This is a genomic window from Massilia sp., assembly GCF_046293535.1.
Lineage (GTDB): Bacteria > Pseudomonadota > Gammaproteobacteria > Burkholderiales > Burkholderiaceae_D > Telluria.
This window is the reverse complement of the sequence record NZ_JBKBOV010000001.1, coordinates 1-57,671: the sequence shown is the minus strand read 5'-3', so window position 1 is coordinate 57,671 and position 57,671 is coordinate 1. Positions and strand designations below refer to the sequence as shown.

General features: G+C 65.9%; 47 protein-coding genes (1 of these 47 running past the window's edge). 23 read left to right on the top strand and 24 right to left on the bottom strand.

Annotated elements, in window-relative coordinates; genetic code table 11:
* Positions 1 to 625, top strand: the 3' portion of a protein-coding gene (locus ACK4S9_RS00235; protein WP_409720097.1) for an ATP-binding protein. Its footprint begins 266 nt before the window's first position; the window shows 625 of its 891 coding nt (coding positions 267-891); the start codon falls outside the window, past its left edge; the stop codon is at positions 623 to 625.
* Positions 618 to 1,037, top strand: coding sequence for an NUDIX domain-containing protein (locus ACK4S9_RS00230; protein WP_409720095.1), 420 nt, complete (start codon positions 618 to 620; stop codon positions 1,035 to 1,037). The genes ACK4S9_RS00235 and ACK4S9_RS00230 overlap by 8 nt, the downstream gene beginning before the upstream one ends.
* Positions 1,038 to 1,226: 189 nt before the next feature.
* Here ACK4S9_RS00230 and yacG read toward each other — a convergent pair whose 3' ends face one another.
* The 4 genes from yacG to ACK4S9_RS00210 all read right to left on the bottom strand — a co-directional run bounded on the left by yacG (position 1,227) and on the right by ACK4S9_RS00210 (position 3,780).
* The gene (gene yacG / locus ACK4S9_RS00225; RefSeq protein WP_292042014.1) at positions 1,227 to 1,409 is read right to left on the bottom strand and encodes a DNA gyrase inhibitor YacG; all 183 of its coding nucleotides are present in this window, start codon (positions 1,407 to 1,409) and stop codon (positions 1,227 to 1,229) included.
* A gap of 18 nt (positions 1,410 to 1,427) precedes the next feature.
* Positions 1,428 to 2,183 carry a cell division protein ZapD gene (gene zapD / locus ACK4S9_RS00220; RefSeq protein ID WP_409720093.1) on the bottom strand — a complete coding sequence of 252 codons (756 nt, stop codon included), beginning with the start codon at positions 2,181 to 2,183 and terminating at the stop codon, positions 1,428 to 1,430.
* Positions 2,184 to 2,282: 99 nt separating this feature from the next.
* Positions 2,283 to 2,906 (bottom strand): dephospho-CoA kinase, encoded by a 624-nt coding sequence (gene coaE, locus ACK4S9_RS00215; protein WP_409720091.1) that lies wholly within the window; start codon positions 2,904 to 2,906, stop codon positions 2,283 to 2,285.
* A gap of 1 nt (position 2,907) precedes the next feature.
* On the bottom strand, positions 2,908 to 3,780 hold the full coding sequence (locus ACK4S9_RS00210; protein WP_409720089.1) for a prepilin peptidase: 873 nt from the start codon (positions 3,778 to 3,780) through the stop codon (positions 2,908 to 2,910).
* A gap of 190 nt (positions 3,781 to 3,970) precedes the next feature.
* Between ACK4S9_RS00210 and ACK4S9_RS00205 the strand changes: the two genes are divergently transcribed.
* Positions 3,971 to 5,353: a hypothetical protein gene (locus ACK4S9_RS00205; protein ID WP_409720087.1), complete on the top strand. Its 1,383-nt coding sequence runs from the start codon at positions 3,971 to 3,973 to the stop codon at positions 5,351 to 5,353.
* A gap of 78 nt (positions 5,354 to 5,431) precedes the next feature.
* Here ACK4S9_RS00205 and ACK4S9_RS00200 read toward each other — a convergent pair whose 3' ends face one another.
* Positions 5,432 to 6,796, bottom strand: a complete 1,365-nt coding sequence (locus tag ACK4S9_RS00200; protein ID WP_409720085.1) for an enolase C-terminal domain-like protein — start codon at positions 6,794 to 6,796, stop codon at positions 5,432 to 5,434.
* Between the two features lie 191 nt (positions 6,797 to 6,987).
* Here ACK4S9_RS00200 and ACK4S9_RS00195 point away from each other — a divergent pair, with 191 nt between their 5' ends.
* Positions 6,988 to 8,142, top strand: coding sequence for an SGNH/GDSL hydrolase family protein (locus ACK4S9_RS00195; protein WP_409720083.1), 1,155 nt, complete (start codon positions 6,988 to 6,990; stop codon positions 8,140 to 8,142).
* Positions 8,143 to 8,183: 41 nt separating this feature from the next.
* On the opposite strand, the gene ACK4S9_RS00190 is transcribed toward ACK4S9_RS00195, so the two are convergent.
* The gene (locus tag ACK4S9_RS00190) at positions 8,184 to 10,394 is read right to left on the bottom strand and encodes an alpha-glucuronidase family glycosyl hydrolase (protein ID WP_409720081.1); all 2,211 of its coding nucleotides are present in this window, start codon (positions 10,392 to 10,394) and stop codon (positions 8,184 to 8,186) included.
* Between the two features lie 262 nt (positions 10,395 to 10,656).
* Here ACK4S9_RS00190 and ACK4S9_RS00185 point away from each other — a divergent pair, with 262 nt between their 5' ends.
* Positions 10,657 to 13,605, top strand: coding sequence for a TonB-dependent receptor (locus ACK4S9_RS00185; protein ID WP_409720079.1), 2,949 nt, complete (start codon positions 10,657 to 10,659; stop codon positions 13,603 to 13,605).
* 74 nt (positions 13,606 to 13,679) lie between these two features.
* A complete protein-coding gene (locus tag ACK4S9_RS00180) occupies positions 13,680 to 14,471 on the top strand; it encodes an SDR family NAD(P)-dependent oxidoreductase (protein ID WP_409720077.1) in 792 nt (263 codons plus the stop codon).
* Between the two features lie 65 nt (positions 14,472 to 14,536).
* Here the strand turns inward: ACK4S9_RS00180 and ACK4S9_RS00175 are convergent, their stop codons facing one another.
* The 4 genes from ACK4S9_RS00175 to ACK4S9_RS00160 form a co-directional block, all read right to left on the bottom strand.
* Positions 14,537 to 15,556: a glycoside hydrolase family 43 protein gene (locus ACK4S9_RS00175; protein WP_409720075.1), complete on the bottom strand. Its 1,020-nt coding sequence runs from the start codon at positions 15,554 to 15,556 to the stop codon at positions 14,537 to 14,539.
* A gap of 25 nt (positions 15,557 to 15,581) precedes the next feature.
* Entirely contained in the window at positions 15,582 to 17,066 is a 1,485-nt protein-coding gene (locus tag ACK4S9_RS00170; RefSeq protein ID WP_409720073.1) for an MFS transporter, read from the bottom strand.
* Positions 17,067 to 17,286: 220 nt separating this feature from the next.
* On the bottom strand, positions 17,287 to 18,273 hold the full coding sequence (locus ACK4S9_RS00165; protein WP_409720071.1) for a TerC family protein: 987 nt from the start codon (positions 18,271 to 18,273) through the stop codon (positions 17,287 to 17,289).
* 26 nt (positions 18,274 to 18,299) lie between these two features.
* Positions 18,300 to 18,728, bottom strand: coding sequence for a TerB family tellurite resistance protein (locus ACK4S9_RS00160; RefSeq protein WP_409720069.1), 429 nt, complete (start codon positions 18,726 to 18,728; stop codon positions 18,300 to 18,302).
* A gap of 109 nt (positions 18,729 to 18,837) precedes the next feature.
* Between ACK4S9_RS00160 and ACK4S9_RS00155 the strand changes: the two genes are divergently transcribed.
* Both ACK4S9_RS00155 and ACK4S9_RS00150 read left to right on the top strand, forming a co-directional pair.
* A complete protein-coding gene (locus ACK4S9_RS00155; protein ID WP_409720067.1) occupies positions 18,838 to 19,737 on the top strand; it encodes a LysR family transcriptional regulator in 900 nt (299 codons plus the stop codon).
* Positions 19,738 to 19,937: 200 nt separating this feature from the next.
* Positions 19,938 to 20,513, top strand: a complete 576-nt coding sequence (locus ACK4S9_RS00150; RefSeq protein ID WP_409720065.1) for a hypothetical protein — start codon at positions 19,938 to 19,940, stop codon at positions 20,511 to 20,513.
* Between the two features lie 12 nt (positions 20,514 to 20,525).
* Here ACK4S9_RS00150 and ACK4S9_RS00145 read toward each other — a convergent pair whose 3' ends face one another.
* The 7 genes from ACK4S9_RS00145 to uraH all read right to left on the bottom strand — a co-directional run bounded on the left by ACK4S9_RS00145 (position 20,526) and on the right by uraH (position 28,365).
* Complete coding sequence (locus tag ACK4S9_RS00145) at positions 20,526 to 21,761, bottom strand: type II secretion system F family protein (protein ID WP_409720063.1); 1,236 nt, start codon at positions 21,759 to 21,761, stop codon at positions 20,526 to 20,528.
* Positions 21,762 to 21,774: 13 nt separating this feature from the next.
* Entirely contained in the window at positions 21,775 to 23,502 is a 1,728-nt protein-coding gene (pilB, locus tag ACK4S9_RS00140) for a type IV-A pilus assembly ATPase PilB (RefSeq protein WP_409720061.1), read from the bottom strand.
* A 370-nt stretch (positions 23,503 to 23,872) separates the two neighbouring features.
* Positions 23,873 to 25,435, bottom strand: coding sequence for a methyl-accepting chemotaxis protein (locus tag ACK4S9_RS00135; protein WP_409720059.1), 1,563 nt, complete (start codon positions 25,433 to 25,435; stop codon positions 23,873 to 23,875).
* A 76-nt stretch (positions 25,436 to 25,511) separates the two neighbouring features.
* Positions 25,512 to 25,922 carry a hypothetical protein gene (locus ACK4S9_RS00130; RefSeq protein WP_409720517.1) on the bottom strand — a complete coding sequence of 137 codons (411 nt, stop codon included), beginning with the start codon at positions 25,920 to 25,922 and terminating at the stop codon, positions 25,512 to 25,514.
* A 19-nt stretch (positions 25,923 to 25,941) separates the two neighbouring features.
* On the bottom strand, positions 25,942 to 27,198 hold the full coding sequence (locus ACK4S9_RS00125; protein WP_409720057.1) for a hypothetical protein: 1,257 nt from the start codon (positions 27,196 to 27,198) through the stop codon (positions 25,942 to 25,944).
* Between the two features lie 189 nt (positions 27,199 to 27,387).
* Positions 27,388 to 27,945 (bottom strand): ATP-dependent Clp protease proteolytic subunit, encoded by a 558-nt coding sequence (locus ACK4S9_RS00120; protein WP_409720055.1) that lies wholly within the window; start codon positions 27,943 to 27,945, stop codon positions 27,388 to 27,390.
* Positions 27,946 to 28,011: 66 nt separating this feature from the next.
* Positions 28,012 to 28,365 (bottom strand): hydroxyisourate hydrolase, encoded by a 354-nt coding sequence (gene uraH, locus ACK4S9_RS00115; RefSeq protein WP_409720053.1) that lies wholly within the window; start codon positions 28,363 to 28,365, stop codon positions 28,012 to 28,014.
* A gap of 93 nt (positions 28,366 to 28,458) precedes the next feature.
* Here uraH and puuE point away from each other — a divergent pair, with 93 nt between their 5' ends.
* The 11 genes from puuE (at position 28,459) to ACK4S9_RS00060 (ending at position 47,511) form a co-directional block, all read left to right on the top strand.
* Positions 28,459 to 29,400 (top strand): allantoinase PuuE, encoded by a 942-nt coding sequence (puuE, locus tag ACK4S9_RS00110; protein ID WP_409720051.1) that lies wholly within the window; start codon positions 28,459 to 28,461, stop codon positions 29,398 to 29,400.
* Between the two features lie 114 nt (positions 29,401 to 29,514).
* Positions 29,515 to 30,996: a xanthine dehydrogenase small subunit gene (xdhA, locus tag ACK4S9_RS00105; RefSeq protein WP_409720049.1), complete on the top strand. Its 1,482-nt coding sequence runs from the start codon at positions 29,515 to 29,517 to the stop codon at positions 30,994 to 30,996.
* A 14-nt stretch (positions 30,997 to 31,010) separates the two neighbouring features.
* Positions 31,011 to 33,353 (top strand): xanthine dehydrogenase molybdopterin binding subunit, encoded by a 2,343-nt coding sequence (gene xdhB, locus ACK4S9_RS00100; protein WP_409720047.1) that lies wholly within the window; start codon positions 31,011 to 31,013, stop codon positions 33,351 to 33,353.
* The gene (xdhC, locus tag ACK4S9_RS00095; RefSeq protein WP_409720045.1) at positions 33,350 to 34,423 is read left to right on the top strand and encodes a xanthine dehydrogenase accessory protein XdhC; all 1,074 of its coding nucleotides are present in this window, start codon (positions 33,350 to 33,352) and stop codon (positions 34,421 to 34,423) included. The genes xdhB and xdhC overlap by 4 nt, the downstream gene beginning before the upstream one ends.
* The gene (gene guaD, locus ACK4S9_RS00090) at positions 34,424 to 35,731 is read left to right on the top strand and encodes a guanine deaminase (protein ID WP_409720043.1); all 1,308 of its coding nucleotides are present in this window, start codon (positions 34,424 to 34,426) and stop codon (positions 35,729 to 35,731) included.
* A gap of 205 nt (positions 35,732 to 35,936) precedes the next feature.
* Complete coding sequence (locus ACK4S9_RS00085; protein ID WP_409720041.1) at positions 35,937 to 37,427, top strand: adenosine deaminase; 1,491 nt, start codon at positions 35,937 to 35,939, stop codon at positions 37,425 to 37,427.
* A 538-nt stretch (positions 37,428 to 37,965) separates the two neighbouring features.
* Positions 37,966 to 41,376, top strand: a complete 3,411-nt coding sequence (locus ACK4S9_RS00080) for a TonB-dependent receptor domain-containing protein (protein ID WP_409720039.1) — start codon at positions 37,966 to 37,968, stop codon at positions 41,374 to 41,376.
* A gap of 171 nt (positions 41,377 to 41,547) precedes the next feature.
* On the top strand, positions 41,548 to 43,242 hold the full coding sequence (locus tag ACK4S9_RS00075; RefSeq protein ID WP_409720037.1) for a bifunctional metallophosphatase/5'-nucleotidase: 1,695 nt from the start codon (positions 41,548 to 41,550) through the stop codon (positions 43,240 to 43,242).
* Between the two features lie 26 nt (positions 43,243 to 43,268).
* The gene (locus ACK4S9_RS00070) at positions 43,269 to 44,330 is read left to right on the top strand and encodes a S1/P1 nuclease (protein ID WP_409720035.1); all 1,062 of its coding nucleotides are present in this window, start codon (positions 43,269 to 43,271) and stop codon (positions 44,328 to 44,330) included.
* Between the two features lie 189 nt (positions 44,331 to 44,519).
* The gene (locus ACK4S9_RS00065; RefSeq protein ID WP_409720033.1) at positions 44,520 to 46,553 is read left to right on the top strand and encodes a diguanylate cyclase; all 2,034 of its coding nucleotides are present in this window, start codon (positions 44,520 to 44,522) and stop codon (positions 46,551 to 46,553) included.
* A 100-nt stretch (positions 46,554 to 46,653) separates the two neighbouring features.
* Positions 46,654 to 47,511: a MipA/OmpV family protein gene (locus ACK4S9_RS00060; protein WP_409720031.1), complete on the top strand. Its 858-nt coding sequence runs from the start codon at positions 46,654 to 46,656 to the stop codon at positions 47,509 to 47,511.
* Between the two features lie 80 nt (positions 47,512 to 47,591).
* On the opposite strand, the gene ACK4S9_RS00055 is transcribed toward ACK4S9_RS00060, so the two are convergent.
* The 7 genes from ACK4S9_RS00055 to ACK4S9_RS00025 form a co-directional block, all read right to left on the bottom strand.
* Entirely contained in the window at positions 47,592 to 47,939 is a 348-nt protein-coding gene (locus tag ACK4S9_RS00055) for a hypothetical protein (protein WP_409720029.1), read from the bottom strand.
* 204 nt (positions 47,940 to 48,143) lie between these two features.
* On the bottom strand, positions 48,144 to 49,109 hold the full coding sequence (locus ACK4S9_RS00050; protein ID WP_409720027.1) for an ABC transporter permease: 966 nt from the start codon (positions 49,107 to 49,109) through the stop codon (positions 48,144 to 48,146).
* A gap of 3 nt (positions 49,110 to 49,112) precedes the next feature.
* Positions 49,113 to 50,204, bottom strand: a complete 1,092-nt coding sequence (locus tag ACK4S9_RS00045; protein ID WP_409720025.1) for an ABC transporter permease — start codon at positions 50,202 to 50,204, stop codon at positions 49,113 to 49,115.
* Between the two features lie 15 nt (positions 50,205 to 50,219).
* Entirely contained in the window at positions 50,220 to 51,749 is a 1,530-nt protein-coding gene (locus tag ACK4S9_RS00040) for an ABC transporter ATP-binding protein (RefSeq protein WP_409720023.1), read from the bottom strand.
* A gap of 95 nt (positions 51,750 to 51,844) precedes the next feature.
* A complete protein-coding gene (locus tag ACK4S9_RS00035; RefSeq protein WP_409720021.1) occupies positions 51,845 to 52,855 on the bottom strand; it encodes a BMP family protein in 1,011 nt (336 codons plus the stop codon).
* Between the two features lie 400 nt (positions 52,856 to 53,255).
* Complete coding sequence (locus tag ACK4S9_RS00030; protein WP_409720019.1) at positions 53,256 to 54,221, bottom strand: alpha/beta hydrolase; 966 nt, start codon at positions 54,219 to 54,221, stop codon at positions 53,256 to 53,258.
* 133 nt (positions 54,222 to 54,354) lie between these two features.
* Positions 54,355 to 54,888 carry a DUF2231 domain-containing protein gene (locus ACK4S9_RS00025; RefSeq protein WP_409720017.1) on the bottom strand — a complete coding sequence of 178 codons (534 nt, stop codon included), beginning with the start codon at positions 54,886 to 54,888 and terminating at the stop codon, positions 54,355 to 54,357.
* A 135-nt stretch (positions 54,889 to 55,023) separates the two neighbouring features.
* On the opposite strand from ACK4S9_RS00025, the gene ACK4S9_RS00020 reads away from it, so the two are divergent.
* The 4 genes from ACK4S9_RS00020 to pcp all read left to right on the top strand — a co-directional run.
* Entirely contained in the window at positions 55,024 to 55,326 is a 303-nt protein-coding gene (locus ACK4S9_RS00020) for a YciI-like protein (RefSeq protein ID WP_409720015.1), read from the top strand.
* Positions 55,327 to 55,392: 66 nt separating this feature from the next.
* Positions 55,393 to 56,091 (top strand): DUF969 domain-containing protein, encoded by a 699-nt coding sequence (locus ACK4S9_RS00015; protein WP_409720013.1) that lies wholly within the window; start codon positions 55,393 to 55,395, stop codon positions 56,089 to 56,091.
* Positions 56,088 to 57,041, top strand: a complete 954-nt coding sequence (locus tag ACK4S9_RS00010; RefSeq protein ID WP_409720011.1) for a DUF979 domain-containing protein — start codon at positions 56,088 to 56,090, stop codon at positions 57,039 to 57,041. The genes ACK4S9_RS00015 and ACK4S9_RS00010 overlap by 4 nt, the downstream gene beginning before the upstream one ends.
* Positions 57,041 to 57,671: pyroglutamyl-peptidase I (gene pcp / locus ACK4S9_RS00005; protein ID WP_409720009.1), on the top strand; the 631-nt coding region annotated here is incomplete at its 3' end. The genes ACK4S9_RS00010 and pcp, both read left to right, overlap by 1 nt.

Below are 57,671 nucleotides of genomic sequence, written 5' to 3'. Positions count from 1 at the left end.
CAACGTGCTGCTGACCGGCGCGCGCGGCACCGGCAAGTCGTCCCTGATCAAGGCCTGCCTGAACGGCTACGCCGGCCAGGGCCTGCGCCTGATCGAGGTGGACAAGGCCGACCTGGCCGACCTGCCCGACATCGTCGACCTGGTGGCGGGCCGGCCGGAGCGCTTCGTGATTTTCTGCGACGACCTGTCTTTCGAGGAGGGCGAGGCCGGCTACAAGGCGCTCAAGGTGGCCCTGGATGGCAGCATCGCGGCGCAATCGGACAATGTGCTGATCTATGCGACCTCGAACCGGCGCCACCTGATGCCGGAAAAAATGTCGGACAACGCCGGCTACACGCACAGTGACGACGGCGACCTGCATCCGGGCGAGACGGTCGAAGAGAGAATCTCGCTGTCGGAACGCTTCGGCCTGTGGCTCTCCTTTTATCCGTTCAGGCAGGACGACTACCTGGGCATCGTCGCCCACTGGCTGGCCAGCTTCGGCTGTACGCCGCAGCAGATCGAGGCGGCGCGCCTGGAGGCCCTGCAGTGGGCCCTGCAGCGCGGCTCGCGTTCGGGCCGGGTGGCATGGCAATTTGCGAAGGACTATGCCGGCAGGCTGCCGGACCTTGACACCAATGAATGAAGTCGTAAAAGCAAAGCCGGTCGACGTCGCGGTCGGCATCCTGATGCGTCCCAACGGCGACGTGCTGCTCGGCCAGCGCCCGGACGGCAAGCCTTATGCCGGCTACTGGGAATTCCCGGGCGGGAAGGTCGAGCCGGGCGAGGACATCTTCCACGCGCTGCAGCGCGAATTCGTCGAGGAACTGGGTGTGAAGGTGCTCAGTGGCGAGGCCTGGTGCTGCGTCGAGCACGTGTACGAGCATGCGCACGTGCGCCTGTACTTCTACATCTGCCGCGAGTGGGAAGGGGAGCCGCAAAGCCTGGAAGGGCAAGCGTTCGCGTGGCAGGGCGGGTATAGCGTCAGTCCCTTGCTGCCGGCGACGATACCCCTGCTGGAGTGGCTGGACAAGCTGCGTTACGCGACGCCGGAATAGCGAGGAAAACTTAGCACCACCAGTCCGTCGTTCCGGCGAAGGCCGGAACCCAATTTGACGTTCGTGCCGACTCGACGAAACTGGATCCCGGCCTGCGCCGGGAGTCATGGGCGCCAGTGGCGCGCATGACGGTCTTGCGGCTAGCGACAGAACAGCGGAAACGTAACGCCGCTCGCGCTATTACAGGCCCTAGTCGTCCGTCGGCTTGTCGTCCTGCGGATCGTTGGGAGCGGCGCCGGGAATCGTGTATTTTTCTTCGGCCCAGGCGCCCAGGTCGATCTGCTTGCAGCGCTCGGAGCAGAACGGGCGGTACTTGTTCGCCGGGGTCCATTCGACCTTCTTGCCGCAGGTCGGGCAGGCTACAACAGTCATTTCAACACCAATCAGGAATCAGAAGTTACAGAGGGTCAGGTTGAAGGGCACGTCTGTTTCCAGCGCCTTCGGCTTGCAGTCCCCGTCGTGGGTGGTGAAGCGTACCCACAGCATATACTTGTTGGCCGAGATTTCGGGGATGGCGCCGAGCGAGCCGTCGATCGACAGGCGCAGCATCTGGTACACCTTCCCCTGCAGCATCTGCTGGTAGCTGCCCCCCAGCGCGATCATCTTGGCAGGGCCACCGGAATCGCGCAGCAAACGCAGCACCAGGGCCAGGGCCTCGAACAGCGGCGCCAGCGGCGCGAACCAGCCCATGATATCCGATTGGCGCTGCTGCGCGGGGCGGTGCTGCCAGGCGTAATACGAGGGCAGGTCGAATTCGCAGGCGCCGCCCGGGATGATGGTGCGGCCGCGGATGCTCATCAGCCACTCGTTGTCGCGCACGTTCTGGCCGGTCTTGCCCTGGCTTGCCACCAGGGCGCCGCTGACGGCATCCAGTTCGGCCAGCACGGCGTCGAGCGCCTCGGTGGCGACGTTGGGATTGCTGCGGTAGGACAGCAGGCTCTGCTTTTGACGCTCGAGTTCCTGCAGCAGGTCGGACTTCAGGTCGGCGCGTCCGGCCACTTCCAGCATGTCGAAGATCGTGGCGAGGGCCACGTGGTGCTGCATCGGGTGCTCTTGTTGCACAAAGAACTTGAACTTCTCGTACAAATCTTCCAGCCGCAACAACGTGCGAATCCGCTCGTTGAAAGGATATTCGTAGACGATCAAAATGACATTCCTCTGAATGTAGGCTGGCGAGCAACCCCGTGATTCTGAACCATGCTGCGTAAAATTACAAATCCCACATTGACTTAATTCAAGAGTTTCTCAAGTTCTTTTGCTATGGGATAAATACATTGCATGCAAAATCTCGACCTGCGGGCGTAAAGCGTCCAGTCCGTCGTCATTGAGGATGATGTCGTCGGCGGCAGCCCGGCGCTGTTCGCGGGTGACCTGGGCGGCCATGATGGCGCGTACCTGTGCTTCCGTAAGGCCGCTCCTGGCCATCACGCGCGCCACCTGCAGTTCTTCCGGGCAGTCGATCGCCAGCACGCGGGTGACGCGCTTGCGCCAGGTGCCCGATTCGATCAGGAGGGGCACGACGAAGATCACGTAGTCGCCGGTGGCAATGCTGGCCGCCGCCGCGGTGGCCGCGCGGATGCGCGGGTGCAGGATGGCTTCCAGGCGCGCCCGCGCCGTGTCGTCGCTGAAGACCAGGGCGCGCATCTTGGCGCGGTCGAGCGCTCCCTCGGCGGTGGCGAACCCGGCCCCGAACTCGGCGAGCAGGGCCGGCATCGCCGCGCCCTGCGGGGCGGTGAGGGCATGGGCGATCTCGTCGGTATCGATGACCGAGGCGCCGAGCGCGGCGAACATGTCGGCCACGGTGCTCTTGCCGCAGCCGATGCCGCCGGTCAGTCCGACGGAGAAAGCCAGGTTGTGCGGGGTATCCATCTCAGCCGGCCACGACGGCCTGCAACTGGGCGCTGATGCCGCTGCCGTAGAGCAGGGCGATCAGGCCGGCCGCCGCCAGGTAGGGGCCGAAGGGAATCGGTTTGTCGCGGCCGCGCTTGGCGAACACGATCAGGCTGATGCCGACGATGGCCCCCACCACCGAGGACAGCAGGATGATGGTCGGCAGCATCTGCCAGCCGAGCCAGGCGCCGAGCGCGCCCAAGAGCTTGAAGTCGCCGTAGCCCATGCCTTCCTTGCCGGTGACGAGCTTGAACAGCCAGTACACCGACCACAGCGCCAGGTAGCCGGCGGCGGCGCCGATCACCGCGTCCTGCAGGGGCACGAAAGTGCCGTGCAGGTTCACCAGCAGGCCCGCCCACAGCAGCGGATAGGTCAGGTCGTCCGGCAGCAGTTGGGTATCGATGTCGATGAAGGTCATCGCCACCAGGAGGAACAGGAACAGCAGGGTCGCCAGGCCCGCCAGGCCGCTGCCGAAGGTCCACACCAGCAGGCCCGCCAGGATGCCGGTCAGCAGCTCGACCGCCGGATAGCGCGCCGAGATCGGCGCCTTGCACTTGCGGCACTTGCCGCGCAGGGCCAGCCAGCTGACGACCGGAATATTCTCCAGCGCCGTGATCTGGTGGCCGCAGTGCGGGCAGCTTGATCTCGGCACCATCAGGTTGTAGCGGCCGGTATGGGGCGGCTCCTTGCCGCTTTCCTGGGCCACGTAGTTGTCGGATTCGCGCTGCATCATCTTCGGAATCCGGTGGATCACCACGTTCAAGAAACTGCCGACGAGCAGCCCGAACAGGGCTGCCACGAGGGTGGCGCTGAGTGTGGCCGGCGGGGCGAACAGCAGGGATTCCATGGGCATGGCGGCAGGGTCCGATCAGGTAGCTGGAGCAAGAGATAGAAAATGATTCTTTACATCAACCTATTGTAGAGCTTTCCCGGGATTTGGCGAAGCATCCGCATGCCGCTCGGCGCACGATTGTGAGGGATCATGCCTGCGCCGTGGCGCGCGGCTACGCTGGGCCTTGATAGAGCCAACCCAGGTGCCCGCGATGCCCCGCGCAACATTTACTTTCCTGAACCATGCCTGCTTCATGGTCCGCACCGACGCTGCCCTGCTGGTGTCCGACCCATGGCTGGAGGGCGCGGTGCATGATGGCGCCTGGAGCCTGGTCGACGGCGCCAGCTCCCATGCGGCCCTGCTCGACATCCTGAATAGCGCCGGGGTGCCCGTCTACATATGGTGCTCGCGTGCCCAGCCCGACCGTTTCTCCCTGCCTTTCCTGCGCCGCTTCCGCTCCGAATTCCGCGGCATCGCCACTTTCCTCTACCGCCCGGGGCGCGACATGCGCATCGGCGAGGAACTGCGGCGCCAGCGCCTGCCCGTGGCCGAATGCCCGGACGGCGTCACCGTGGCGTTGGCCGGCGACCTGCGCCTGACCGCGCTCGCCAACGGCGACGGCGACTCCGCCTGCCTGCTCAGCTGCGGCGGACGAACCATCCTCAACCTGGGCGACCGGGCGCTGGCCACCGAAGCCGCCTGTCATGCGGCGGCGCCGCACATCGGGCGGGCCGCGTCGCGCATCGACCTGCTGCTCACGGGTTTCGGCAGCATGGGCTGGTGCGGCAATCCGGAACAGTTCGCACTGCGCGAGGCGGCGGCCAGGGCGGCAGTGGAGCGCCTGGCGTTGCAGGTCGAGCGTTTCCGGCCCCGGCTGGTGGTGCCCATCGCCTCGTTCGCACGCTTTGCGCGGGCCGACAACGTCTGGCTCAACGGCGGCAGGCTGTCGCCGCCCGAATTGCTCGAGCTGTCGCGGCTGGAAAACCTGCGCGGCGTGATCCGCTTTCTGGCGCCGGGCAGCAGCATCGACCTGCAGCGCGACACGCCGGGCACGCTCGGGGCAGCCCACGAGCGTGCGCTGGAGCACTGGGCCGAGTGCTGGCGCAAGCGTCCGCCGCCACTGCCGCGCCCGCCGCAGGCCTCGTTGGGAGAATTGAAGGCGGCCTTTGCGCGCTACCACGAACGTATCGCGGCCGGGATGCATGTGTTGCCGCGCCTGCTGGAAACAGTCGGGCCGCTGCGGCCCTTGCTGGTGCACCTGCCCGACCTGCGCCAGACCATCGAGCTGTCCTACCGCCACGGGTTCCGCCTGAAGCCACGCATGGATGATCAACAGCAGGCAGCCCACGTGGCGATGTTTTCGGGAACCGTCCTGCAGTTGCTGCGCGCCGAGGACGGCTTCGACACCGTCTATGCCGGCGGCTGCTTCTGGACGCTGCGGCGCAGCGGCTTGTCGACCTTCGGCCGCTTCTTCCTGCCGCAGCGCATGGCGCGGCGCGGCGCCGACCGCCACCGGCCGCTCCGGATGGGCGGCTACCTGTGGCGGGCGCTGGTGGGACGGATGGCAAGGCAGTTGCAGGCGGCGCTGCGCTGAGCGCCGCCCTGGGCTTCATGCCGGTCACTTAAGGGCCACCGCTCATCCTACGATACTGTGCGCGCCCGCGTGAAGCGTTCAGCGCGCGTAGCTCGGGCGCTTGGGGTCGTAGGTCCAGTCCGGGAACAGGTAGCGCATCGCCATGGCGTCGTCGCGTGCGCCCGCCGCCACTTTCTTGTACAGCAGGTGCGCCGCTTCGATGCGCGCCATGTCCGGCTCGATGCCCAGGCCCGGGCGTTGCGGCACCGCCACCTGCCCGCCGACGATCCGCAGCGGCTCGCGCGTCAGGCGCTCCTGGCCTTCCTGCCAGATCCAGTGAGTGTCGATGGCGGTGATCCGGCCGGGCGCCGCGGCGGCGACGTGGGTGAACATGGCCAGCGAGACGTCGAAGTGGTTGTTCGAATGCGAGCCCCAGGTCAGGCCCCAGTCGTGGCACAGCTGGGCCAGGCGCACCGATCCCTCCATGGTCCAGAAATGCGGGTCGGCCAGCGGGATGTCGACCGCGCCCAGCTGGCAGGAATGGCCCATCTGGCGCCAGTCGGTGGCGACCATGTTGGTCGCGGTCGGGATGCCGGTGGCGCGCCGGAACTCGGCCATGATCTCGCGTCCCGAATAGCCTCCCTCCGGGCCGCAGGGGTCTTCGGCGTAGGCCAGGATGTGGCCCTGGCCGCGGCAGGCGGCGATCGCCTCCTTCAATGACCAGGCGCCGTTCGGGTCGAGCGTGGCGCGCGATTCCGGAAAGCGGCGCTTGATGGCCGCCACCGCCGCGATCTCTTCTTCGGGTCGCATCACGCCGCCCTTGAGCTTGAAGTCGCGAAAGCCGTACTGGTCGACGGCGGCCTCGGCCAGGTCGGCGATGTGCTCGGGGCGCAAGGCTTCCTCGGTGCGCCGGCCGTACCAGCCGGCGCCGCTGCCGGGAGAATAGGGCAGGTCGGTGCGGCGGCGATCGCCGATGTAGAACAGGTAGGCCAGCATCGGCACGTGACTGCGCTGCTGGCCGTTGCCCAGCAGTTCGCAAACCGGCACGCCCAGGTGCTGGCCGAGCAGGTCGAGCAGGGCCGCTTCGACCGCCGTGATCACGTTTTCGAGGCGCAGGTTGATCTCGTGCGGCTGCTGCAGGAGCGCGGCTTCCGCGTTCGAGGTGACCTGGTGGTTCGGACCGGCGATGGCGCCGCGCAGCGTGTTCAGCGTGTGCTTGTAGCGCGCGATCGGCGTGCCTTCCACCAGCGGCACCAGGCGCTCCAGCGCACGCAGGATGCCGCTCGACCCCGGCACCTCGCCCATGCCGGTGTTCCCGGCGCTGTCCTTCAGGAGCACCAGGATGCGGGTGAAATAGGGGGCATGGGCGCCACACAGGTTGAGCAGCATGCTGTCCATGCCGGCTACCGGGATCACCTGCATGTCGATGACGGTCGGGCTGGCGTGTTGCTGGATCGGATTCATGGGAGGGGCTCCTTGCAAGCAAGGATGGAACTTGCTCGTAACATTCTTATAAAATAAAATGATTGCGCTAACATAACCAGTGTGAAGGAATTGCGATGGCGCGTCAATCGATTCGGGCAGCTGCATGCGCTGCCGTACTGCTGGCCGCTTGTGCCGCTCCCGGCACGACCGGTTCTTCCCATGGACGCTGGGTGGCTTCCTGGGGCACGGCGCAGATGCTGCCCGGCGCCGAGCACGAGCTGGCGAGCGCCCAATGGCGCGACGCCACCTTGCGCCAGGTGGTGCGGGTCTCGCTGGGGGGCGAGCGCCTGCGCGTCAGGTTCAGCAATGCCTTCGGGACCGAGCCTCTGGTGATAGGCGGCGCCAGCATCGCGCTGTCGAGCGGGCCCGGCCGCTCTGCGATCGAGCCCGGCAGCAGCCGGCCGCTGCGCTTCGGCGGCGCCACCTCGGTCACGATCCCGGCCGGCACCGAGTACCTGAGCGACCCGGTCGACCTGGTCCACCGCGCAGGAAGCGACCTGGCCGTCTCGATCCACTATCCGGACGCCCCGAGCCGCCAGACCAGCCATCCCGGCGCGCGCGCCACCAGTTTCATCGCGCCGGGCCAGCACCTGGCAGCGAGCGAACTGCCGGGAGCGTCCAGCTTCACGCGCTGGTACCAGTTGGCCGGGATCGAGGTCGAGGCCGCGCCCGGCACGCACGCCGTGGTGGCCATCGGCGATTCGATCACCGACGGCTACGGCGTGGCGCCCGACACCAACCTGCGCTGGACCGACGGCCTGGCGGCCAGGCTGCGCCAGGCCGGCATGACGGGCGTCGGCGTGATCAACGCGGGAATCGGCGGCGGCCGCCTGCTGCGCGACGGCCTCGGCCCCAACCTCGCATCGCGCTTCGCGCGCGACGTGCTGGAGCGGCCGGGCGTGCGCCATGCGATCGTCCTGATCGGCGTGAACGACTTCGGCAACCTGCACCGCAACACCGACGACAGCCCGGCCGCGCGCGCGCAACTGCTGCTCGACATGCAGGAAGCGCTGCGCCAGTCGGTGGCGCGCGCCCATGCGCGCGGCGTGTGCGTGATCGGCGCCACCATCACGCCCTATGCCGGCAGCGCGTACTACCATCCGAAGGCGCCCAACGAGCAGGATCGCCAGGCCTACAACGACTGGATCCGCGGTTCTGGCGTGTTCGACGGGGTGATCGATTTCGATGCGGCGCTGCGCGATCCGAGGCGGCCGGACCATCTGCGCAAGGACTATGACAACGATGGGCTGCATCCGAACATGGCGGGTTACCGGGCGATGGCGGAGGCGGTGCCGCTGGACTTGCTGAAGGACTGCCGCCGCTGAACCGTAGGGTGGACGGCGGAGCCGTCCACCCTACGCACAACTCAGCCGTTCCCCGGCGCGTACGGGAAATGCAGCGCGCGGTAGTGCTCGAGCGTCTGCGCCGGCGGCTTCGCCCCGGCCGGCAGCGCCCGGCCCGACACGTGCATGAAATACGCCAGGCAGGCGTCGCGCCACCATTGCGCCTCCACGCGCTGCTGGGCCAGGCGCTGGGCGGTGTCGTTCCAGCGCCCGGCGTCCACTACCTGGCGCAGGCCGTTCCAGCGCGCCTGCATGCGTTCGACTTCCAGCACGCCGCGGTCGTAGCGCGCCACCAGTTCCTCCCACAGGCTGCGCCCGGACGGCATGCGGTAATCCCAGGACAGGTGGTGGAACCACAGCAGCAGTTCGGGCGGCGTGGTGGCGGGATCGGCGAAGCGGCGCGCGACTTCCGGCGCGTACTGGGCCACCGCATTGCTGCCGCGCGCGGTGCGGTCGAAGCCGATGCCGTCGCGTCCGGCACGGTGGAAGTACACCGGGTTCCAGTCCGGACGCTCCAGGTTGTCCACCCAGGGCGCCGGGCCATGGTGGTGGCCGGTGCCCATCAGGTGGTGCAGGCCGAGCGGCGTCATGTAGTCCACCACCGCTTCGCGCGAGGCCATCATCATGGCCACGACAGGATCGCGCACCTGCTTGTCTGGCGAGAAGGTCTGCGCCGCCCATTCGCGCGCCACCGCGCCGGCGTCCAGCATCGGGTCCCAGGCCATGCGCCCGAAGACGTACCAGTTGGCCTGGTCGAAGACCGAGCCGGACCAGTTGCGGCTGCTTCCGATGTTGGCCACGCCGGCGATGCCGCCCATGCGGCCTTTCTGCGCGCCCTGCAGCACCTGGGTCACGGTAAGGGCGCGCCGGCCCACCCGCGTATCGGCGCGCAAGGCTTCCTGGAACATCGGGCCGAGGTAGGCCAGGTGGGTGGCGAAACCCAGGTACTCCTTGGTGATCTGGAATTCCATCATCAGGCGCGTGTCGGGCATGGCGCCGAACAGCGGATGGAAGGGCTCGCGCGGCTGGAAGTCGATGGCGCCGTTCTTCACCTGCACCAGCACGTTGGCGTCGAACTTGCCGTCCAGCGGCTGGAACTGGTCGTAGGCGTGGGCGGCGCGGTCGTGCGTCGGGTCGATGCCGCCATCGGCGCGCTTTTGCGCCTGCGGCGGTTCATACACGAAGGCGCGCCACATCACGGTGCCGCCATGCGGCGCCAGCGCGCGCGCCAGCATGTTGGCGCCGTCGACGTGGTTGCGGCCATAGTCCTGCGGGCCGGGCTGGCCTTCGGAGTTGGCTTTCACCAGGAAGCCGCCGAAGTCGGGAATGCTGCGGTAGATCTCCTCGGTCTTGCGGCGCCACCAGCTTGCCACCGCCGGGTCGAGCGGGTCGGCGCTGGCGGTCTCTTTCAGATCCAGCGGGGTCGACCAGCGCACCGAGAGGAACACCCGGATGCCGTAGGGGCGCAGGACCTGCGCGACCGCCGCGGCCTTGGCGATGAAGGCCGGACTCAGCACCTCGGCCTTGGCATTGACGTTGTTCAGCACTGTGCCGTTGATGCCGAGCGACGCATTGGCGCGCGCATAGTCCAGGTAGCGCGGATCGACGATGGCGGGCAGTTCCCACCAGTTCCAGATCGATTGCCCGGCGTAGCCGCGCTCGACGCTGCGGTCCAGGTTGTCCCAGTGGTTCAGCACGCGCAGCGGCAGGGCCGGGTTGGAGACCAACGGGCTGCGCGCCAGTGCGGCGGCGCTGCCGTCCTGCAGGGCGCGCAGCCAGGCGAAGCTGCCGTACAACAGGCCGATGTCGGTTTTCGCCGCGATCAGCGTGAGGTCCTGCCCGTTCACGCTGGTGCGGGCGAGCAGGTAGCCCTCGGGGCCGACACCCTCCACGGAGCGGCGCAGCCCGGCAGGCAGGCCGGCGGGCAGCCGGTCGCTGCGCGCCAGCACCACGCTGCCGGCACGGATGGCGGTGGCGGCCGGCGGCACCCGACCCAGCATGCCTCCCAGGGCCCGCTGCAATTCCGTGCGCGCGGCCAGCACGGTCGGGGTCTCGGGTGCCAGCGTGACGATCGCGCCGGCCGGCACCGTGCTTGCCTGGGCCGCGGGCAAGGGGCGATAGCGTTGCCACAATTGGTAGCCGTCTTCGTCGGCGCGGGCGGCGGCTGCGAACATGGCGCCCAGCAGCAAGGCTGCCAGGGCGCGAACCAGCACGGATGCGAGGGATCGCTGCAAGATAGTCTCCATCGTTTTGTTGTCCGGCGGACAGTGCCGAACCTGAATAGGAGCGCTGATGTTAGCGCAATCTTTTTCAAATTGAAAAGGAATTCTCATCTGTGCGGGCGCTTTCCACGGATATTCGAGTGCAGCAAATATATTAGTTGACAAGTATAAAAGTAGAAGTTTAGACTGAAAATGATTGCGATAACATTTATGTTATTGGGAATGTTGATCGCATCGCCGATCACATCTGCATAAAAATACTCAGGAGACACACATGGTCCAGCAGCGAGGCAGTACGTTCCTGCGCCCCGGTCATACCGGCGGCCGCATTCTTCAACTGACAGTCCTCGCCGGGCTGGTCTCGGCAGCCTACGCGCAGGAAACAGCGCCGAGCACGCAGGGCACAATCCAGACCGTGCAGGTGACCGGCTACCGCGGCAGCCTGGAAACCTCGGCGCGCGACAAGCGCGAAGCCACCGGCTTCCAGGATTCGATCTTCGCCGAGGACCTCGGCAAGTTCCCCGACACGAACATCGCCGAATCGCTGAACCGCATTCCCGGCGTGCAGGTGTCGCGCGAGATCACGGGCGAGGGCGTCAACATCCAGATCCGCGGCCTGGGCACCAGCTTCACCAAGGTCCTGCTGAACGGCGCCCCGATCGCGGTGGCTTCCACCGGCAGCACCGACAGCCAGAACACCAACCGCGAGGTCGACCTCGATCTGCTGCCGACCGACCTGTTCACCAAGCTCACCGTCAGCAAGAGCCCCTCGGCCTCGCTGCTCGAAGGCGGCGCCGCCGGCGTGGTCGACATGCGCAGCGCGCGTCCGTTCGACAAGAAGGGCAGCTACGCCACCGCCAGCATTGGCGGCAGCCGCAACCAGGTCGCCGGCAAGTGGGGCAACCGCGGCTCGGTCCTGGCTTCCAAGACCTTCGACAACACCTGGGGCATCCTGGGCGGCGTCGCCTGGAACAAGTCGAAGGTGCAGGCCACCGGCTACGAGACCATCGGCCTGACCAACCCGAACCTGACCGCGGCCCAGAGCAGCAGCCCGAACCGCAACAACACCGGCGGCGGCAACTGGACCATCCCGGCCACCGTCCCGAGCAATGCCGGCAACGGCTTGACCCCGGGCGCCGCCATCAACGAAGCCTTCCTGCTGGGCCGCAATCCGGGCTTGAGCATCCAGCAGATCGACAATGCCCTGATCCCGCGCCTGGGCCGCCAGATGGCGCAATACGGCGACAAGGACAAGGTCACCGCGATCCTGTCGGGCGAATTCCGCCCGAGCGACAGCCTGCACTTCTACGTCGACACGATGTACAGCGAGAAGGACAACGACCTGCAGCGCATCGACACCAACTGGATCGGCCGCAACGGCGCCATCATCCCGCTGGGCATGAAGGTCGACCGCAGCGACTGCGCGAACGGCTGCGTGGTCGAAAGCGGCACCTTCGCCAACGCCCAGTTCTTCGCCGAATACCGTCCCTACATGGAGAAGGTGCGCCTGAAGGGCATCAACCCGGGCATGGAGTGGAAGCTCGGCGACAAGCTCCAGCTGAACGCCCAGCTGAACTACACGAAGTCGGAATTCTCGCGCGAGTCGCCCACCGTGCTGCCGGTCACGCCGGTCAACGCGGGCAATACCGTCACCTTCACCAACGGCCCGATCCCGAGCATCGTCAGCTCGATGGACATCAGCAACCCGGCCAACTACCGGCTCGACACCGCCAACGGCGCGCGCGTCAACCTGCAGCAGGAACTGCGCGAGACCAGCACCAAGGGCTTGCGTTCCGACCTGACCTGGGGCGACCGTGAGTTCAGCATCAAGGGCGGCTTCGCCTACGACGACATCATGCGCCGCATCACCGCGCGCGACAACTCGACCGCCTGGCAGAACCTGATCTGCGGCGGCGTCGCGGGCTGCCAGGGCGCGGGCACGATCGGCGCGCGCGTCAGCGACTACCTGCGCCGCGGCCCGAACGGCCTGATCGAGGTCGACTGGCAGCGCTTCGCCGGCGACACCAACTACCAGCAGCTGCTCGACCAGGCGCCGATCACCGGCGCGGCCAATACCGGCGCGGCCACCGGCTTCATCCAGGAAAAGACCAAGGGCGTGTTCCTGCAGACCGACGGCGTGACCCAGCTGATGGGCAAGCAGCTGCGCTACAACGCCGGCGTGCGCTACGTGCGCACCGAGCAGAGCGTGGGCGCCTACAACTCGGTGGCCGATCCGCGCAATGCCAGCCTGCCGGCGGGCGCCACCCCGTTCCCGAACGTGAACCAGTGGGTCTACGTCGACAAGGAATACAGCAACACCCTGCCTTCGGCCAGCGCCGCGCTCGACCTGGCGAAGAACGTGGTGCTGCGCGCCTCGGCCTCGCGCTCGATGACCCGCGCCAATCCGGAAGCCCTGCGTCCGGGCATCAACTTCTCGAACCCGTCGGCCGACATCGGCAGCCTGGGCGCACCGAACCTGGCGCCGTACATCTCGGATAACCTGGACTTCGGCGTCGAGTGGTACACCGGCCGCGAGGGCTACCTGTCGGCCACGGTGTTCCAGAAGACCCTGAACGGCTTCACGGTCAACCAGAACAACACCTTGCCCTTCGGCGCCCTGGCCCAGTATGGCGTCACCTACGACAGCCTGACCCCGACCCAGCAGCAGGCGCTCGACGCCCGCGGCGGTCCGGGCAGCGCCAACGTGGTCATGACTTCGCAGCGCAACGCCGGCGGCGAGCTGAAGATCAAGGGCCTGGAGCTGGGCTGGGTCCAGCCGCTCGACAAGCTGCTGCCGTGGCGCGGCTTCGGCATCTCCGAGACCCTGACCCTGATCGACCAGAAGGCGACCGGCGAAGGCACCCAGGGCTTCGTGGCGCTGGGCGTGCCGAAGAAGTCCAACAACTTCCAGGTCTATTACGAGAACCATGGCTTCATGGCGCGCCTGTCGCACACCTATTCGCAGGGCAGCCAGATCTCGGGCCTGAACCAGAACGGCATCGCCGCCGCCGCCCTGTACAGCGACGACTTCAAGCAGCTGGACTTCTCCTCGCAGCTCGACCTGGAGAAGGTGCTGGACCGCGACGGCCTGCCGACCCTGACCTTCGACGTGGTGAACGCGACCGACACCGTGCGCCGCGCCTACTTCCAGTTCTCGAACGCGACCTTCACCAGCTACAAGCCGGGCCGTACCTTCTCGGTCGGCATGCGCATGAAGTTCTGACGCGGGCGTGAACCACAGAATCGCGCAGGACGCCTGACCGGTGGCCTGCGCGATTTTTTTTATAGAAGATTCTTATGTCCGACAACAAACAACAAGCATTCACCTATGCCGGCTATCCCGACCTGGCCGGCAAGCGCGTCATCGTCACCGGTGGCGGCAGCGGCATCGGCGGCGAGCTGACGGCCGCCTTTGCCGGCCAGGGCGCGCGGGTGTGGTTCCTCGACATCGCCGAGGAGGCCTCGCGCCAGCTGGAGAACAGGCTGGCCGGCGCCCCGCAGGCCGCACGCTTCGTGCGCTGCGACCTGACCGCGCTCGACGCCCTGGCCGCCGCCATCGCCGCCATCGAGGAGGAGGCCGGCGGGATCGATATCCTGATCAACAACGCGGCCAACGACGACCGCCACCGGATCGGCGAGGTCACGCCGGGCTACTGGGAAGACCGGATGAACGTGAACCTGCGCCACCAGTTCTTCGCGGCCCAGGCCGTGATCCCGGGCATGCAGCGGCGCGCCCGCGGCGTCATCCTGAATGTCGGCTCGATCTCCTGGCATCTGCCGCACACGCGGCTGGCCTTGTACATGACGGCCAAGGCGGCGATCGAAGGAATGACGCGCGCGCTGGCGCGCGAACTGGGGCCGCACGGGATCCGCGTCAACACGGTGGTGCCCGGCGGCGTGCGCACGCCGCGCCAGCAGGCGCTGTGGCATGACGCGCAGGAAGAAGCGCGCATGGTGGCGGGACAGTGCTTGCCGGAGCGCGTCGAGATGCAGGACGTCGCCGCGCTGGCGCTGTTCCTGGCGTCGAACAATGCGCGCCGCTGCAGCGGCCGCGAGTACTTCGTCGACGCGGGCTGGTACGGTGCCTGACGCGCCTGGCGCTCCAAACGACAAAAGGCGCCGATGGCGCCTTTTGTCGTTCCGGCTGGTGCCGCCTAGCGCTCGCCGTAAGGCGAGATCGTGAGGATGTTCCCCTCGTCGTCGTAATGCAGTTCGGTGACCTTCACGCTGCGCAGGTGGGTCACGCCGTCCGACAGGCTGCTGTCGTGGTAGAACAGGTAGCTGCGTCCCTCGAACTCGCAGATCGAATGGTGGGTGGTCCAGCCGATCACCGGGGTCATGATGGTCCCCCGGTAGGTGAAGGGACCATAGGGACTGTCGCCCACCGCGTAGCAGAGCAGGTGGGTATTGCCCGTCGAGTAGGAAAAATAATATTTGCCCTCGTGCCGGTGCAGCCAGGGCGCCTCGAAATAGCGGCGTTCGTGGTCGCCGGCGAGCAGCGGCTGGCCGTCCTCGTCCAGGATGAGGACCGCGCGCGGCTCCTCGGCGAACTGCTTCATGTCGGACGTGAGCCGCGCCACGCGCGGCGCCAGCGCTTCCTGGCCCGCATCCGGCTCTTCGTTTGCCGCGTCATACACGTTGTCGCGGTACTTCTGCAGCTGCCCGCCCCAGATCCCGCCGAAGTACATATAAAAGGCGCCGTCGACGTCTTCGAACACGGCCGGATCGATCGAATAGCTGCCTTCGATCGGCTTGGGCTCGGGCACGAAGGGACCGGCGGGGTGCTCGCCCACGGCGACGCCGATCTGGAACACGCCGTCGGGGCGCTTGGCCGGGAAGTACAGGTAGTACTTGCCGTCCTTGCGGGCGGCGTCCGGCGCCCACATCTGGCGCGCGGCCCAGGGCACGTCTTTCACGTGGAGGGCGACCCCGTGGTCGACCGCCTGCGCGCCGGGATGCTCGAGCGAGAGGACGTGGTAGTCCTCCATCGCGAAATGGTCGCCGTTGTCGTTGAAGGGAATGCCGGCCTCGATGTCGTGCGACGGATAGATGTAGATCCTGCCGTCGAACACGTGGGCCGACGGGTCGGCGGTGTAGATGTGGGTGACGAGCGGCGCGGAGATGGCGCGTGCCTTGAGCTCCTGCACGCGTTCCTTGTCGATGATTTCGGACATGGGCTACCTATTGATTGTTGAGGGATCAGTGCTGGGCCGCGGCGCGGCGGTCGCCGAGATCGCGCTCGATCTGCAGTTCGACCGACTTGCGGATGTCGTACAGGGCCAGGCTGGCGAAGCCGAGCAGGAAGGGAATCGAGGCCCACACGCTGACCGACAGCAGGATGCCGTTCGCCGTTTCGGGCGCCTGGGCCGGCAGCGAAGCGTCATACCCATAGTGGGACAGCAGGGCCGCCACCAGGGCGCCGCCGATGCTCAGGCCCGCCTTGAGGCCGAAAATCATCGCCGAGAACAGCAGGGCGGTGGCGCGCCGGTTGTTCTTCCACTCCGAATAGTCGGCGACGTCGGCGATCATGGCCCACAGCAGCGGGATGGTGATGCCGTAGAAGAAGCCGTGCAGCAGCTGGCACAGGAAGACCGGGCCGATCGACTCGGGCGGGAAGAAATACAGGGCCAGCATGAAGACGGTCGAGACCAGCAGGGCGGCGCCGAACACGTCGCGCTTGCCGAAGCGGTCCGCCAGCGGCTTGGAAAAGCCGATCCCGATGATCATCATGATGATGCCGACCGCATTGAACACGCTGAAGCCGGAGGTGGCGGCGTCTTTCGGCCAGTGGAAGGCGGTCAGGCCGACGCTGGCGAGCACCGCGTTCAGTCCGGCGATGAAGCCGTTGAAGCCGATGTTCTCGAGAAAAGCCGCGAGGTGCGTTTCGCTCAGGTAGGAGTTGAAGTAGAAGACGTAGGTGCCGCCTTTCAGGGCGAGGGTGATGAACACCAGGATGGTCAGCACCAGCATCACGACCCAGGGCCGGTTGCCCAGCAGGTCCACGATGTCCTGGCGGATGCTGGAACGCTGGGTCGGCGCGGGGACCACGCGCTCGCGGGTGGTGAAGAAGGTGATCAGGAAGAAGACGGTGCCGACGATCGCGAACACGGTCATCACGTTCTGGAAGCCGAGCGCCTTGTCGCCGCCGCCGGCGATCAGCACCAGCGGCAGCAGCAGGACCTGGATGACGAACTGGGCGACCATCACGGCCGTGAAGCGGTAGGCCGACAGGCTGTTGCGCTCGGCCATGTTGCCGGTCAGGACCCCGCTCAGGGCCGAGTAGGGCAGGTTGTTGGCCGAGTAGACCAGCATCAGGAGGATGTAGGTCAGCAGCGCATAGATGATCTTGCCGCGTTCGCCGAGGTCGGGCGTGCTGAAGGCCAGCAGCGCGGTGAGCCCGAAGGGAATCGAGGTCCACAGGATCCAGGGGCGGAACTTGCCCCAGCGCGTATGGGTGCGGTCCGCCAGCAGGCCCATGAGCGGGTTGAAGCAGGCGCCGACGATGCCGCCGATGAAGATCACGGAAGCCGCCGCACTTGGCGCCAGCTTGTACACGTCGGTGTAGAAGAAGGCGATGAAGGTCAGCAGGGTCTGGAAGATCAGGTTGGCGGCCAGGTCGCCGAGGCTGTAGCCGAGCTTTTCAAGGGCGCCCAGCCGTGGAGGGGTCGTTTTCGGATTGCTCATGATGTCTCGGTTATCGTTATAAGACAGGCGTCTGACGCGCCTGAGCCAGTCTATACCATTTATATATCATTAAATGGTAGCGCTAGCATTTATCCGAGTATGGCTGAGGCTTAGTAGCGAGTCAACCCGTCAGTTCGACCGTGATGCACCATGAATGAAAAAGCGGCACCGGCGCTTGTGGGCACCGGTGCCGCCATGTCGACAGCCTGCCTAGTCTACTTTAGCCCGCTGCTGCCGGCGGGTCGTTGCGGGTCTTCCACAGCGAGTACAGGACGCCCGAGGCGAGCAGCAGTCCGGTCACCGCCAGCGAGAGCTCGGCCGGCACCTTGCCGCCGAACACGAAGTCGCCCAGGAAGATCTTCGAGCCGATGAAGACCAGCACCGCGGCCAGCGAGTACTTCAGGTAGTGGAAGCGCGCCACCATTGCCGCCAGCGCGAAGTACAGCGCACGCAGGCCCAGCACCGCGAAGATGTTCGAGGTATAGACGACGAACGGATCGCTGGTGATCGCGAAGATCGCGGGCACGCTGTCGACCGCGAACACCACGTCGGTCAGCTCCACCATACACAGCGCCAGGAACAGCGGCGTCGCCCACAACAGGGACTTGCCGGGTTGCGCCGGGTCGGGCTGGCGCACCAGGAACTGGTTGCCGTGCAGTTCGGGCGTGATGCGCATGCGGCCCTTCAGCCAGGACAAGATCTTGCTCTCGCGGATGTCGTCGCTGTCGGTATCCACGAAAAACATCTTGATGCCGGTGAACACCAGGAAGGCGCCGAAGATGTACAGGGTCCAGTAATAGCTTTCCACCAGGGCAGTGCCGGCGCCGATCATGATGCCGCGCGTGATGATCACACCCATGATGCCCCAGAACAGCACGCGGTGCTGGTAGAGCGGCGGGATCGCCAAGGTGGCGAAGATCAGCGAGATCACGAAGATGTTATCCAGCGACAGGCTCTTCTCGATCAGGAAGCCCGTATAGAAATGCATGCCTTTTTCGCTGCCGAATTCATGCCAGACCCACAGGCCGAACAGCAGGCCCGCGGCGATGTAGAGCGCCGACAGTTTCAGGCTTTCCTTGACCCCGATGACGTGGTCCTTCTTGTTCAGGACCCCGAGGTCGAAGGCCAGCAGGACCACGACGATGGTCAGGAAGGAAAGCCAGGCCCAGGCGGGTGTGCCGAGCCAGAGTGCGGTAAGAAATTCCATGTTGTTCTCCGTTCAGGAACGCTGTTTCAGGTGGCCAGGCCAGCCGTGGCGAACGAGTCTTCCGCCTCGTCCTGGCCGAACCAGGCGCGCGCCGCGCGCCTTACCAGGGTCGCTTCGCGGCCGTCGAGGTGGCCGTCGGCATGGACGATGTCGACCATGGTCCGCCACACGCGGATCTGCAGCAGCGGATCGCGGATGTCGAGCAGCAGGGCGTCCATCAGCCGCGGGTCGATCTCGACCATGCCGGCGCGGCGGTTGGCCGCGGCATCGAGCAGGTCTTCGCACAGCTGGCGCAGCGTGCGGTCGAAGGTATCGTCGTCGATCTGCACCTGTTCCAGGTATTTGGAATGGTGCATGGCGCTCAGCTCGGCCGGGCTCAGGTGGCCGTCGACGATCATGGCCAGGGCCAGGATGCGGCTGACTGCTTCGGGACTGTTGGTGGTGTAACTATGCATGGTGGCCTCGCTGGAAAAATGAAAGTGAAGCCACTATAGAAGCGCGCGAATCTAAAGTAAAATCGATTATTCTTTCGTAAAGCGTAAGTTTTTATTGAGGTTAATCGCGATGATCAACTACAAGCACCTGCATTACTTCCACGCGGTCGCCACCCACGGGACGGTGGCGCGGGCGGCCGAGCAGCTGCACGTGACGGCGCAGGCGATCAGCATGCAGCTGCAGGTGCTGGAAGAGCAACTGGGCGAGGAATTGTTCAAGAAGAAGGGACGGGTGCTGGAACTGACCGAGGCCGGCAAGACCGTGCTGCGCTACGCCGAGCAGATCTTCGACCTCGGCAACGAGCTGGAACAGGCAGTGCGGCGCGGCGCCTTCACGGGCGGGGAAACCCTGCGGGTCGGCATCTGCGACGTGATCGCCAAGAGCCTGGCCTTCCGCCTGCTGCAGCCGGCGCGCGAGGCCGGCCTGGCGATGCGCCTGATCTGCCACGAAGGACGCTTCGAGGACCTGGTGGTGGAACTGGCGGCGCACAAGCTCGACCTGGTCATCGCCGACCAGGGCCTGCCCACCGGCGGCGCGGTGCGCGGCTACACCCAGCTGCTCGGCTCCAGCACGCTCACCGTGTTCGGCCACCCGGATTTGTGCGAGGCATGGCCGGGCGACTTCCCGCAGCGCCTGCGCGGCGCGCCCTTCCTGCTGCCGGGCCAGGATGCGGCCGTCCACACCCAGCTGAAGAGCTGGTTCGAAAGCCATGCGTTGCGTCCGATCACGGTGGGCGAATTCGACGACGGCGCGCTGCTGAAGTCCTTCGCCCGCGCCGCCACCGGCTTCATGGTGGCGCCCACGGTGCTGAGCGGGATCGTGCAGGCCGAAGATGGGTTGGTGCCGATCGGCACCATCGGCAGCATCGTCGAGCACTTCTATGCGGTGTCGGTCGAGCGCAGGGAAGGGCATCCGGCGGTGCGGCGGATCCTCACTGGGGCAGGGACGGTGTTCGAACAGGCATCCTGATTCTTTAGGGGCTTGTCTGATGAAGCCGGTCCCCTACGCGACATCGTCATCGCCGGCGAGGCGCAGAAGACGACGCCGGTGCCGTCAGCCCGTCAGCGCTTCAGGAGAGGCTATGCCTGGCATTAGCTGAATTGACGTGATGCAAAGTTGTCGTTGATGCCTGCGCTAGAGTGTTTGTCCTGCCACGAGAGGATGAAGCCATGGAACTCGCCTGGTTCGGCCGCGCCACACTCGCTTTCGCGCTATTGTCCAGCAGTCCCCTGCACGGACAGCAGACTGAACCGAACCTCCGCCCGGCGCTCGAGCCGCAGGGCGCGGCGCGCGGCAAGGCCCGCTGCGGCCCCTGTTGCGGAAAGAATCCCGCGGCGCAGGCGCGTGCGACGCAAGGCATCTCGGCGGCCAACCCGGCCAAACCCTACGTCGGCAAGGATCGCTACGACAACGTGGTGGTCTGGCAGGGGACGCTCTTCTACTCGCTCACCCCGGGTTCGTCGCCCGGGTTCGCGGTGAGCTACCCGACGCTGGAAAAAGCAGGCGGCAGCCTGGCGGCCTACTATGCACTGGTGCAGGTCACGACCAATCCCGGCAAGGATGCCGCGGGCCTGCCGCGGAGCTTACGCGACAGGGTCAGGGCGTTCCGGGTGACGGAGAACATCTGCGCGGCGCGCGGCAAGGCCTTGGCCAATCCGCAGTTCGGCAGGGGTGGCGGGATCCAGTACTACCTGTCTCCTGACGACGCGGGCAGACTCATTCCGGAACGAATCAGGCCGATCTGAGGGGCGGACGGATCAAACCACCGACCCCAGCTTGAAGATCGGCATGTACATCGCAATCACCAGCCCGCCGATCAGGACGCCCAGGATCACCATGATCAAAGGCTCCATCAGCGAGGACAGCGCCGCCACCGCCTCGTCGACTTCCTCTTCGAAGAAGTCGGCCACCTTGCCCAGCATGGCGTCGAGCGAACCGGATTCCTCGCCGATCTGCACCATCTGGATCACCATGTTGGGGAACACGTTGGCGTTCTGCATCGAGATCGTCAGGCTGGTGCCGGTGCTGACTTCGTTCTGGATCTTCTTGGTCGCTTCCAGGTAGACGTCGTTGCCCGAGGCGCCGCCGACCGAGTCGAGCGCCTCGACCAGGGGCACGCCGGCCGCGAACATGGTCGACAGGGTGCGGGTCCATCGCGCGATCGTGGCCTTGCGGATCACGGCGCCGAAGATCGGCAGGCGCAGCAGCAGGCGGTCCATCGCCTGCTGCATCTTGCGCGAGCGCTTCCAGGCCTGGAAGAAGAAGTACAGGCCGGCGAAGAGCCCGCCGAAGATCAGCCACCACCATTCCACCACGAAGTCCGAGATGCCCATCACGATCAGGGTCGGGGCGGGCAGGTCGGCGCCGAAGGTCTTGAACACTTCCTTGAAGGCGGGGACCACCCAGATCATGATGATCGCGGTGACGACGAAGGCGATCGCGATGATCGAGATCGGGTACATCAGGGCGGACTTGATCTTGCCCTTGATCGCCAGTGTCTTTTCCTTGTAGATCGCCAGGCGGGTCAGGAGGTCTTCCAGGATGCCGGCCTGTTCGCCGGCGCCCACCAGGTTGCAGAACAGCGGGTCGAAGTAGACCGGGTACTTGCGGAAGGCGTTGTTCAGGCTGGTGCCGGTCTCGACGTCGTTGCGCAGGTCCATGATCAGCTTGGACATGGACGGGTTGGCGTGGCCCTTGCCGACGATGTCGAAGGCCTGCAGCAGCGGCACGCCGGCCTTCATCATGGTGGCCAGCTGGCGCGTGAACAGGGTCAGGTCCTTGTCGGTGATCTTGCGTCCGCTGCGATAGGCCTTCTTCTTGACCTTGGTGACCAGGATGCCCTGGCGGCGCAGCGTGACGTTGACGATCGCCTCGCCGCCGGCGCGCAGTTCGCCGCGCACGGTCTTGCCGGTCTTGTCCTTGCCTTCCCAGGCATAGACCGCTTCCTTGACCTGCGCTCCTGCGCGGCTCCGGGGTTGTAGGGAGGTAGCCATATGTCCTTGTCGCCTATTCGTTGGTGCAGCCGAGCACTTCTTCGAGACTCGTGAGTCCTTGTTTCACCTTCATCAGGCCGGAGCGGCGCAGCGAGTTCACGCCTTCCTTCTCGGCCTGCTCGGCGATCTGCATCGAATTGCCGTGCGCCAGGATGAGGGCCTCGATTGCCGGCGTGATCGGCATGATCTGGTAGATGCCGACCCGGCCCTTGTAGCCGGAGCCGAGGCAGCGGTCGCAGCCCACCGGGCCATAGGGTTTCCAGCCGCCTTCCAGGTCGCTGTCGCGGTAGCCGGCCGCCAGCAGCACCTCGCGCGAGGTCTCGAGCGGCTGCTTGCAGCCGCACAGGCGGCGCGCCAGGCGCTGCGCCGTGATCAGGATCACCGAGGAGGCGATGTTGAAAGGCGCCACGCCCATGTTCATCAGGCGCGTCAGGGTCGAGGGCGCGTCGTTGGTGTGCAGGGTCGAGAACACCATGTGGCCGGTCTGGGCGGCCTTGATCGCGATGTCGGCGGTTTCCAGGTCGCGGATCTCGCCGACCATGATGATGTCCGGATCCTGGCGCAGGAAGGACTTCAGCGCCACCGGGAAGGTCAGGCCGGCCTTGTCGTTGACGTTGACCTGGTTCACGCCGGGCAGGTTGATCTCGGCAGGGTCTTCGGCGGTCGAGATGTTGATGCCGGGTTTGTTCAGCAAATTCAGGCAGGTGTACAGCGACACCGTCTTGCCGGAGCCGGTCGGGCCGGTGACCAGCACCATGCCGTAGGGACGCGAGATGGCGTCCAGCAGCAGCGCCTTCTGCTCGGGCTCGTAGCCGAGCGCGTCGATGCCCATCTGCGCCTGGGTGGCGTCGAGGATACGCATGACGGTCTTTTCGCCGAACAGCGTCGGCAGGGTGGAAACGCGCAGGTCGATGGTGCGGGTGGGGCTGACGATCAGGCGCATGCGGCCGTCCTGCGGCACGCGCTTTTCCGAGATGTCGAGCTTGGCCAATACCTTGATGCGCGAGACCAGCTTCTCGCGGATCGACAGCGGCGGATTGGCGTGGTCGCGCAGCAGGCCGTCCACGCGCATGCGGATCCGGTAGTACTTCTCGTAGGGCTCGAAGTGGATGTCCGAGGCGCCCATCTGCACCGCATCCATCAGGATCTTGTTCAGGAAGCGCACGATCGGCGCATCCTCGACGTCGCTGCTGGCGTCGGGCGGCGCCACCGGCTGCGCCTCTTCCTCGGCGAACTCGATGTCGGCGCCTTCGCCGGCAAGTTCGTTGAGCGTCGCTTCGGCGCTCTTGGCCAGCTTGTCGAGCAGCTTGAGCAGGACGTCGTGGGCCACGATCACCGGCTCCACCGAGGACTCGCTCTGGAACTTGATCTGGTCCAGGGCCTGGATGTTGGTCGGGTCGGACAGCGCCACCGACATCTTGTTGCCGCGCTTGGCCAGCGCGACGACGCGCTGCCCCTGCATCAGCTTGGCGTCGATGGCGGCCGCAGGGATGGCCTCGAGCGCGAAGCAGGACAGGTCGAGCAGCGGGTAGCCGAAGGTCTCGGCGCAGAAGCTGGCCAGGGCGCCGGGCTCGATGATGCCGCTCTCGAGCAGGGCGTCGATGAACGGCGTCTTGTCGGCGGCGGCCTTTTTTTGCAGCGTGTCCGCCTGCCCCAGGCTCAGCCGCCCGGCCTGCACGAGCGCCCGCGCCAGTCCCGACAGGGGCGCACCGGTGATCGTGTTGGGAAGGACTGCTGCCATAGGGGACTGGGCTGGAAGACGGAGTGTTACCCGGGGTGGATTCTCTGGATGATGCCTACAGGCATCAAATTTGTAAAGCGTGCCGTGCCCCGGGAGATGCGTGCGCGCCACGACCATGGTGCAGCCGATAACGCTTGTGGTCGGGCCGACAAGCAGTATGGTTCAGGTGACAATGGTTTGTATTGACGGCGCCGGGCGCGGCGGTTTGAGCGGCTTCATGCAAGGACACCGTGGTGGGATGCTTGCACGATCAGGTTCCCGCCTGCGCGGGAACGACGGTCTTCAAGCCAACGCAACGCGTTATCGTGTCTCTATGGCCGCTGTCTTCCAAGCCGTCGTTCCCGCGAAGGCGGGAATCCAAGAGAGGGTTCTAGCGCAATGCCGGTCGCTTGGCGCCACGAGCCAGCGCCGGCGCCGCCGTCTCCAGCTTGAACACCGACAGCGCGCTGGTGAGCTGCGTGGTCTGCTCCGCCAGCGACTCGGCCGCCGCCGAGGCTTCCTCCACCAGCGCCGAGTTCTGCTGGGTCATCTGGTCGATGCTGCCGATCGCGCGGCCGATGTCGTCGATGCCGGCGCTCTGGCGGGCGCCCGCGGCGCTGATCTCGGCCATGATGGTCTGCACCTTGCGCACCGATTCCACGATCTGGCCCATGGTCACGCCGGCTTCGTCGACCAGCGCGCTGCCGGCGCTCACTTTCGACACCGAGTCGCCGATCAGTTCCTTGATCTCCTTGGCCGCCGCCGCCGAGCGCTGCGCCAGGTTGCGCACTTCGCCCGCCACTACCGCGAAGCCGCGCCCCTGTTCGCCGGCGCGCGCCGCCTCCACGGCCGCATTCAGCGCCAGGATGTTGGTCTGGAAGGCAATGCCGTCGATGACCGAGATGATCTCCACGATCTTGTTCGCCGAGCTGTTGATGTCGCCCATGGTGCTCACCACGCCGCCCACCACCTGGCCGCCGCGGGTTGCGATGCTGGTCGCGGTCTCCACCAGGGCATTGGCCTGGCTGGCGGCGCTCGCGTTCTCGCGCACGGCGCCGGTCAAGGATTCCATCGAGCGGGTGGTGCGGTCCAGGCTCTCGGCCTGCGATTCGGTGCGGCGCGCCAGGTCGGCGTTGCCGCTTGCGATTTCCGAGCTGGCCAGGGCGATGGTGTCGGCCGACAGCTTGATCTCCGCCACCAGGGTCGCCAGGCGGCCGCGCATTTCCTTCAGCGCCACCAGGAGGCTGCCCTTGTCGCCGGCCTCCAGGCGGATTTCGGTCGACAGGTCGCCGGCGGCCACGGCCTGGGCGATCTCGCGGGCGTATTCGGGTTCGCCTCCCAGTTGCTGCCAGATGGCGCGCACCACGAACCACGAGACCAGGGCCAGGCTGGCGATCACGATCAGTGCGGTCGCGATCATCGCGATCATGACCTTGTTGACGCTGTTCTTGCTGGCTTCGATGCCGGCCGCGAACTGGCGCTGGGCCGCTTCGTTGACCTTGGCCAGGTCGCCGTTCAGCACGGCGAGGGCCGACTGCATCTTGCCGACCACCGCCTGCGGGTCGCCTTGCTCCATCTCGAGCATGATGCGCGCGGCCGACAGGGCCGGCGCGTAATAGGCGTCGAATTCCCTGGCCAGGCGCGTGCCGGTGTCCTGCTGTCCGGGAATCTGCTTGAATGTTTCCAGCCTGGCGCGCAGCTTGTCGGCCTGCTCGCCGACCTGGCCGATCTTGTCCTTGTCGCCTTCGGCGACCGCGTCCTGCAGGCCGTCCGTGACGGCGGCGACGTCGAGGATGAGCGCCTTGGAGGCATCGAGCACCGGGTAGTCGACGCTGGCGGTGGTGGTGATCGACGTCAGCGCGCCGTTCGCGATCATCGCGCTGGCACCGGCGCCGAGGCCGAAGATAATGGCGGAAATGACGGGCAGTGCCCAGATCCTGCGCTTGATGCTCATGTTGATGTCTCCAGAATGCATAAACCGCCGGCGGCGCTGGGCCGACGGCGGGTGCTACCTTTAAGGTGAAGCTTGCTTACTGTGCCGAGTAGACCACCTTGACGCTGCCGTCCACGGCGCTCTTGTCGATGTAGCCGATGGCCTTCGGGTTGGCCGCGACCGCTGCCTTCACGGCGGCATTGTCGGCGACTTCCTTCGGCATCGTGGCCTTGCCGGTGAAGACCAGCTTCGACCACAGGGCCTTGGCCTGGGCGGCATCCTTGTCCGTCACCTTCTTGTAGAACTCGGCGCGGACCGGGTTGGCATCGGCCTGGTCGATCGGCGTCATGGCGGTGGATTTACCCAGGAAGAACTGGGCAATCTGCTCCTTGGTCATCGAGGCTTCGGCAGCCTTCGGGTTCACCACCACGACCACTTCGGCCATGGCCGCAGTGGGAACGACACCGGCCGCAACGAGGGCGGCTGCAGCAAACAGCTTTGCGATCATCTTGTGCATGGTCCGCTCCTTAGAACACGAAATCGAGGGCCACGGCGCCGACGACGACGTCACCCTTGAAGGTCGGCTGGGCGTTCACCAGCAGGCCGGTGCCGTTCTTCGGCTTGACGCGGTCGATCTGCGCCTTCAGGGCGATCGAGCTGGCGAAGTCCCAGCGGAAACCGAAGCTGCTGGTCGACTGCTCGCCCTGGCCGACGCCGGTGTTCGGCAGGCGGCGCACGCCGGCGCCGAGCTGCTGCATGGTCGGGGTGCAGGCCGCCGGGTAGCCGGCCGGGCAGGCCGCCGGCACGGTGTTGACGACGGCGCTGTCGATCTTCAGTTCGGCGTGGCTGACGTAGGGCATGAACTTGCCGATGCGGTAGCCGCCCATCACGTACCAGGCGCTGGTGTCGTTGATGTAGGCCTTGGTCTTGCGCTTGGCGTACTCGGACTGGACGACGATGTTGTTCCAGTCCATGGCCAGGCCCAGCGAGCTGAACGACGCACGCTTTTCGTTGGCCTGGATCTCATTGGCCAGGGTCACCAGTTGCGGGAAGCGGTAGCCGGCGCCGGCGGCGCGCAGGCCGCCCAGCAGGGTGTTCAGCGAGACCGAATCGTCGATGGTGACCTTGGCGGTCGCATGGCCGGCGCGGACGGTGAAGGGGCCGTGCTCGGCAGTGATGTTCAGGGCGACGATCTGCTTGCCCTTGGCGTGGATGTTGCCGGACAGCGCAGACTTCACGCTGCCGTAGGCCAGCTGGGAGGTCAGGCTGGTGTCGCCGAAGCCGTGCTGCCAGGTGAGGTCGACGCCGTCGATGCTGTTGAAGGGCACCTGCGAGTAGACTTCCGCTGCCGGACGCACGGTGTGGTTGGCGTAGCCGACGTTGCGGTAGTCGGAGATCATGAACACCGGCAGGCCGACGCGGCCGACGCGCACGCTCAGCTCATCCGAGATGCGGGCCTTGGCGAAGGCCCAGCTCAGCTCGGCGCCGTAGCCCGCTTCGGCATCCTTGCGCACCAGGCCCTGGGCGGTCAGCGACAGCCAGCTGTTGACCGGCATGTCGGCCTGCAGGCCGAGGTTCGAGTCGATGCCGGTGCGGAAGTCGCGCGACGAGCCTTCGGCCTGGTTCGGACGGGCGAACTCGGCGTGGCTGGTGTCGGCATAGGTCAGGGCGCCGGTGCCGAAGCCGCTGATCTTTACGGAAGGGAAGCCGCCGCCGTCTTGCGCATAGGCCGTCGAGACTGCCAGCGGAAGCGCCAGCAAGGTAGCAATTACACGTTTCTTCATCATCATTCTTGTTACGTCAGCTGCTCGGAAAGGATGGCGCCGCAAAGGCAGCAAGCAGGCAGCGCCGTGAAACTCTGGAAATGATTCTATCCAGGGAGCAATTTGATGCAAGTCAAATGATGACAATTGGTGACAATTTCTGTCGAATTGTCATTACATGTTGTGCAATTGAAACAGCAGCTTGTCAGATCAGTTCCACCAGTGGCACGTCGGCCCGGCCGGCGGCAGCTGCGCCTGCACGGCGCGGTGGACGATGCCTGCCTTGACCGCCCCGTCGGCATCGAAAATGCGCGCATTGCCGGTCAGGTTGCTGCGGATGTCGGTGGCGCAGCCGGCGGCGGTGGTGGCATCGAGGAAGATGCTGGCATAACGCTCGGCGTCGAAATCGAGACAGTCGCGCCATTCGGACACACGCGAATGGTCGGCCGCGACCAGGCTGCCGAAACCCCAGTGCAGCGGGTGGATCAGGAAGCGCGTGCCGGGGCAGGCGTAGCGCTTTTGCCCGGCAAGGAAGATGACCACGGCCACCGATTCCACGCTGCCGATGTTGTGGGTGGTGAGCGGCACCGGCAGCGACTTCAGGAAGAAGTACAGCGCGAAGCCGGCCGTCATGTTGCCGCCCTCGCTGGACATGTGCAGTTCGATCTCGGTCGCGCCGTTTTGCAGCGCCTGCAAGCAATTGTTGCGGATACTGCTGGCGGAATGATGGTTGATCGGCCCGATGAAGTGAACGATATGCAATGCCATGGCTGCTCCCGACACGATGAGAATCAGCATAGCAAGAATCAAGCGCCGGCCGCGTCCGGAAGAGCCTCAGCTACCCCGGTAGGTCGAGTAGGACCAGGGCGTCATCACCAGCGGCACATGGTAGTTCTGCGCGCTGTCGAAGACGCCGAAGGCGATCGTGACGCGGTCGAGGAAGCGCGGCGAGGGCAGGTCCACGCCCTGGGCGGCGAAATAGTCGCCGGCATGGAAGACCAGTTCGTACTGGCCCGGGCGCAGCAGTTCGCCTTCCAACAGCGGAGTGGCGCAGCGGCCGTCGCCGTTGGTGACATCCTGCTTGATCAGGGTGCGGCCGGCCGTGCCGACGCCGTACAGCTCGATCTTGACGCCGGCGCCCGGGCGGCCGTGGGCGGTGTCGAGGACGTGGGTGGAGAGTTTGCCCATATCAGCAGGATGAGTGAAGGTATGCGGGCAATCATATACCGTTGTGCTTCCTGCAATATATGATCGCCGATATACCCGCCTTCTTCCGAACCCATGGACACTTACTCGAATTATCCGCGCGACCTGGTCGGCTATGGCCGCAATCCGCCACATGCGCAATGGCCCGGCGGCGCGCGCGTGGCCCTGCAGTTCGTGCTCAACTACGAAGAGGGCGGCGAGAATTGCGTGTTGCACGGCGACCCGGCCTCCGAGACCTTCCTGTCCGAGATCATCGGCGCGCAGCCCTTCCCGATGCGTCACATGAGCATGGAGTCGCTCTACGAATACGGCTCGCGCGCCGGCCTGTGGCGGGTGCTGCGCCTGTTCGAGGAGCGCGGGCTGCCGCTCACCGTGTTCGGGGTGGCGATGGCGCTCAAGCGCCATCCCGAGGCGGTCAGCGCGTTCCGCGAACTGGGCCACGAGATCGCCTGCCACGGGCTGCGCTGGATCTCGTACCAGAACGTCGACGAGGCCCTTGAGCGCGCCCACATGCTGGAAGCGGTGCAGATCATGCGCGAACTCACCGGCGAGGCGCCGCTCGGCTGGTATACCGGGCGCGACTCGCCCAACACGCGCCGCCTGGTGGTCGAGCACGGGGGCTTCGCCTACGACGCCGACCATTACGGCGACGACCTGCCGTTCTGGCAGTTGGTCGAAACACACGACGGCCGCCGGGTGCCGCACCTGGTGGTGCCCTACACGCTCGACACCAACGACATGCGTTTCGCCGCCATGCAGGGCTTTAATTCGGGCACCCAGTTCTTCGACTACCTGAAGGACGCCTTCGACCTGCTGTACCGCGAGGGAGATCCGGCCGGACTGAACCGGCCAAAGATGCTGTCGATCGGCCTGCACTGCCGGCTGGTCGGGCGGCCGGCGCGCGCGCAGGCCCTGGCGCGCTTCCTCGACTACGTGCGGAGCCATGATGGGGTCTGGATCACGCGCCGCATCGATATCGCGCAGCACTGGAAAAGCGTGCATCCTTTCCTACAATGAAGGGCAGGGCGATTCATAAGATATGCAAATATATTGATAAGTAATATATAGATTGTCTTATAAGTCGCATGCCTCCGGGTGGTAGCCTTCCGCCCTTGCTTGAAAGAGAACGATATGTCAGAGCCGATCCGCTTCTATTACCGCGGCGCCGTCCAGGAAGTGCGGGACGTGCAGCCGACGCAGACCATCCTGCAGCACCTGCGGGAAGACCTGCACTGCACCGGCACCAAGGAAGGCTGTGCCGAGGGCGACTGCGGCGCCTGCACGGTGGTGATCGGCTCGCTGGAAGACGGCCGGCTTGCCCTCAAGGCGGTCAATTCCTGCATCCAGTTCACGCCCACGCTCGACGGCAAGGCCTTGTTCACGGTGGAAGACCTGCAGCAGCCCGACGGCAGCCTGCACCCGGTGCAGCAGGCCCTGGTCGAGTGCCACGCTTCCCAGTGCGGCTTCTGCACCCCCGGCTTCGCGATGTCGCTGTGGGGCATGTACCTGAAGCAGGAAGGCCACGGGCCTTCCGGCCGCCAGCCCTCGCGCTGCCAGATCGACGATGCGCTGTCCGGCAACCTGTGCCGCTGCACCGGCTACCGCCCGATCATCGACGCGGCCCGCCGCATGGTCGAGCTGCCGCCCGCCGCTTTCGACCGCGCCGCGCTGGCCGAGCGCCTGCGCGTCCTGCAGCGCACCCAGGGCTTCACCTATGAGGCGGGAGGAGGGCGCTTCCACGTCCCGCGCACGCTCGCCGAACTGGTGCAGCTGCGCAGCGCATTCCCGCAGGCCCTGCTGCTGGCCGGTTCGACCGACGTCGGGCTCTGGGTCACCAAGCACATGCGCGAGCTGAACGACATCATCTATCTCGGCCAGGTGGATGAACTCCGCACGCTGGCCGAATCCGGCGGCATGCTGGAGATCGGCGCGGGCGTGAGCCTGAACGATGCCTACGCGGCCCTCTGCCGCCACTATCCGGATGAATTGACGGAGATGTGGCAGCGCTTCGCCTCGCTGCCGATCCGTAACGCGGGCACGCTCGGCGGCAACGTCGCCAATGGCTCGCCGATCGGCGATTCGATGCCCTGGCTGATCGCCCTGGGCAGCCAGGTGGTGCTGCGCGGCGCGGCGGGCGAGCGCGTGCTGGCGCTGGAAGATTTTTATCTCGGCTACCAGCAGAAAGACCTGCAGCCGGGCGAGTTCGTGCAAAGCCTGCGCATTCCGCTGCCGCGCGCCGGCCTGCGCTTTCGTACCTATAAACTGGCCAAGCGCTTCGACCAGGATATCTCGGCCGTGTGCGCGGCCTTTGCCATCACGCTCGACGGCGACACGGTGGCCGGCGCCCGCATCGCTTTCGGCGGCATGGCGGCCACGCCCAAGCGCGCGGCCAAGGCCGAAGCGCTTCTCGTCGGCCAGCCATGGAACGAAGCTTCACTGCGCGCTGCGATGGACGCGCTGGCCCAGGAATACGCGCCGCTGAGCGACATGCGTGCGTCGAGCAGCTACCGCATGCTGGCGGCGCAGAACCTGCTGCGGCGCTTCTGGTTCGAAACCCGCCTCGAGAATCCGCTGCCCGTTGGCGCGGTGAATGCCTTCGCGGCCGGCGCTTGACGAGGAGAATGGACATGAACGACGCAGGCACCCCCATCCTCGATGCCGCCCAGTGGACCGAAGTCGGGCGCGCGCGCCCGCACGAATCGGCCGTGCTGCACGTGCTCGGCCAGGCCACCTACACCGACGACATCCGCGAAACCGCCGGCACCCTGCATGCGGCGCTGGGCCTGTCCGGCCGCGCCCATGCGCGCATCCTCGGTATCGACCTGGAACCCGTACGCGCCAGCCGCGGCGTGGTCGCTGTCTTGAGCGCGCATGACATCCCGGGCCTGAACGACTGCGGCCCGATCATCCACGACGACCCGATCCTGGCGGACGGCCTGGTCCAGTACCTTGGACAGCCGGTGTTCATCGTCGTCGCCGACAGCCACGACAACGCCCGCCGCGCCGCCAGGCGCGCAATGATCGACTACGAGGACCTGCCGGCGATCCTGAGCCCGCAGGAAGCGCGCGCCGCCCAGTCGTATGTCTTGCCGCCGATGCGCCTGGCCAGGGGCGACGCGGAACGTGCGTTCGCAGGGGCGCCGCACCGCGTGAAAGGCGAGCTGCTTGTGGGCGGCCAGGAACAGTTCTACCTCGAAGGCCAGATCGCCTACGCGATCCCCGGCGAAGACCATGGCATGCACGTCTACTGTTCGACCCAGCACCCGAGCGAGATGCAGCACGTGGTGGCGCATGCGCTCGGCCTGCATTCGCACCACGTGACGGTCGAGTGCCGCCGCATGGGCGGCGGCTTCGGCGGCAAGGAGTCGCAGTCGGCCCTGTGGGCGGCGGCCGCGGCGATCGCAGCAAGCGCAACGCGCCGCCCGGTCAAGCTGCGCGCCGACCGCGACGACGACATGCTGGTCACCGGCAAGCGCCACTGCTTCCACTACGAATACGAAGTCGGCTACGACGGCGAAGGGCGCATCCTTGCCGCCAAGGTCGACATGGTCACGCGCGCCGGTTATTCGGCCGACCTGTCCGGCCCGGTCGCGACGCGCGCCGTCTGCCACTTCGACAACAGTTATTACCTGTCCGACGTCGACATCCGCGCCGCCTGCGGCAAGACCAATACCCAGTCGAACACCGCCTTCCGCGGCTTCGGCGGGCCGCAGGGCGCGATCGCCATCGAGTACGTGATCGACGAGATCGCGCGCAATCTCGGCCGCGATGCGCTCGACATCCGCCGCCTGAATTTCTACGGCCGCAGTGGCAGCAACGAGCGCAATGTCACGCCCTACGGCCAGACGATCGTCGACAACGTCATCCACGAACTGGTGGCCGAGCTGGAACAGAGCAGCGACTACCGGGCGCGCCGCGCGGACATCGACGCGTTCAACCGCGCCAGCCCGGTGCTCAAGAAAGGCCTGGCGCTGACCCCCGTGAAGTTCGGGATCGCCTTCAACGTCACCCACCTGAACCAGGCGGGCGCGCTGGTGCACGTCTACGTGGACGGCTCGATCCTGGTGAACCATGGCGGCACCGAGATGGGGCAGGGCATCAATACCAAGGTGATGCAGGTGGTGGCGCACGAACTGGGCGTGGACCTGGCCCGGGTACGCGCCACCGCCACCAATACCAGCAAGGTCGCCAACACCTCGGCCACCGCCGCCTCGACCGGGGCGGACCTGAACGGCAAGGCCGCGCAGGACGCCGCGCGCAAGATCCGCGACCGGCTGGCCGCCTTCGTGGCATCGCAATTCGGCGGCGATCCATCGGAAGTCCGTTTTGCCGACGACACCGTGTTCGTGAACGGAGAAGCGCTGCGCTTCGGCGAAGTGGTGGCCAAGGCCTACCTGGCCCGGGTGCAGCTGTGGTCCGACGGCTTCTATGCCACCCCCGGCCTGCACTGGGACCCGAAGACCATGAACGGCCGTCCGTTTTCCTACTACGCCTACGGCGCGGCGGTGTCGGAAGTGGTGGTGGACACGCTCACCGGCGAATGGAAGCTGCTGCGCGCCGACGCGCTCTACGACGCCGGCAACTCGCTCAACCCGGCGATCGACATCGGCCAGGTCGAAGGCGCCTTCATCCAGGGCATGGGCTGGCTCACCACCGAGGAACTGTGGTGGAACCCGGCGGGCAAGCTCATGACGCATGCGCCCTCGACCTACAAGATCCCGGGCGTGTCCGACTGCCCGGAAGACTTCCGTGTGCGCCTGTTCCGGAACCGCAACGCCGAGGACAGCATCCACCGCTCCAAGGCCGTGGGCGAGCCGCCGCTGCTGCTGCCGTTCTCGGTGTTCTTCGCGATCCGCGACGCCATCTCCGCGCTCGGCGGGCACCGGGTGAACCCGCCGCTGAATGCGCCGGCCACCAGCGAAGAGATCCTGAAGGCGGTCGCCTTCGTGGAAGCGGCGAGCGCCCCATGACCGACTGGTTGCCCAGCGCCTTGCACGCGCCGGCAGTGCTGGTGACGGTCGCCCGCGTCGAGGGTTCGGTCCCGCGCGAGCCGGGCGCGCGCATGCTGGTGGATGCGCATGGCTTTCGCGGCACCATCGGCGGCGGCCACCTGGAGCACCGCGCGCTGGAAATGGCGCGGGCCATGCTGCAGCAGGGGAGAGAGGCGCATGTCGAACGCTTTCCGCTGGGGCCGAAGCTGGGGCAGTGCTGTGGGGGGATTGCGTGGCTGGCGTTCGAGATGGCGGATGCCGAGCAGTTGGCGCTGCTCGACAAGCGGCGCAATGAAGATACATGGCGTGTGGTTTCCGTAGGATGGGCGGGTTCCCCGCCCACGCGTTCAACTAACGGAAGCTTAGCCGAGCATTCATCTTCAGCTGAACGCGTGGGCGGGAGACCCGCCCACCCTACAACTGCGTTGTTCGACGGGAGTGGGCGACTGCTTGCCGGCGTGGGCGCTCCCCCATTCGACCGCACCCAAGGCACCCACCTCTTCCAGGACGACGCCGGCCGCCTCTGGCTGCGCGATGCCGTGCTCGCTCCGCGCGCCCACCTGATGCTGTTCGGCGCCGGCCACGTCGGCGCCGCCATCGTCCGCGCCCTGGCCGAACTGCCCTGCCGCGTCACCTGGGTCGACGAGCGCGAGGACCTGTTCCCGGCGCACGTGCCGGCCAACGTGACGATCGAAGCCACCGACACCCCCGAGGCGCTTGTTGAAAAAGCAGCATCCGGCACCACCTTCCTGGTCATGACGCACAGCCATGCACTTGACCTGCAGCTCTCGCACGCGATACTGTCGCGTCCCGCTGCGGAAAATTGGTTCGGCCTGATCGGATCGGATACCAAGCGCCGCCAGTTCGAGCACCGCCTGCGCGAGCGCGGCATCGATGCCGCGCGCCTCGACGCGATGGTCTGCCCGGTCGGCTTGCCCGGCATCGAGGGCAAGGCCCCGGCCGTGATCGCGGCCTCCGTGGCGGCCCAGCTGCTCCAGGTATGGGAAGCAGCCGCCCGCCAGCCACACGTTTCAACGGAATTCAACTAAATGTCCAGCGCACCCAACAACGTGCAAGCCTACCGTGCGAGCTTGCTGCACTTTCACGCCGACCCGGCTTTCACCGGCGACGCCCATGCCTGGCACGAGGACGGCCTGCTGGTGGTCGAGGATGGCCGCGTCAAGGCGGCCGGCGACCATGACGCCCTGGCCGGCACGCTGCCGCCAGGCGTGACCCCGCACGACTACCGCGGCCAGCTCATCACCCCGGGCTTCATCGACACCCATCTGCATTATCCGCAGACCGACATGATCGCCTCGCCGAGCCCGGGCCTGCTGCCCTGGCTCGAGACCTACACCTTCCCGACCGAGCGCCGCTTCGAGGATCCGCAGCACGCGCGCGCGACCGCCGAGTTCTTCCTCGACGAGCTGCTGCGCTGCGGAACCACGACGGCCGTGGTCTACTGCACCGTGCATCCGCAGTCGGTGGACGCGTTCTTCGAGGCCAGCGAGGCGCGCAACTTGCGCATGGTGGCCGGCAAGGTGCTGATGGACCGCCATTGCCCGGACTTCCTGCGCGACCTCGAGGGCGGCGTCGGCACCAGCGCCGACCTGATCGAGAGGTGGCACAAGCGCGGCCGCCAGCTATATGCGATCACCCCGCGCTTCGCGCCCACCTCGACCGACGCCCAGCTGCGCGCCACCGCTGAACTAGCCAAGGCCTATCCGGACACCTTCATCCAGACTCACGTCTCGGAGAACAAGGACGAGTGCAGCTGGGTGGGCGAGCTGCATCCGCAGGCGCGCAGCTACCTGGACGTCTACGAGCGTTTCGGCCTGATGCGCCCGCGCGCCCTGTTCGGCCATTGCATCTGGCTGGACGACGAGGACTTCGCGCGCATGAGCGCCACCGGATCGGCCGCGGCGGTGTGCCCGACCTCCAACCTGTTCCTCGGCAGCGGCCTGTTCGACTTCGAACGGGCCGATGGCGCCCGCACGCAGCTTGCGCTCGGCACCGACGTCGGGGCCGGCACCTCGTTCTCGATGCTGCAGACCATGAACGAGGCCTACAAGGTGGCGCGCCTGAAGGGCAGCTACCTGCCGGCACTACGCATGTTCTATCTGGCCACGCTGGGTGCGGCGCGCGCCATGGGCCTGGAAGGCACGATCGGCAGCTTTGCGCCGGGCGCGGAAGCGGACTTCGTCGTGCTCGACCCAACATGCACGCCGCTGCTGGCGCGCAGGACGAAGCAGCTGGACTCGCTGGAAGAACTGCTGTTCGCGCTGGCGCTGTTGGGGGACGACCGCGCCATCCGGGCAACGTATTCGGGTGGAACGCGCGTTCATAGCCGCACATGATTTTGTAGGGTGGGCAGGTTTCCTGCCCACGCGCTCAACCAGGCAAGATCTACTCGTTCATCAGTTCAACCCGCAACTATCACCGCGTGGGCGGGAGACCCGCCCACCCTACCTGCGATATTGCCAACGCTAACTCAACCGTATAGAGTTGCGCGGTCCAATGCGGGCGCAAGTCCGCAACCAACCGCACCAGAGAGCCACATCCATGTACAAACAACTGACCGGCAGCGTCCTGCTCGCCATGGCCGTCGCCAGCGCCCCGCAGGCCGTGGCCAAAGTTCCCGCCAACGCGAACGAAGCCGCCACCGCGCGCCACTACGCCAGCCTGATCGCCGGCGAGCCGAAGACGGCCGAGCTGACCCTGTTCTTCACCCAGATGCCGAAGGGCGGCGACCTGCACCACCATTATTCGGGTTCGGTCTACGCCGAGCAGTACGTCGACTTCCTCGACAAGCAGGGCTACTGCGTCGACAAGCGCACCTACCGCATCGAGACGAAGAAGGAAGTGGTCGCCGCCGAGCGCGCCAAGCCGGCGGAACAGCGCAACTGCCTGTCGACCGCCGAGGTCTATGCCGACGACTATACCTACCGCGAGCTGCTGCAGCGCTGGTCGAACAAGGACTTCTACAACCACGGCGCGATCCAGCCGCCGCCGGACCGCCTGTTCTTCCAGACCTTCGGCTACTTCGGACCGGTGTCGAACGCGAACTTCCGCGAAGGCCTGCAGGAACTGAAAAAGCGCGCCATTGCCGAAAACGTGAGCTACATCGAGACCATGTTCAAGATGTCGCCTTTCGTCGTGAACAAGGATTTCGATGCCCAGGCCTGGAACAATGCCAACGACGACAAGGCCTTCGACGCCCAGATGGGCGCCTGGCTGGCGGTGCTGGAGCAGGACGCCGGCTTCAGGAAGCAGACCGAGGACTTCGTCGCCAAGATTCACGAGTCGGCCGAAGGCATCGACGACGAGCATTTCACCATGCGCTACCAGACCTACGTACTGCGCCTGCTGAACCCCTCGCAGGTGTTTTCCTCGATGGTCTCGGGTTTCAAGGCCGCGGCCATGAGCGACAAGATCGTGGGCGTCAATATCGTCGGCCAGGAAAGCACCATGGTCTCGATGCGCGACTACACCCTGCACATGAAGATGTTCCGCTTCCTGAAGTCGCGCTACCCGGAAGTGAAGGTGGCCATGCACGCCGGCGAGCTGGCGATGGGCGACGTGCCGCCGGAAGGCCTGAAGTTCCACATCGACCAGGCCCTGGTGGTGGCCAACGCCAACCGCATCGGCCACGGCCTCGACCTGGCGCACGAGAGCAATGCCCCGGCCATCATGGCCAGGATGCGCAAGGACGACATCCCGGTCGAGATCAACCTGACCTCGAACGCCTTCATCAGCGGCATCGAAGGGGCGAACCACCCGATCACCCTGTACCGTAAATACGGCGTGCCCTACGTGATCTCGACCGACGACGCCGGCGTCACCCGCCATACGCTGTCGAACGAGTACGTGCTGTTCGCCAGCCGCTACAAGCCGGACTATGCGGAAATGAAGCGGACCTCGTACAACAGCATCCGCTACGCCTTCCTGCCAGTAGCAGAAAAACAACGTTTGACCCGTCAACTGGACGAGCGTTTCGCCGCCTTCGAGGCCAAGATCGCGGCTCTGGCGAAAACCCAGGCAAAGCTGAAGTAATCCCTGCGAAGGCGCTCCGCCGTCAGTGCGGAGCGCCTTCCTGTCGTGTTCGGCGCGTGACTCTTCGACACTCGCTTAGTAAATATTCATCTTTTGTGGCCTTCCTGCTACAAAAAATCCTCTTCCTTCCCCGGTTTGGCGAAATTCTTATTAAAAAAATTTCGCTCAGGAATGCCGCCCTTATAATCCCGCCTTGTCATTTTGCTGGGAACCGAGCCGAGTCTGTTGCGTAGTAACAACGAGTTGCAGCGTATTTATACGACAAACGTATGAATGTCGAAGCCAAAACGAATTTGCCGGTTTGTTAACGGTCATGCATATTGGAGTTTGATTTCCAAAAGGCATTCCTCGTTTGACGGGCATCCGCAGCTTTCACATCCGGGTGTCACTTCGTTGAAATACTTGCACGTTAGACTTGCCGCCGCCAGCCGGCAGGACCGCCGGCGCACCAAGCAGCAACATAAAGATTGCAGTACTTGTAAGAGAGGGCAACCGTCGGCTGCCCGTTATAACTATTAAGTTCTTTTTGGGGTTATCAATGATCACTCAACAACAGATCCGGCTCACCAAACTGGCGCTGGCTTTGTCTGTTGCATTGGCTGCTACGCCGGCCTTCGCACAGAACACCACCTCGGCCATCGGTGGCCGTATCTCGGCCGCTGACGGCAAGCCGGCCGCCGGCGCCCAGGTGCAGATTGTTCACACCGAGTCCGGTTCTGTCAGCAACGTCACCACCGACGCGGAAGGCCGCTACGTTGCGCGCGGCCTGCGCGTAGGCGGTCCCTACACGATCATCATCACCAAGGACGGCGTCACCGAGCGCCGCGAAGGCGTGTTCGTCGACCTGGCCGAAACCGCCGCCGTCGACGCGACCCTGGGCCAGGCGATGCAGACCGTCACCGTGACCGGTTCGGCGGCGCGCTCGGAAATCTTCTCGAGCCAGGCGATGGGTTCGGTCACCGCGATCTCGCGCGCCGACCTGGAGACCCAGGCGTCGATCAACCGCAACCTGCAGGACTTCGCGCGTCTCGATCCGCGCGTGTCGCAGACCGACAAGGAACGCGGCGAAATGTCGGTGGCGGGCCAGAACTCGCGCTACAACTCGATGACCATCGACGGCGTGGCGATCAACGACACCTTCGGCCTGGAAGCCAACGGCAGCCCGACCGCCCGCCAGCCGATCTCGATGGAAGCCATCGCCTCGGTGCAGGTCAACGTCGCCAACTACGACGTGACCCAGCGCGGCTACACCGGCGCCAACGTCAACGCCGTCACCAAGTCGGGCACCAACGTGTACCACGGCGGCCTCTACTACGTGACCCGCGACGACCGCCTGGTCGGCAAGCGCTACAACCAGACCACCGACCAATACACCGACGCGCCGGAATTCAAGGACAACACCAAGGGCCTGTGGCTCAGCGGTCCGATCATCCAGGACAAGCTGTTCTTCTTCGCCCTGGCTGAAAACTACGAAAGCAGCCGCAGCGGTCCGGAATTCGGCGCCATCGGCAGCGGCACCGGCACCACCATCGGCATCAGCCCGAACCAGATCAACCGCATCCGCGACATCGCCCAAAGCCGCCACGGCTTCGACATCGGCACCACCGACGTCCCGTCCGGCACCAAGATGAAGGTCGAAGAGCGCATGCTCAAGCTCGACTGGAACATCAACGACAACCACCGCGCCAACCTGCGTTACTCGAAGACCTCGCAGAACGAGCCGATCTTCCCGGGCTTCTCGAACAGCGGCGTGGCCCTGAGCTCCTACTTCTACAACCAGGACAAGACCATCGAAACCCTGGTCGGCCAGGTGTTCTCGGACTGGACCGAAAACCTGTCGACCGAATTCAAGGTCTCGACCCGCGACTATGACTCGCAGCCGATCACCGCATCGAAGCTGCCGACCATGTCCTTCCAGTTCAGCGGCCCGCTGCCGTCGGATGCGCCGGCAGGCACCCGCACCGGCAACCGCTTCCTGAACACAGGTACCGAACAGAGCCGCCATAACAACGTGCTGGGCACCAAGACCCTGGACATCTATGCCGGCGCCAACTACCTGTGGGGCGACCATGAATTCAAGGTCGGCGCCGACTACACGCAGAACAAGGTGTACAACGCCTTCCTGCAGAACGTGTTCGGCAACTACACCTTCGCCTGCGACAACAACTTCAGCTACACCTTCGGCTCGATCAACTGCGCCAACGCGACCGCGGCCCAGATCGACGCTGCCATCTTCGAGAACTTCTCGCGCGGCCGTCCGACCTCGTACACCGTGCAGCTGCCGGTGGCTGGTGGTTCGCTGAACAATGCGATCGCCCAGTTCACGATGAAGAACACCGGTCTGTTCCTGCAGGATAACTGGACCGTCAACAAGAACCTGACCGTCAGCGCCGGCGTGCGTGTGGACTACACCGCCGTCAACAACCGTCCGCTGCAGAACCTGGCGGTCGCGGCGCCGACCGTGGCCGGCAACGCCGCCACCTTCCTGCGCCAGAGCGGCGGCTACGGTGTCGACAACACCCAGACCTTCGACGGCCAGAAGCTGTGGCAGCCGCGTGTCGGCTTCAACTACAAGTTCGATTCGGCACGTCCGACCCAGCTGCGCGGCGGCGCCGGCCTGTTCCAGGGCGCGGCCGCGACCGTGTGGATGTCGAACCCGTTCTCGAACCCGGGCGTCGCCACCCGCACCATCACCTGCTCCGGCTCGGCCGCAACCCGCTGCCCGTCCACCGACGGCCTGTTCACGCCTGACGTGAACGCCCAGCGTTCGGTCACCGGCTCGACCCCGGCGGCCAACGTCGACATCCTGTCGCCGGACCTGAAGCAGCCGTCGATCTGGAAAGCCAACCTGGCATTCGAGCATGAGCTGCCGGTCGGCGGCCTGGTGTTCGGCGCCGAACTGCTGGCGACCCAGAACAAGAACGCGATCTACTACCAGAACCTGAACGTGGGCGCACCGACCCGTATCGGCAAGGATGGCCGCGAGCTGTACTACAACGCCAACGGCCTGAGCGCGAACTGCTACACCTTCACCAACAACGCGATCAACAACGTCACCGGCTGCCAGAACACCAACAAGGCGCTGTCGAACCTGAGCTACGGCAACGTGCTGCTGGCCAAGGGCACCGACAAGGGCGACGCCCAGGTCGTGACCTTCTCGCTGACGAGCCCGACCCGCAAGGGCTTCGGCTGGTCGGTGGCCTATTCGCACACCAATGCGACCGAAGTCTCGCCGCTGACCTCGTCGACCTCGAACTCGAACTGGTCGGGCCGTTCGGTCTTCAACCCGAACGAGGACGTCGCCGCCAACTCGTCCTACCTGGTGAAAGAGCGTATCAATGCCCGCCTGTCGTGGGAGAAGCGCTTCTTCGGCAACTACCGCACCCGTCTCGGCGTCTTCTATGAAGGCCGCGAGGGCAAGCCGTACAGCTGGACCATCAACAACGACCTGAACGGCGATGGCCTGGCAGGCAACGACCTGATGTACATCCCGTCGGCCGAAGGTTCGGGCGAAGTCGTGTTCTACGGCGACACCGCGACCAACAAGAGCAACGAGGCGCGCTTCTGGGCGGTCGTGAACGCCAACGAAGTCCTGCGCAACGCGAAGGGCGGCGTGGTTGGCCGCAACAGCGACTTCTCGCCGTGGACCAACAGCTTCGACGTGAAGATCACCCAGGAACTGCCGGGCTTCTCGAAGAGCCACAAGGCCAGCTTCGCACTCGACATCCTCAACTTCGGCAACCTGCTGAACAAGAAGTGGGGCCGTATCGAGGAAGTGGGCTTCCAGTCGGCCGGCGCGCAGGCGCGCAGCTTCGTCGACTACGCCGGCCTGGATGCACAGGGCCGCTACGTGTACGCAGTGCGTAACAACGTGGAAGACCTGAACGTCCGCCAGGCCAAGGGCGAATCGCAGTGGGCCATCCAGGCAACCTTCAAGTACGAGTTCTGATCCGAACGCTTGAACCCATGCTTGTGATGTAAGAACGGCCGGTGGCGACACCGGCCGTTTTTCATTGGTTGAAGGCTCCCGTTCCTGGCCCGTAAAGATGGCTGAAGACCGGGACCCCATGTGATAATGCGGAGGGCATAGCTCGCCTCCCTCCTTGATCGAGAACATTCCATGACCGTTTCCCTGCGTGCCCCGGCACCACTCGCGCGCGCCGCATTGGCCCTCGCCGTTTCCCTGACCCTGGCCGGCTGCGCCGCGACCGCCAGCCGTGAGCCGGTGACCATCAGCCTGGTCGCCATGAACGACTTCCACGGCAACCTGGAGCCTTCCCGCTACGTCCCGGCCAATCCGGACGGCAGCAAGGCGCCCGCCATTCGCGCCGGCGGCGCCGAGGCCGTGGCCGCCGCGCTGCAGGCCTGGCGCAAGGAAGACAAGGACCTGCTGTTCGTATCGAGCGGCGACCTGGTCGGCGCCAGCCCGGCGATGTCCTCGCTGTGGGCCGACGAGCCGACCATCGAGGCGATGAACATGCTGGACCTGCGCGTCTCTGCGGTCGGCAACCATGAATTCGACGCCGGCCGCAAGGAACTGCTGCGCCAGCAGAACGGCGGCTGCGATTCGCCGCGTCCGGCCAAGGCCTGCCAGATGGCCAGGAACTATGGCGGCGCGAAATTCACCTACCTGGCCGCCAACGTGGTCGACAAGGCCACCGGCAAGCCCTTCATCCCGGCCTTCCGGATCGAGGAGGTCAAGGGCATCAAGGTCGGCCTGGTCGGCGTGGTGCTGGAAGACACCCGCTCGGTCGTGATGGCCTCGGGCATCGCCGGCCTGGAATTCGGCGACGAGGCGGCGGCGATCAACCGCGCCGTTCCCGACATGCGCCGCCAGGGCGCGGACGTGATCGTGGCCCTGGTCCACCAGGGCGGCAGCACGCCGGAAAATCCGATGACACCCGGCTGCTCGCAGCTGAAAGGACCGATCGTCGACATCGTCAGGCGGCTCGATCCGTCGATCCGCCTGGTCATCACCGGCCACACCCACCAGGGCTACCTGTGCAAGGTCGACGGCCGCACCGTGACCCAGGCCTCGTCCTACGGCCACCTCCTGACCCGCATTCACATGAGCGTGCAGAAGGGCGCGGGCAGCGTGGGCGAGATCAAGGTCGAGAATGTCCTGATGAAGGCAGGCGACTATCCGGCCGACGAGAAGATGGCCGCCTTCATGGCCCAGCTGAAGGACAGCAGCCGCGCCGCATTGACGCGCCCGGTGGCGCGCCTGGCGTCGGCGCCGGTGCTGCGCAAGCAGAACGAGGCCGGCGAAGCCCCGCTCGGCAGCCTGATCGCGGACGCGGTGCTGGCGGCCACCCGCAACGTGGGCGCCGTGATCGGCTTCATGAACGAAGGCGGCATCCGCAAGGACCTGGAAGCCGGCGAGGGCAACATCGCCGCCTTCGGCCAGGCCCAGGCCGTGCTCCCGTTCGGGAATACCCTGGTGGTGATGGACCTGAGCGGCGCCCAGATCCGCGCCCTGCTCGAGCGCCAGTGGAACAAGGACGGCTCGATGGGCTCGATGCTGCAGGTGTCGAACGGCTTCAGCTATACCTGGGACGCGCGCCGTCCGGTGGGCAGCCGCGTGACCGCCATCACCCTGAACGGCAAGCCGCTGGAAGACGGCAAGACCTACCGCATCGTGGCCAATAACTTCCTGGCCGAAGGCGGCGACAACTTCCCGGAATTCGGCAAGGGCAGCAAGCGCCTCGAGACCGGCCTGCTCGACCTCGACGCCTTCACCGACCACCTGCGCGCGATCGAAGGGGAGGGCGCCGCGCTGGCTCCCGCCGCGCCGCGCATCATCAAGGTCCAATAAGCCGACCGTTTCAACCAAGGATGACCATGAAAAAACTAGCCTGCGTACTGGCGCTGACCACCGCCTTCGCATCCTTCGACGCCGCGGCCTGGGGCCGTGACGGCCACAGGGCCATCGGCGCCATCGCCGACAAGCTGCTCAAGGGCACCAGGGCCCAGAAGGAAATCGCCCTGCTCCTGAAACCGGGCGAATCGCTCGAACTGGTTGCCAACTGGGCCGACTGCGTCAAGGGCACGTTCTGCGGCGAGCAGACCCAGGAGATGATCGACTACGTCAACGGCAACCCGCAGCACGACAAGTACCACTACACCAACGTGCCCTTCCAGCACGACCATTACGACGACCACGGCGTGGGCCGCACCGGCGTCGACATCGTGCAGACCCTGCGCCAGTGCATCGCGGTCCTGCAGGGCAAGACCGACCCTGAACTGAACCCGCACAAGTTCACCAAGCGCCAGGCCCTGATCCTGCTGACCCACTTCGCCGGCGACATCCACCAGCCGCTGCACGTGGGCGCGGCCTATGTCGGCAAGGACGGCAAGTTCGTCGCCCCGAGAACCCAGGAAGAAGTCAACGAAACGGCGATCTTCGACACCCGCGGCAGCAACAACCTGCTGCTGGACGATGCAAGGCTGGCCGAGCTGGCGGCGCGCGCGATTCCGCCAGGCGAGCCGGTAGCAGTGAAGGAAGGCGCACCGAAGGCGCTGACCCGTCCCTTCCACTCGTACTGGGACAGCACCACGGTCGACTACGCGTTCCGCCGCCTGCAGACCAGGACGCCCGCGCAGTTCGCCGACAAGGTCGTCGGCGGCAAGACGCAGCTTCCACTGATCGAGGGCGACCCGATCACCGCGCCTTATGCCTGGGCCAACCATTCGCTGTACGTGGCCAAGCAGGCCTTCGAGGGCGTTACCCCGGGCAAGCTGACGCCGCAGACCGGCAGGAAGGGCGAGACCTACACCACCTTCGCGCTGGAAGTGCCGGCCAACTACCCGGTGCCGAGCTCGGAGATCGCCAAGCAGCAGCTGATCCGGGGTGGATACAACCTGGCGGCGCTGCTGCAGGCGATTTATCCGGAAAAGACGTAAGCAGCCAGGCCAAGGCCGGTTGAAGGCGTCGCAGGCAGCAGGCCGGCCGCCGAGGCGTTCCAGTTGCCGGCCGTTGCGGCAGCGATAGGCGGCATCGCCTGCCGGGCTGGCCTCCTTGCTCTTCCATTCGGTAGAATGGACCACCATCGACGCTTTCCAGCAACCATGCCTGGTCTTCCTTCCGATCCAATGCCCGACACGCACAACCGGCGGCGCCAGCCGCCGCTCGGGCGCATGCTGCTGGCGGCGCTGCTGTGGGCAATGGCCGGACTGGCTGCGGCGGCGGAGCCGCTGGCATCGATCCTCGAGGATATCGACCGGCATGGCTACTCCTCGCCGCTGCTGGCTATCGAACGCCTGCAGTCGGCGATGGACCGTCCAGGGCGCGACGCTCCCGCCGACCAGCAGCTTCGCTACCAGGTCGCCCTTGCACTTCTGGCCGTGCATGGAGGGCGCAAACAGGAACTCGAGACCGCCCTCGCGCAACTGAAGCGCCTGGCGGACACAGGAGACTGCGCTCCTTGCGGCGCTTACCTGCTGCTGCTGCGGGTCGGGCAGGCGGATATGAACAAGGATCGCGCCGCCATCCAGCCCTTGCTCGCGCAGCTCGCAGCGCTGGGCCAGCCGGGGGACTTGCGCTTCGAGGCCGAGCGGCTTGGTATGCTGGCGCGCGGCCATGCGCTGCTCGACGAGGACGAACTGGCGTTGCGGCTGGGCTTGCGGGCAGTGGAGACGGCGGAACGCGCCCGCCTGCCGGCCGCCGAGGCGCGCTTGATGAATGTGCTGGTGCGCGTCCACCTGGCGCGCGCAGACATGACGAGCGCGCTGCGGGTCATGCAGGACAGCTATGCGCTTGCCGAGCGTATCGGTTTTCGCTATGCGATGGCGCAGGCCCGCATCAACCAGAGTTATGTCCACGGCAGCCAAAAGCAGGAAGACAAGGAATACCAGGCCTTGCGCGAGGTGTTGCGCATCACGGATGGCATGGCGGGTACCGGCGTCCTCGAACAAATCGCGCGGTCGAATCTCTCGGCCTATCACATCCATCGGGGCGAATACGCGCAGGCGATTCAGCATGCGCTTGCCGCGGAACGCCTTGCGCGCCAGGAGGGCGACGAAATCGGCCTTGCCTTCTCCATCAGCAACCGCGGCAGCGCCCTGGCGCGCAGTGGTCGTGTCGATGACGGCCTGGCCCTGATGAAACTCGGCATGGAAACGGCAGAGCGGGCAGGAGGGCGGCGGGAGGTCCTTGACCTGCTTTCGGAACAAGTGAACGTGCTCGAACGCGCCGGCCGCTATCGCGAAGCCTTGGCCGTGCTGCGCCGCGTGGTGGCGCTGTCCGGCGAGGTGACGTCGGCCGAGCGCGAAAAGGCGATCCTCGCACTGCAGGAACGATTTTCGACTGAACGCAAAACGCGTGAGATCGAACGCCTGTCGCTCTCGAACGCGCGCGCCGAAGCCGAGGTGGCGGCGCGCGCCTGGCAGCAGCGCTTGTGGGCCGCAGTCGCGGTAGTCTTGCTCTTGTCCGCCGCGCTGCTGGTGCAGTGGCTGCGTGTGGTACGCCGTCGCAACCAGGCGCTCGTGGTCGACAATGCCGCGCTGGCCTCGCAATCCGTGCACGACCCGCTCACCGGTGTATTCAATCGCCGCCACTTCGAGCAGCTGATGGCGCAACAGGAGGCTGTCATTCAGGGGCGCACCCGCAACCGCGATCACCAGGCCGCGGTCGGGCTCATCCTGCTCGACGTGGACCATTTCAAGCGTATCAACGATTCGTACGGGCATGCTGCCGGCGATGAAGTGCTGAAAGCGGTTGCGGCGCGTCTCAGCGCCCTGGTGCGCGACCAGGATGCGGTGGTGCGGTGGGGAGGCGAGGAGTTCGTACTGGTGTTGCCGGGAACGGTGGCCGACGGGTTGCCGGTCATTGCGGCCAAAGCACTGGAAGCGCTCGGCCGTGAGCCGGTGCTGCACGACGGCCGGGCGATTCCCGTACGTGCATCCGCTGGCGCCATTGCCTGGCCGGCGTGGCCGGCACAAAAATGGACCGATGCACTGCATGTGGCCGACCTTGCGCTCTACATGTCCAAGACCGGCGGCCGCAACCGTGCGACCTGTTTCATGCGCTTGCAGGAGGGATCCGGTCCTGCGACAGTGCTTGCAGACCTGGCAGGCGCCGCCGAGGCTGGAAATGCCGCACTTCAGGTGGTATCGGGACCGGCATGACAGTGGCGCCCGGCGGCGGGGCCTGCGTCCTTGACATGAACAGCGCGCCCCTGCATCGCTTGCCGCTAGAATGCGCACACTACCGACCGAGCCAAGACCCATGACCACACTCATCAAGGCCGCCTGCGCCGCCTGCTTTATCCTCCCACTGGCTGCCTCCGCCCAGGGCGACGCCGAACGCACTCTCCCCCTGTGGGAAATCGGCCTCGGCGCGGCCGCCCTGTCCACGCCGTCCTACCCGGGTTCCGACGAGCGCGAGTCGCGCGTGCTGGTCGTCCCGAGCGTGATCTACCGCGGCGAGATCCTGCGCGCCGACCGTTCCGGCATCAATGCGCGCCTGTTCAGTTCCGACCGGGCCGAGCTCGACGTCGGCTTCGCCGGCGCCCTGCCTTCCGATTCGGACGACGTGGACGAACGCGCGGGCATGCCCGACCTCGGTCCGCTGGTGGAATTCGGTCCGCGCCTGAAACTGCGCCTGGCGGACCTGGGCAAGCATCGGCGCCTGCGCCTGGAGTTGCCGCTGCGCGCCGTGATCGAGGCGCGCGGCGGCCTGCATGGGCGCGGTTATACGTTCGAGCCGCGCCTGGCCTATGAAATGGCCGGGGAACGCAGGCGCTGGACCTTCGAGGCCAACCTGTCGGCGGTGCTGGGCGACCGCCGGATCAACCGCCACTTCTACGAAGTCGCGCCGCAGTATGCGACGGCCACGCGGCCCGCGTATGCCGCCGACTCCGGCCTGCTGCTCACGCGCCTGGGCCTGTTCGGCTCGCGCTACCTCAACGAGGACGTGCGCCTGTTCGGCTACCTGCGTTTCGAGAGTTACAAGGGGACGGCGAACCGCGACAGTCCGCTGCACGTGAAGGACGGCGGCGTATCGGGCGGGATAGGCGTGTTGTGGACGTTCAAGCGCTCGGCGGCGCGCGCCCGTGGGGCGGATACGGTCGATCCGAGCCTGTAAGCCGAAAAGCACACAGCCGCGCGGGGCCGCGCGGCTGTGTGCATCCCGGACGGCGCAAGGCCGGCCCGGGGAGGGCTCGATTACTTGGAAGCGTCCTTGCTGTCCTTGTGCTTGGCCTTCTTGTCCTGCTTGTCCATCTTGGCGTCGGCCTTCTCGGTCTTGTCGGCTGCCGATGCCGGAGTCGCCGGCGTTGCGGGCGTGGCCGGAGTTGCCGGCGAAGCCGCGGTGGCGGCGGTGCTGCCGGTGCCGCCGGCGGTGGCCGACGAATCCGTGGTGGCCGAGGTTTCGGTGGCCGGGGTGGTCGGCATGGCCGGGGTGGCGGCGGTTGCCGGGGTTGCCGGAGTGGCCGGGGTTGCCGGGGTGGTGGTCTGGGCGTAGGCCGAGGCAGCGGACAGAGCGACGATCAGGGTAGCAATGGTCTTCTTCATGGATAAATCCTTTCTGGTTCGGTTTCTGGCGTACGTTTATCGTGTCACCTAGGCATCTAACGGGCCGCGGATGAGGCTTGTTGACGAGCTTTACAAAGCCTTACGCTGGTCACATTTGCTAACAAACTGTGCAACAAGCGGTGTCTAGGCGCAAAAAAAATGGCCTGCAGAAATGCAGGCCATTGTTGTACGGCGTGTGAGCGCTTAGCGCGACTTGACGAAAGGTTTGCCCAGCGCCTTGGGCGCGACGGACTTGGCCATCAGCCCGGCCAGCACGATCACGGTCAGCACATATGGAATCATCTGGATCAGCGCGCCCGGGATGCGGCCCACCACCGGCAGGTCCACGCCTTCGATCTGCACCTGCACCGCGCCGAAGAAGCCGAACATCAGGCAACCCAGCACCGTATGCAGCGGACGCCAGTTACCGAACACCATCGCCGTCAGCGCCAGGTAGCCGGCGCCGGCCGACATGTCGCGCAGGAAGAAGCCGCTCTGGACGATCGACAGGTAGGCGCCGGAGAAGGAGCACAGCACGCCGGCGATCAGCATCGCGGTGTAGCGGGTGCGCTGCACCGAAATGCCGGCGGCGTCGGCCGCATGCGGGTTTTCGCCGCAGGCGCGCAGGCGCAGGCCGAAGCGGCTGTGGTACAGCACCCAGTGCACCACCGGCAGCAGCAGGAAGGCCAGGTAGACCAGCAGGGTGTGGCCGCCGATCACGCTGCCGTACAGCCAGCCGATGAAGGGGATGTCGGAGACTAGCGCGGTGCCCGGCAGGACGATCTCGGTCAGGCGCGCTTCGCCCAGGTCGGGCGTGCGGCCGCCCTGCTGGAAGAAGTACTGGGCCACCACGAAGGTCAGGCCGCTCATGGCGATGTTGATCGCCATGCCCGCGACCAGCTGGTTGCCCTTCTGGGTGATCGACACGAAGGCCTGGGTCAGGGCCAGCACGCTGGACGCCAGGATGCCGGCGGCGATGCCGATCCACGGGTCCTGGTAGGCGTAGGCCACGCCGGCCGAGACGAAGGCGGAGGCGAGGATCTTGCCCTCGAGGCCGAGGTCGATCACGCCGCTGCGTTCGGCGAACAGGCCGGCCATGGCTGCGAAGATCAGGACCGGCGCACTGCGGATCATCGTGACGACGATGCTGGCTAATTGGAAGTCGTCCATGGCTTACCCCTTGCGTGCCTTATTTGTTGCGTTAATCAGTTTGAGGATGGCGGGCGCGTACAGGTTCTCCATGGCGCCGCAGAACAGGATGATCAGTCCCTGGATGAAAATGAAGGTCTCCTGCGGGATGTTTGGTTTTTCCAGCGACAGGTCGAAGCCGCCCTGGATCAGCGCGCCGAACAGCACCGCGGACAGGAAGATGCCCACCGGGTGCTGGCGGCCCATCAGGGCGATCGCGATGCCGATGAAGCCGGCGCCGGCGGGGAAGTTCAGGCTCAGGTAATGGGTCGAGCCGAGGATCGAGTTGACCGCGGCCAGGCCGGCCAGCGCGCCCGAGATCAGCATCGCCACGATGATCATGCGGCTGATGCGCACGCCGGCATAGTGGGCCGCGTGCTGGTTCAGGCCCGTGGCCTGCAGCTTGTAGCCCCAGGGCGAGCGCGTCATCATCACCCAATAGATGGCCAGGGCCAGGATCGCCAGGAAGAAGCCGATGTTCAGCGGGGTGTCGCCCAGCACCGGGAACCACTCGCCCAGGCGCGGCATCCACGCGGCTTCCGAGAACACGCGGCTGGCCGGGTTCTGGTCGCCCTCGGGGATCAGCTTGAGGATCAGGAAGTTCATCAGGCTGGCGGCGATGAAGTTGAACATGATGGTCGTGACCACCACGTGGCTGCCGCGCTTGGCCTGCAGGTAGCCTGGCAGGAAGGCCCAACCGGCCCCGAATACGGCGCTGGCAAGCATCGCCAGCGGGATCAGGAGCCAGGGCGAGAGCGAGGCATCAAAAGCGAGCATGGCCAGGGTCAGCCCCAGGCCGCCCAGGTACATCTGGCCTTCGGCGCCGATGTTGAACAGGCCGGCCTTCATCGCCACCGAGACCGCCAGGCCGGTGAACACGAAGGTGGAGGCGTAGAACAGGGTGTAGCTCAGGCCCTCCGGATTGATGACGGCGCTGTTGACCAGGATCTGCAGCGATTCGACCGGGCTTTCGCCCAGCAGGTGGATTACCAGCGCGGCCACCAGCAAGGCGGAGAGCAGGTTCAGGACTGGCAGGACGAAGCCCGAGGCCCAGCGTGGGAGTTCAGTCGTTTTCATTGGCTTGTTCAGCTCTTAATGCTTGTGCATCCCGCCCATCAGCAGGCCGATGCGGGTCGTGTCGAATTCGTCGATGTTCAGTTCGCCGGTGACGCGGCCGCTTGATACGACCACGATGCGGTCGGCCAGCGCGCGCACTTCTTCCAGCTCGGTCGACACCAGGAGGATCGCCACGCCCTCGTCGCGCAGGCGCAGCAGCTGGGTGTGGATGCTCTCGATGGTGCCGATGTCGACGCCGCGGGTCGGCTGGCCGACCAGCATCAGCTTCGGGCTGGCCGACACTTCGCGCGCGATCACGACCTTCTGCTGGTTGCCGCCGGAAAGCAGGCCGATGCGCAGGTCCGGGTTCTTGGGGCGCACGTCGAAGGCTTCCAGCAAGTGCGCGCAGCGCCTGGCGATGGCCTCGAAGTCGAACAGGCCCAGTTTGTTCCTGACCCGGTCCTGGTAGCCGAACACGGTGTTCTGCATGACCGAGAAGTCCTTGATGACGCCGTCGCGCAGGCGGTCTTCCGGCACGTGTCCGATGCCCAGTTCGCGGAAGGCGGCGGGCAGGCCGTCGGCGTTGGAGCGGCCGGCGTAGGGCAGTTCCTTGCCGAGAAACTCGACTTTACCGGAGCTCGGCAGGCGCATGCCCGACAGGATCTCCATCAGTTCGCTCTGGCCGTTGCCCGACACGCCGGCAATCGCCACGATCTCGCCGGCGCGCACGGTCAGGTCGATGTCGGACAGCAGCTTGACCTTGTTCTTGTCCTGCAGCTGCAGGTTCGAGACCTTGAGCACCGGCGCGCCTGGATTGAAGGGCTTGCGCGGCAGGTTGCCTTCGATCGGGCGGCCGACCATCATGTTGGCCAGCTGTTCTTTCGAGGTGTTTTTCGTGGCGACGGCGCCGGCCACGCGGCCCGCGCGCATCACCGTCACCTGGTCGGTGATCTCCATGATCTCGCCCAGCTTGTGGGTGATCAGGATGATGGTCTTGCCCTGTTCCTTGAACAGCCGCAGGATCTCGAACAGCGAGGCGGTCTCCTGGGCGGTGAGGACGGCGGTCGGCTCGTCCAGGATCAGGATCTCGGCGCTGCGGTAGATCTGCTTGAGGATCTCGACGCGCTGCTGCGCGCCCACCGACAGGTCGTGGATGGTGGCGAGCGGGTCGACGTCGAGGCGGTAGCGGGCGCAGATTTCACGCAGCTCCCTTTCCGTTTCCTTGCGCTTGGCAGCCAGCTTGAATCCGCCCTCGGTGCCCAGCATGACGTTGTCGAGCACGGTCATGTTCTCGACCAGCATGAAGTGCTGGTGGACCATGCCGATGCCCAGGTCGATCGCCTCGAGGGACGAGCGGATCTGGCGCTCCTGGCCGTTGATCACGAGCTGGCCGCTGTCAGCATGGTAGTAGCCGTACAGGATGCTCATGAGGGTGGACTTGCCCGCGCCATTCTCGCCGATCACGCCGTGGATCGAGCCTTTGGCGATCGAGAAGCTGACGTCAGCGTTCGCCTGCACGGCCCCGAAGGCCTTGCTAATGTTGCGAAATTCTACGGCTGGCTGCATTGCGATCTAGATGTAAAAGTGAAGACTTCATTCATTCAAAAGCGCGCCGGGCCGGGTACACCGGCGCGGCGCGCTTGTCTCGGGAAGGGGGACGATCAGACCGGGCAGCTGCCTGCGGCGCGGTAGTCGATGACCTTGATCTTGCCGTTGATGATGTCGGTGCGCACGGCGTTGACGCGCTTTTCCATCTCCGGCGAGACGACCGCGCGGTTGTCCTTGTCCAGGACCCAGTCCACGCCGCCTTCCTTCAGGCCCTTGTAGGTGACGCCCGGCTTCCAGGTGCCGTTCTTCTGCGCCATGAAGGAATCGTAGACGGCGATGTCCACGCGCTTGACCATCGAGGTCAGCATCGAGCCCGGGTGCAGGTAGTTCTGGTTCGAGTCGACGCCGATCGCCAGCTTGCCCTTGGTCTTGGCCATCTGCAGGGCGCCCATGCCGCTGCCGCCGGCCACCGCGAACACCACGTCGGCGCCGCGGTCGAATTGCGCGCGCGCCAGCTCGCCGCCCTTGGCCGGATCGTTCCAGGCCGCGGCGGTGGTGCCGACCATGTTCTGCATGATCTCGATTTTCGGGAACTGCGCCTTGGCGCCCTGGGCGTAGCCGCAGGCGAAGGCGCGGATCAGCGGGATGTCCATGCCGCCGACGAAGCCCAGTTTCTTCGACTTCGAGGCCATGGCGGCGGCGACGCCGACCAGGTAGGAGCCTTCCTGTTCCTTGAACATCACCGAATTGATGTTGTTACCCTGCGCGACGCTGTCGACCAGCACGAAGCGTACGTTCGGGAATTCCTTGGCGACCTTCTGGACCGCCTGGGTCTGCGAGAAGCCGATCGCCGCGATCATGTCGACCTTTTTGCGCGCGAGGCCGCGCATCACCTGCTCGGCCTGGGTATCGCTGTTGGCCTGCACTTCGAAGACCTTGATGCCGGTCTCCTTGGTAAAGCGCTGCAGGCCCTCGAAGGCCGACTGGTTGAACGATTTGTCGAACTTGCCGCCCGCATCGTAGACCATGCCGAGCTTCGGTGCTGCCGGCGCTGCAGTTGCCATGCTTGCGCTGCCGGCGACGCACAGCGCCGCAATGGTCATGGTGAGTTGCTTGAGTTTCATGAATGAGGCTCCTGGGGAATTTCGATATTGTACCCGGCCCAACAGGTGGACTGGAACGGGCTGCGCAAGCTGCATCGCCAACGGCGCCGTCGGGGCCGGCAATGCGAAGCGCATTGTGTCAGCCGCACGCTGCGGATGTCGTTACGATTTGTATCGCGGTGTATTTCTCTCGACAGTGCTGAACGTCGGTAAAGCGACTTGTAGCTCATCTGCAACAGCAATACAGCGCGCCACGACAGGCCTGGAGCCGACAATCCGCCGCGAGGCCGCGCATGTAAGGGAAATCTGGATGTACGCAGCTCAGCCTGTCAAATATGCATCATGCGACATATTGATGACAAATACGATTTTACTTGGCAATTTATTCCAAGGAAATATAACTGCTGACAATATTCAGCAATTATTTTGCTATGGCGCTCATCGTGTCGGCGGCCAACGCCGGTTCCGGGCCGACTTCGTGGCCGACTTCGACCTGCGCGAGTGGGGCTTGCGCGGCGCCTGGCGCGGCGGCCGGAAGCTGGGGAAGGGCGGCCGGCTTGGCGAACTGGCGCGTGAGGAAGCTGGCGATCAGGGCCTGGGTCGCTTCCAGGTAGGGGATGTTCATGTGGTCCGAGCCGGGCACGGTGTCGTCGGCCACCAGCGTCGCCAGCTTGCCCACCAGCTGGTCGGTGTGCGAGTGCGGCACCACGTCGTCGTCGAAGGCGCGCAGGACGTAGGTAGGCGCCTTGAGCGAAGGCGCGTACTTGATCGACTCGAAGCGGTGGCGCAGCATGTATTCGATCGGCATCACGCGAAAGCGCCGCTTGGCGATGGCCAGGATGGAATCGTAGGGCGTGATCAGGACGACCGAGTGCACCGGGCGTTCCTTCGCCACCTGCACCGCCACCCCCGAACCCAGGCTGCGGCCGACCAGGGCGATGCGCGAGGCATCCACCTGACCGAGTTCGGCGAGCCAGTCGAACAGGGTGCAGCCGTCGTCGATCATGTGGATCTCGGCCGGCACGCCATGCGACTGGCCGTAGCCGCGGTAGTTCATGGCCAGCACGGTCATGCCGGGGAACAGCTTGCCGGCGTCGCGCGCGACCCAGGACACTTCCTCGGAACGGCCGCCGAAGTACATCACCGCGGGACGCGGGCCGGGAACCAGGGGGGTGAGCAGCCAGCCGCACAGGCGCGTGCCGTCCTTGGCGCGCAGGACGACCGGACGGGTGCGGTGTCCGGTGCTGCGCGGGCTTTCGCATTCGGGGGTGATGCAGGGATTGAACACCAGGCGGCGCTGGTTGGCCGCGACGGCGGCGGTCAGGGTCAGCCATAAAAAACTGGCAAATCCCGTGATCCCCGCCGCCATTTTCTTTGAAGTGTCCATGCTGCCAGTCTACCCCTGCCGCTAAAATTTGTTCTGTGCGGCACTTCGCTAAGTAGAACGCAACATGGACGCGTAGCGGAACAGTTGGGTTATTACAACAGCAAGTCGGAGGAGCCCCCAGCCCCTCGGGTCTTCATTCCGGTGCGTGCCGCGACGAAGGGCCGGCGGCGACGTATTGTTCGACGTCGGGCGCGCGATGGTCGATGCGCACGTCCTGTCCGTCGGCGTGCACGCCCGCTTCGGCATGCTCGCCGGTATCGCTGTCGCCGCCCATGCGCCTGCCCAGGTATTCCGAGGCCAGCACGCCGGCGGCCGACAGGGCCGTCAGGGCCAGCGAGCCGCCCCGGGCATGGCTGCCCTGGCGGCGCAGCACCAGGTTGGCGGCGCCCACCAGCAGGGCGGCGCCGGTGAGGGCGGCATGCAGCTGGCCTTCGTGCTTGGCGTCGCCCTGCGGCTTGTCGGCCACGTAGTCGGCTACGCCGGCGGCGCTGGCCGCCAGGCCGCCGACGATGCCGGCCCCCATGCTGATGTAGGAGGCCTTGGCGTAGTCTTCGTCGCCGGTGGCGCTGTGCATGGCGTCGAGGATGAAACCGAAGGGAATGAGGACGGCCGGCGCCGCGCCCAGGATCGAGTGCAGAGGTTGGCCGGCGATGGTGATCTTGTTCATGGCGTACTCCTGGCGGTGGTTGCTGTCGGGTTCAAGTGTGGCATAGGGTGGGGGAGGGGCACGCACGGTTGGGGATGTCCGGATGTTCGAGTAAGATCGACCGTTCCGGCATTCGCCAACCCATTCGGAGACCCCGTGCACTACCTGCTCATGTATGACCTCGCTCCCGACTATCTGGAACGGCGCGCCGAATTCCGCGACGAGCACCTGAAGCTGGCCTGGGAAGCGCAGCGGCGTGGCGAGCTGGTGCTCGCCGGCGCGCTGGCCAATCCCGCCGACCGCGCGGTGCTGATGTTCAGCTGCGACAGCCCGGAGCCGGTCCAGCTGTTCGCCGCCAGGGACCCTTACGTCACCCATGGCCTGGTGCGCGCCTTCCACGTGCGCCAGTGGAACACCGTGATCGGCGACGAGGCTTTCACCCCCGTCCACCCCAGCTAGATTCTTGCTGGCAGATTTGCAATGAACAGGTAACATTGCCCGGCTTTCAACTGAGCCGGAGAGTTCATGCATACTGCCGTCAACCTGTGGCCGCTGCTCGGCGTCGCGGTCATCGTCGCCGGGTTCCTGCTGCGCGCGCATCCCGTGCTGGTGGTGGTGGCCGCCTGCGGCGTCACCGGGCTGGCCGCCGCGATGCCGGTGGAAAGCATTCTCGCCTCGCTCGGCACGGCCTTCGTCAAGACCCGCAACCTGCCGCTGATCCTGCTGCTGCCGCTGGCGGCCATCGGCCTGCTGGAGCGCGCCGGCCTGCGCGAGCGCGCCCAGGCCGTCATCGCGAAGGTGCGCTCGGCCACCGCGGGGCGCCTCCTGATCGTCTATCTGTTCGCGCGCGAGACCTCGGCCGCCGCCGGCCTGACCAGCCTGGGCGGACACGCCTCGATGGTGCGCCCGCTGGTGGCGCCGATGGCCGAAGCCGCGGCCGAAACGCGCTTCGGCAACTTGCCCGACCCCCTGCGCCACCGCATCCGCGCCATGTCCGCCGCCACCGACAACGTCGGCCTGTTCTTCGGCGAAGACATTTTCGTGGCCTTCGGCGCGATCGTGCTGATGCAGACCATCCTGAACGCCGAGGGCATCGCGGTGAACCCGCTGCACATCGCGCTGTGGGGCATCCCGACCGCCGTCACCGCCTTCGTCATCCATGCCTGGAACCTGCGCCGGCTCGATGCGTACATTGTGCGCGCGATGGGAGCGGGGAAGGCATGATCACGCTCGAGCTGTTCTACGTCGTGGCCGGCCTGCTGTTCCTGGCCGTGGCCCTGATGAACCTGCGTGACCGCAGCAACCCGCGGCGCTTCACGACCGCGCTGTTCTGGGGCCTGTACGCCTTGCTCTACCTGGCCGGCGAACGCTTGCCGCCAGCCCTGGTCGGGGCCTTGATGATCCTGATGGCGCTGCTGGCGGGCTTCAAGGGCGTCCTCGGAGGCAAGCCCGAGGTGGTGCCGGAAGCGCAGCGCCGCGCCATCAGTTCCCGCCTCGGCAACCGGCTGTTCATCCCGGCCCTGGTCTTGCCGCTGGTGACCATGCTCGGCGCCACCGTGTTCTCAGGCGTGCAGGTGGGCGGCCTGCCGCTGCTCGATCCCAAGCACCTGACCCTGGCCGCCCTGGGCGTCGCCGCGCTGCTGGCGCTGGGCGCGGCCTGCTGGCTGACGCGCGCCACGCCGCTGCAGGGCGTGCGCGAGGCGCGCCGCCTGGTCGATGCGATCGGCTGGGCCTTCGTGCTGCCGCACATGCTGGCCGTGCTGGGCCTGCTGTTCACCGAGGCCGGCGTGGGCAAGGCGGTGGCCCACGTGACGACCTCGTATATCGACATGGATTCGCGCTTCGTCGCGGTGGCGGTGTTCTGCATCGGCATGGCCCTGTTCACGATCGTGATGGGCAACGGCTTCGCCGCCTTCCCGGTAATGGCGGGCGGGGTCGGCATTCCGGTGCTGGTCGGCGTGTACGGCGCCAACCCGGCGGTGATGGCGGCGATCGGCATGTTCAGCGCGTATTGCGGTACATTGATGACGCCGATGGCGGCGAACTTCAACATCGTGCCGGCCGCGCTGCTCGACCTGCCCGACAAGAACGCCGTCATCCGGGCCCAGGTTCCGACGGCGCTGCCCCTGCTGGCGGCCAACATCTTCCTCCTGTACTTCCTGATGAACCGATGATCAAGACCGTACTGCTTACCGGCTTCGAGCCGTTCAACAAGGCGAGCATCAACCCGGCCTGGGAGGCCGTGCGCGCACTGGATGGCTGGAGCGGGGCGGGCTTTCGCGTCGAGGTGCGCCAGCTGCCCTGCGTGTTCGGCGAGGCCAACCGGCTTCTCGCCGCGATGGTGGACGAACTGCATCCGGACATCGTGATCGCCGTCGGCCAGGCCGGCGGGCGCGCCGAGATCTCGGTGGAGCGGGTGGCGATCAACGTCGACGACGCGTCCATCCTCGACAACGCCGGCCGCCAGCCGGTGGACCGCCCGGTCGTCGAGGACGGGCCGGCAGCCTACTTCAGCACGCTGCCGATCAAGGCGATGGTGGCGGCAATGCGCGCCAAGGGCTTGATTGCGGGCGTATCACAAACCGCCGGCACCTTCGTGTGCAACCACGTGTTCTATGGCTTGATGCACCATCTGGCCGGCAAGCCGGCCAAGGCGGGCTTCATCCACGTGCCCTTCCTGCCGGAGCAGGCCGAAGAGCGGCAGGACGATCCGCCCTCGATGGCGCTGGACGACATCATCCTGGGCATCATGACGGCGGTCGACACGGCCGTGAACGTGGAACGCGACGTGGCGCACGTCGGCG

Coding starts and splice junctions, on each gene's coding strand:
- xdhA (WP_409720049.1), top strand. CDS start 29,515: ATGTCAGAGCCGATCCGCTTCTATTACCGCGGCGCCGTCCAGGAAGTG.
- ACK4S9_RS00210 (WP_409720089.1), bottom strand. CDS start 3,780: ATGCCCATGGAATCCCTGCTGTTCGCCCCGCCGGCCACACTCAGCGCC.
- ACK4S9_RS00145 (WP_409720063.1), bottom strand. CDS start 21,761: ATGGCTACCTCCCTACAACCCCGGAGCCGCGCAGGAGCGCAGGTCAAG.
- ACK4S9_RS00205 (WP_409720087.1), top strand. CDS start 3,971: ATGCCCCGCGCAACATTTACTTTCCTGAACCATGCCTGCTTCATGGTC.
- ACK4S9_RS00120 (WP_409720055.1), bottom strand. CDS start 27,945: ATGGCATTGCATATCGTTCACTTCATCGGGCCGATCAACCATCATTCC.
- ACK4S9_RS00075 (WP_409720037.1), top strand. CDS start 41,548: ATGACCGTTTCCCTGCGTGCCCCGGCACCACTCGCGCGCGCCGCATTG.
- ACK4S9_RS00085 (WP_409720041.1), top strand. CDS start 35,937: ATGTACAAACAACTGACCGGCAGCGTCCTGCTCGCCATGGCCGTCGCC.
- ACK4S9_RS00170 (WP_409720073.1), bottom strand. CDS start 17,066: ATGAGCAATCCGAAAACGACCCCTCCACGGCTGGGCGCCCTTGAAAAG.
- xdhB (WP_409720047.1), top strand. CDS start 31,011: ATGAACGACGCAGGCACCCCCATCCTCGATGCCGCCCAGTGGACCGAA.
- puuE (WP_409720051.1), top strand. CDS start 28,459: ATGGACACTTACTCGAATTATCCGCGCGACCTGGTCGGCTATGGCCGC.
- ACK4S9_RS00015 (WP_409720013.1), top strand. CDS start 55,393: ATGCATACTGCCGTCAACCTGTGGCCGCTGCTCGGCGTCGCGGTCATC.
- ACK4S9_RS00175 (WP_409720075.1), bottom strand. CDS start 15,556: ATGTCCGAAATCATCGACAAGGAACGCGTGCAGGAGCTCAAGGCACGC.
- ACK4S9_RS00040 (WP_409720023.1), bottom strand. CDS start 51,749: ATGCAGCCAGCCGTAGAATTTCGCAACATTAGCAAGGCCTTCGGGGCC.
- guaD (WP_409720043.1), top strand. CDS start 34,424: ATGTCCAGCGCACCCAACAACGTGCAAGCCTACCGTGCGAGCTTGCTG.
- coaE (WP_409720091.1), bottom strand. CDS start 2,906: ATGGATACCCCGCACAACCTGGCTTTCTCCGTCGGACTGACCGGCGGC.
- ACK4S9_RS00155 (WP_409720067.1), top strand. CDS start 18,838: ATGATCAACTACAAGCACCTGCATTACTTCCACGCGGTCGCCACCCAC.
- yacG (WP_292042014.1), bottom strand. CDS start 1,409: ATGACTGTTGTAGCCTGCCCGACCTGCGGCAAGAAGGTCGAATGGACC.
- ACK4S9_RS00070 (WP_409720035.1), top strand. CDS start 43,269: ATGAAAAAACTAGCCTGCGTACTGGCGCTGACCACCGCCTTCGCATCC.
- ACK4S9_RS00135 (WP_409720059.1), bottom strand. CDS start 25,435: ATGAGCATCAAGCGCAGGATCTGGGCACTGCCCGTCATTTCCGCCATT.
- ACK4S9_RS00130 (WP_409720517.1), bottom strand. CDS start 25,922: ATGATCGCAAAGCTGTTTGCTGCAGCCGCCCTCGTTGCGGCCGGTGTC.
- ACK4S9_RS00125 (WP_409720057.1), bottom strand. CDS start 27,198: ATGAAGAAACGTGTAATTGCTACCTTGCTGGCGCTTCCGCTGGCAGTC.
- ACK4S9_RS00200 (WP_409720085.1), bottom strand. CDS start 6,796: ATGAATCCGATCCAGCAACACGCCAGCCCGACCGTCATCGACATGCAG.
- ACK4S9_RS00055 (WP_409720029.1), bottom strand. CDS start 47,939: ATGAAGAAGACCATTGCTACCCTGATCGTCGCTCTGTCCGCTGCCTCG.
- ACK4S9_RS00030 (WP_409720019.1), bottom strand. CDS start 54,221: ATGGACACTTCAAAGAAAATGGCGGCGGGGATCACGGGATTTGCCAGT.
- ACK4S9_RS00185 (WP_409720079.1), top strand. CDS start 10,657: ATGGTCCAGCAGCGAGGCAGTACGTTCCTGCGCCCCGGTCATACCGGC.
- ACK4S9_RS00080 (WP_409720039.1), top strand. CDS start 37,966: ATGATCACTCAACAACAGATCCGGCTCACCAAACTGGCGCTGGCTTTG.
- ACK4S9_RS00010 (WP_409720011.1), top strand. CDS start 56,088: ATGATCACGCTCGAGCTGTTCTACGTCGTGGCCGGCCTGCTGTTCCTG.
- ACK4S9_RS00050 (WP_409720027.1), bottom strand. CDS start 49,109: ATGGACGACTTCCAATTAGCCAGCATCGTCGTCACGATGATCCGCAGT.
- ACK4S9_RS00180 (WP_409720077.1), top strand. CDS start 13,680: ATGTCCGACAACAAACAACAAGCATTCACCTATGCCGGCTATCCCGAC.
- ACK4S9_RS00065 (WP_409720033.1), top strand. CDS start 44,520: ATGCCCGACACGCACAACCGGCGGCGCCAGCCGCCGCTCGGGCGCATG.
- ACK4S9_RS00230 (WP_409720095.1), top strand. CDS start 618: ATGAATGAAGTCGTAAAAGCAAAGCCGGTCGACGTCGCGGTCGGCATC.
- xdhC (WP_409720045.1), top strand. CDS start 33,350: ATGACCGACTGGTTGCCCAGCGCCTTGCACGCGCCGGCAGTGCTGGTG.
- ACK4S9_RS00025 (WP_409720017.1), bottom strand. CDS start 54,888: ATGAACAAGATCACCATCGCCGGCCAACCTCTGCACTCGATCCTGGGC.
- ACK4S9_RS00035 (WP_409720021.1), bottom strand. CDS start 52,855: ATGAAACTCAAGCAACTCACCATGACCATTGCGGCGCTGTGCGTCGCC.
- ACK4S9_RS00160 (WP_409720069.1), bottom strand. CDS start 18,728: ATGCATAGTTACACCACCAACAGTCCCGAAGCAGTCAGCCGCATCCTG.
- ACK4S9_RS00045 (WP_409720025.1), bottom strand. CDS start 50,204: ATGAAAACGACTGAACTCCCACGCTGGGCCTCGGGCTTCGTCCTGCCA.
- ACK4S9_RS00165 (WP_409720071.1), bottom strand. CDS start 18,273: ATGGAATTTCTTACCGCACTCTGGCTCGGCACACCCGCCTGGGCCTGG.
- ACK4S9_RS00060 (WP_409720031.1), top strand. CDS start 46,654: ATGACCACACTCATCAAGGCCGCCTGCGCCGCCTGCTTTATCCTCCCA.
- uraH (WP_409720053.1), bottom strand. CDS start 28,365: ATGGGCAAACTCTCCACCCACGTCCTCGACACCGCCCACGGCCGCCCG.
- ACK4S9_RS00150 (WP_409720065.1), top strand. CDS start 19,938: ATGGAACTCGCCTGGTTCGGCCGCGCCACACTCGCTTTCGCGCTATTG.
- pilB (WP_409720061.1), bottom strand. CDS start 23,502: ATGGCAGCAGTCCTTCCCAACACGATCACCGGTGCGCCCCTGTCGGGA.